Origin of the sequence: Myceligenerans indicum (assembly GCF_016742955.1) — a bacterium.
Lineage (GTDB): Bacteria > Actinomycetota > Actinomycetes > Actinomycetales > Cellulomonadaceae > Myceligenerans > Myceligenerans indicum.
Genome location: NZ_JABBYC010000042.1, coordinates 1 through 41,308, shown reverse-complemented (window position 1 = coordinate 41,308; position 41,308 = coordinate 1). Strand labels below are relative to the sequence as shown.

29 protein-coding genes are annotated in these 41,308 nt (G+C 71.1%); 24 read left to right on the top strand and 5 right to left on the bottom strand.

Annotated features, from left to right (window positions below; all coding sequences use genetic code 11):
* Positions 1-333 precede the first annotated feature (333 nt).
* The 4 genes from HGK34_RS17490 to HGK34_RS17480 all read left to right on the top strand — a co-directional run bounded on the left by HGK34_RS17490 (position 334) and on the right by HGK34_RS17480 (position 4,501).
* On the top strand, positions 334-1,662 hold the full coding sequence (locus tag HGK34_RS17490; RefSeq protein WP_201849771.1) for an ABC transporter substrate-binding protein: 1,329 nt from the start codon (positions 334-336) through the stop codon (positions 1,660-1,662).
* A gap of 64 nt (positions 1,663-1,726) precedes the next feature.
* Positions 1,727-2,662: a carbohydrate ABC transporter permease gene (locus tag HGK34_RS22935; protein ID WP_372433150.1), complete on the top strand. Its 936-nt coding sequence runs from the start codon at positions 1,727-1,729 to the stop codon at positions 2,660-2,662.
* Positions 2,659-3,489: a carbohydrate ABC transporter permease gene (locus HGK34_RS17485; RefSeq protein ID WP_307816050.1), complete on the top strand. Its 831-nt coding sequence runs from the start codon at positions 2,659-2,661 to the stop codon at positions 3,487-3,489. Before HGK34_RS22935 ends, HGK34_RS17485 begins: the two co-directional genes overlap by 4 nt.
* Positions 3,490-3,499: 10 nt before the next feature.
* Positions 3,500-4,501: an aldo/keto reductase family protein gene (locus HGK34_RS17480; protein ID WP_201849767.1), complete on the top strand. Its 1,002-nt coding sequence runs from the start codon at positions 3,500-3,502 to the stop codon at positions 4,499-4,501.
* A gap of 61 nt (positions 4,502-4,562) precedes the next feature.
* On the opposite strand, the gene HGK34_RS17475 is transcribed toward HGK34_RS17480, so the two are convergent.
* Together HGK34_RS17475 and HGK34_RS17470 are read right to left on the bottom strand one after the other, a co-directional pair.
* Entirely contained in the window at positions 4,563-6,809 is a 2,247-nt protein-coding gene (locus tag HGK34_RS17475) for a family 78 glycoside hydrolase catalytic domain (RefSeq protein ID WP_201849765.1), read from the bottom strand.
* Positions 6,810-6,849: 40 nt separating this feature from the next.
* On the bottom strand, positions 6,850-9,339 hold the full coding sequence (locus tag HGK34_RS17470; RefSeq protein ID WP_201849763.1) for a beta-glucosidase family protein: 2,490 nt from the start codon (positions 9,337-9,339) through the stop codon (positions 6,850-6,852).
* 80 nt (positions 9,340-9,419) lie between these two features.
* Here HGK34_RS17470 and HGK34_RS17465 point away from each other — a divergent pair, with 80 nt between their 5' ends.
* The gene (locus HGK34_RS17465) at positions 9,420-10,022 is read left to right on the top strand and encodes a TetR family transcriptional regulator (RefSeq protein WP_201849761.1); all 603 of its coding nucleotides are present in this window, start codon (positions 9,420-9,422) and stop codon (positions 10,020-10,022) included.
* Between the two features lie 45 nt (positions 10,023-10,067).
* On the opposite strand, the gene HGK34_RS17460 is transcribed toward HGK34_RS17465, so the two are convergent.
* Both HGK34_RS17460 and HGK34_RS17455 read right to left on the bottom strand, forming a co-directional pair.
* Positions 10,068-11,048: an acetylxylan esterase gene (locus HGK34_RS17460; RefSeq protein WP_201849759.1), complete on the bottom strand. Its 981-nt coding sequence runs from the start codon at positions 11,046-11,048 to the stop codon at positions 10,068-10,070.
* A gap of 137 nt (positions 11,049-11,185) precedes the next feature.
* Complete coding sequence (locus tag HGK34_RS17455) at positions 11,186-12,076, bottom strand: AraC family transcriptional regulator (protein ID WP_201849757.1); 891 nt, start codon at positions 12,074-12,076, stop codon at positions 11,186-11,188.
* Positions 12,077-12,131: 55 nt separating this feature from the next.
* On the opposite strand from HGK34_RS17455, the gene HGK34_RS17450 reads away from it, so the two are divergent.
* From HGK34_RS17450 to HGK34_RS17390, 13 genes are all read left to right on the top strand, one after another.
* A complete protein-coding gene (locus HGK34_RS17450; protein ID WP_201849755.1) occupies positions 12,132-15,536 on the top strand; it encodes a DUF5107 domain-containing protein in 3,405 nt (1,134 codons plus the stop codon).
* The gene (locus HGK34_RS17445; RefSeq protein WP_201849753.1) at positions 15,533-17,935 is read left to right on the top strand and encodes a beta-galactosidase; all 2,403 of its coding nucleotides are present in this window, start codon (positions 15,533-15,535) and stop codon (positions 17,933-17,935) included. Before HGK34_RS17450 ends, HGK34_RS17445 begins: the two co-directional genes overlap by 4 nt.
* A 71-nt stretch (positions 17,936-18,006) precedes the next feature.
* On the top strand, positions 18,007-19,215 hold the full coding sequence (locus HGK34_RS17440; protein WP_307816048.1) for a sugar ABC transporter substrate-binding protein: 1,209 nt from the start codon (positions 18,007-18,009) through the stop codon (positions 19,213-19,215).
* Positions 19,216-19,285: 70 nt separating this feature from the next.
* Positions 19,286-20,638 carry a carbohydrate ABC transporter permease gene (locus HGK34_RS17435; RefSeq protein WP_201849751.1) on the top strand — a complete coding sequence of 451 codons (1,353 nt, stop codon included), beginning with the start codon at positions 19,286-19,288 and terminating at the stop codon, positions 20,636-20,638.
* The gene (locus HGK34_RS17430; RefSeq protein ID WP_201849749.1) at positions 20,638-21,480 is read left to right on the top strand and encodes a sugar ABC transporter permease; all 843 of its coding nucleotides are present in this window, start codon (positions 20,638-20,640) and stop codon (positions 21,478-21,480) included. The genes HGK34_RS17435 and HGK34_RS17430 overlap by 1 nt, the downstream gene beginning before the upstream one ends.
* Before the next feature lie 35 nt (positions 21,481-21,515).
* On the top strand, positions 21,516-24,944 hold the full coding sequence (locus tag HGK34_RS17425) for a glycosyl hydrolase 53 family protein (RefSeq protein WP_201849747.1): 3,429 nt from the start codon (positions 21,516-21,518) through the stop codon (positions 24,942-24,944).
* A 336-nt stretch (positions 24,945-25,280) separates the two neighbouring features.
* Positions 25,281-26,579 (top strand): extracellular solute-binding protein, encoded by a 1,299-nt coding sequence (locus tag HGK34_RS17420; RefSeq protein ID WP_201849745.1) that lies wholly within the window; start codon positions 25,281-25,283, stop codon positions 26,577-26,579.
* Between the two features lie 6 nt (positions 26,580-26,585).
* Positions 26,586-27,524, top strand: a complete 939-nt coding sequence (locus HGK34_RS17415; protein WP_201849743.1) for a carbohydrate ABC transporter permease — start codon at positions 26,586-26,588, stop codon at positions 27,522-27,524.
* Positions 27,521-28,432, top strand: coding sequence for a carbohydrate ABC transporter permease (locus HGK34_RS17410; protein WP_201849741.1), 912 nt, complete (start codon positions 27,521-27,523; stop codon positions 28,430-28,432). The genes HGK34_RS17415 and HGK34_RS17410 overlap by 4 nt, the downstream gene beginning before the upstream one ends.
* Complete coding sequence (locus tag HGK34_RS17405) at positions 28,429-29,574, top strand: ROK family transcriptional regulator (RefSeq protein ID WP_201849739.1); 1,146 nt, start codon at positions 28,429-28,431, stop codon at positions 29,572-29,574. Before HGK34_RS17410 ends, HGK34_RS17405 begins: the two co-directional genes overlap by 4 nt.
* Before the next feature lie 104 nt (positions 29,575-29,678).
* Complete coding sequence (locus HGK34_RS23635) at positions 29,679-31,217, top strand: GMC oxidoreductase (protein ID WP_201849737.1); 1,539 nt, start codon at positions 29,679-29,681, stop codon at positions 31,215-31,217.
* 15 nt (positions 31,218-31,232) lie between these two features.
* Positions 31,233-31,859 (top strand): nucleoside deaminase, encoded by a 627-nt coding sequence (locus HGK34_RS17395; protein WP_201849735.1) that lies wholly within the window; start codon positions 31,233-31,235, stop codon positions 31,857-31,859.
* Positions 31,856-32,809: a sugar phosphate isomerase/epimerase family protein gene (locus tag HGK34_RS17390; protein ID WP_201849733.1), complete on the top strand. Its 954-nt coding sequence runs from the start codon at positions 31,856-31,858 to the stop codon at positions 32,807-32,809. Before HGK34_RS17395 ends, HGK34_RS17390 begins: the two co-directional genes overlap by 4 nt.
* A 52-nt stretch (positions 32,810-32,861) precedes the next feature.
* Here HGK34_RS17390 and HGK34_RS17385 read toward each other — a convergent pair whose 3' ends face one another.
* A complete protein-coding gene (locus HGK34_RS17385) occupies positions 32,862-33,491 on the bottom strand; it encodes a superoxide dismutase (RefSeq protein WP_201849731.1) in 630 nt (209 codons plus the stop codon).
* Between the two features lie 146 nt (positions 33,492-33,637).
* Here HGK34_RS17385 and fdxA point away from each other — a divergent pair, with 146 nt between their 5' ends.
* The 6 genes from fdxA to HGK34_RS17355 form a co-directional block, all read left to right on the top strand.
* Positions 33,638-33,961 carry a ferredoxin gene (gene fdxA / locus HGK34_RS17380; RefSeq protein ID WP_201849729.1) on the top strand — a complete coding sequence of 108 codons (324 nt, stop codon included), beginning with the start codon at positions 33,638-33,640 and terminating at the stop codon, positions 33,959-33,961.
* A 339-nt stretch (positions 33,962-34,300) separates the two neighbouring features.
* Positions 34,301-34,939 carry a ferredoxin--NADP reductase domain-containing protein gene (locus HGK34_RS17375; RefSeq protein WP_307816047.1) on the top strand — a complete coding sequence of 213 codons (639 nt, stop codon included), beginning with the start codon at positions 34,301-34,303 and terminating at the stop codon, positions 34,937-34,939.
* A 178-nt stretch (positions 34,940-35,117) separates the two neighbouring features.
* Entirely contained in the window at positions 35,118-36,722 is a 1,605-nt protein-coding gene (locus HGK34_RS17370) for a pyridoxal phosphate-dependent decarboxylase family protein (RefSeq protein ID WP_201849727.1), read from the top strand.
* A complete protein-coding gene (locus HGK34_RS17365; protein ID WP_201849725.1) occupies positions 36,722-38,167 on the top strand; it encodes a lysine N(6)-hydroxylase/L-ornithine N(5)-oxygenase family protein in 1,446 nt (481 codons plus the stop codon). The genes HGK34_RS17370 and HGK34_RS17365 overlap by 1 nt, the downstream gene beginning before the upstream one ends.
* Positions 38,167-40,800, top strand: a complete 2,634-nt coding sequence (locus HGK34_RS17360; protein WP_201849723.1) for a GNAT family N-acetyltransferase — start codon at positions 38,167-38,169, stop codon at positions 40,798-40,800. The genes HGK34_RS17365 and HGK34_RS17360 overlap by 1 nt, the downstream gene beginning before the upstream one ends.
* A partial coding sequence (locus HGK34_RS17355) for a penicillin acylase family protein (RefSeq protein WP_201849721.1) occupies positions 40,797-41,308 on the top strand: 512 nt, incomplete at its 3' end. The genes HGK34_RS17360 and HGK34_RS17355, both read left to right, overlap by 4 nt.

Here is a 41,308-nt window from a genome sequence, read left to right as displayed (position 1 = left end):
GACAACTCAAGCCCGCCAGTTCACGCATCAGTGCAGATTTTTTCAAGCAGAAGACGGCATACGGGATGTAGCTCCGTCTCGTGGGCTCGGAGATGTGTATAAGAGACCGGGCAACGACAACCGATCGACGAACCCCCGCCGATGCCCCACCGACAAGCTGGCGCCTGGAGGGAGCGGTCACTCGGGCCGGAAACGCGGCGGCTCCCGCGTCGCAACCGTGATGCGACCGTGATTGACGCCCTTCCGCAAGGCGCCGTACGATCGGCGAAAGCCCATCGGTGATTAGTTTTCGCATGGCGAACGCACCGGAGGGATACCTACGAGGAGGTAGGCATGTCTGCACACACACATCGAGCAGGCCTGGTCGCAGTCGCCGGACTGGCGGCCACGGGTCTCGTGCTGGCGGGGTGTTCCGGAGGCGGAGAATCCGGCGACGCTCCGGCCGAAGGGCCCGTGACGCTGGAGTGGTTCCAGGGGTCGGGCGTCGAGACCAACATCGCGACCGCGGAGGCGCTCGCGGATGCCTTCAACGCGTCGCAGCCGGACGTCACCGTCGAGGTCGACGCCTCGGGGCCCAGCGACTCCGCTGAGCTGGACAACCTTGTGAAGACCCGCCTGGCGACAGGCGAGATGCCGGACATGTTCTGGTACAACAGCGGGTCGTTGCTGCAGGCGCTGAACCCCGACCAGACGATGCTCGACATCTCCGACGAGAGCTTCGTCGACGGCCTCGACGACTCCTGGATCTCGGCCGTGTCGACGGACGACGGCGTCTTCGGCGTCCCCGTCCAGACGGCGGGCGGCGGCGGGATCTTCTACAGCATCCCGATCTACGAGGAGCTGGGTCTGGAGGTGCCGACCACGTGGGACGAGTTCCTGGCGAACTCCGACGCGATCCGCGACGCGGGCTATGTCGCCGTCGAGCAGACGCACGGGGACGCCTGGACGGCGCAGATCCTCGTCCTTGCCGACTTCTACAACGTGTGGGCGAGCGATACGGACTGGGCGAGCAAGTACACGGCGGGCGAGGTCAACTTCGCCGACGACCCGGTCGCGGTGCGGGGCTTCACGAAGCTCCAGGACGTCTACGAGCGGGACTACCTCAACGAGGACTACGCGTCGGCGTTGCTCAACGACGGGCTGGAGGCAGTCGCGACCGGCAAGGCCGCGCACTACCCCATGCTGGGGTTCGCGCAGGCGACCATCGCCACGAACTGGCCGGACCAGGCCGAGGACGTCGGGTTCTTCGGCGTTCCTGGTGAGGCCGCGACGGAGCCCGGCACGACGATCTGGATGCCGCCTGCGCTCTACGCGCCGGCGAACACCGAGCACCCGGACGCCGTCAAGGAGTTCATGGCCTTCGTCGCCAGTCCCGCGGGTTGCGACGCGATCACGGAAGCGCTCGGCGCGACCGGTCAGTATCTGGTGGAGGGGTGCACGGTACCGGACGAGGCGCCGCGCATCGTGGCGGACTTCAGCCCGTACTTCGAGGCGGGCACCGTGGCGCCGGCGCTGGAGTTCCTCTCGCCGGTCAAGGGGCCGAACCTCATGCAGATCGCCGTCGAGGTGGGGTCGGGGGTCCGGGACGGGCGCAGCGGCGCCGAGCTGTACGACGCGGACGCCGCCAAGCAGGCGCAGCAACTGGGCCTGCCGGGCTGGTAGGCCCAGCCATTTCCACGTGGGGCCGTCGGCGTGCCGGCGGCCCCGCCTCACCAAAGGTCTCAAGATGGCGACACTCGCACCTTCTGACGCGTCGGACACCGCGGCGGCACGAGCGCCCGGACGCCGCGCGTCCTCCCGCAGCTACGCGCGGCGCATGTATCCGCACTGGTTCCTCCTTCCGGGCGCCGCGGTCTTCGTCGTGCTGTTCATCGTGCCGACCTTCGCGTCGTTCTACTACGCGTTCACACGATGGACCCTGTTCGACGTCGAGTTCATCGGGTTCGACAACTTCGTGACGTTCTTCGGCGACCCGCAGCTCAGCAAGGGGTTCACGAACACCCTCATCTTCGGCAGCCTGACATCCGGCCTGAAGATCGTGCTGGGACTGCTCATCGGTGTCCTGCTCACCTCCGACATCTGGGGGCGTGGGTACCTGCGCGCCGTCGTCTTCTTCCCCGTGCTGGTCAGCACCGTCGGCGTGGGGATCACCTTCCAGGCGCTCATGGACCCGTACGACGGCGTCATCAACAAGTTCCTGGCCGTCTTCGGCATCGACGGTCCGGGATGGCTGACGAACCCGGACCTCGCCCTCTACTCGATCATCCTGGTCGACGTGTGGCGCGGGGTCGGTCTGGCGGCACTCATCTACATGGCGGGACTGGTCGCGATCCCGCAGGAGTACTACGAGGCGGCGAGAGTGGACGGCGCCGGGGGCTGGCACCGCTTCTGGAGCGTCACGGTGCCGCTCGTCCGCCCGGCGACCACCACGGTCATCATCCTCTCGCTCATCGGCGGGCTCCGGGAGTTCCAGCTGATCTGGGTCATGACCGGCGGCGGACCCGGATTCGCCAGCGACGTGCTCGCGTCGGTCATCTACAAGCAGTACGCCTACGGCTTCTTCGGCCTGTCCACCGCGGGCAACGTCGTGCTCTTCGTGGTCGTGAGCGCTGTCATCCTGCCACTGTTCTGGTGGCTCAACCGAAAGCAGACAGAACTGTGAGCCGCACCGTCTCGCGCCACGTCTACGGCGCCGTCGCCGTGCTGTTGTCGGCGGCCATCTTCCTCGTCCCGTTCGCGTTCATCGTCGTGCAATCGCTCAAGACGGGTCCGGACTCGGCGAGCCTGCAGTTCTCCTGGCCGGTCGACATCGCCTTCTGGGAGAACGTCGTCGCCGTCTTCCAGGCACGTGACTACATGCTCATCACGGCGTTCATCAACAGCGCGGTCCTGACCGTGCTCGCGGTGACGATCATGGTGGTGCTCGCCGCCATGATCGGCTGGGTGCTCGCCCGGCGGCCGTCACGGTGGAACGGCGTGATCACGTTCTTCGTGCTCGCGGGGCTGATCGTGCCGCCGGCGATCGTGCCCACCGCCCGGCTCATGCAGACCCTCGGCATCTTCAACACGATCGGCGGACTCGTCCTCATCGAGGTCGCCTTCGGCATGTCGTTCTGCGTCCTGCTCTTCCGTGCGTTCGTGTCGAACGTCCCGCGGGAGCTCGACGAGGCGGCGACGATCGACGGCGCCGGCCCGGTCCGTCTGTTCTTCCAGATCGGCTTCCCGCTGATGAGGAGCGTGATCGTGACCGCCGTGGTCGTGCAGTCGGTGACGGTGTTCAACGACTTCGCGAACCCGCTGTACTTCGCTCCGGGCCAGGAGAACGCGACGGTCCAGCTGACGCTGTTCAACTTCCAGAGCCAGTTCCAGACGACCTGGAACCTGCTGTTCACCGACATCCTGCTGATCACGATCCCACCGCTGGTCATGTACATCTTCTTCAACCGTCAGATCGTGGCCGGGATGACTTCCGGCGCCGTCAAGGGGTGAGCACCACCGCATGAGACACCGACATCTCGGCAGCTCCGGACTCAAGGTCTCGGAGATCACGCTCGGCAACTGGCTGACGCACGCCTCCCAGGTCGAGGACGACGCGGCGACCGCGTGCGTGCACGCGGCCCTGGACGCCGGCATCACCACCTTCGACACCGCCGACATGTATGCCGACACCGCGGCCGAACGGGTCCTCGGCGATGCCCTGCGGGGGCAGCGCCGCGAGTCGCTCGAGATCCTCACCAAGGCCTACTACCCCGTCGGCCCGCGCGGTCCGAACGACGTCGGGCTGTCCCGCAAGCACCTGATGGAGTCCATCGACGGATCCCTGCGGCGACTCGGGACCGACTACGTGGATCTGTACCAGGCCCACCGCTGGGACAACGCGACGCCCCTGGAGGAGACGATGGTGGCCTTCGCCGACATCGTCCGTTCGGGCAAGGCGCTCTACATCGGCGTGAGCGAGTGGACCGCCGAGCAGCTGCGGGCCGGGGCCGCGCTCGCCCGCGAGCTGCGGATCCCGTTCGTCTCGAACCAGCCGCAGTACTCGGCGCTCTGGCGCATCATCGAGGCGGAGGTCGTGCCCACCTCGCGTGAGCTCGGCATGTCGCAGATCGTCTGGTCGCCGGTGGCCCAGGGCGTCCTGACCGGCAAGTACCGGCCCGGCCACCGGCCGCCGTCGGGCAGCCGTGCCACCGACGGCAACGGTGGGGCCGAGATGATCACCCGCTTCCTGCGGGACGACGTCCTGGAGCGTGTCGAGGCGCTGCGCCCGGTCGCCGACGAGCTCTCGCTCACGATGGCGCAGCTCGCCGTGGCGTGGGTGCTCCAGAACGACAACGTCTCCGCGGCCCTCATCGGGGCCTCGCGCCCCGAACAGGTCCGGGAGAACGTCGCGGCGTCCGGCGTCGTCATCCCCGCCGAGCTCATGGCACGGATCGACGAGGCGCTCGGCGACGTGGTCGAACGCGACCCGGCGAGGACCGCCGCGGAGTCCCCGGTGCGGTGACGCCGCACCAGAGCGCGCCCGTCGTCCCCGCGACCGGGGCGACGGGCGCACTCCTGCGTGCTCAGGCCGACGTCAGGCGGTGGACGCCGCCGACGACCTCCTCGACGCGGCCGTCCGGCAGGACGATCTCGGCGGGGAGCCCGTCGGGCAGTGTGGTCTCCAGGACGAAGCGGTCGCCGTCGCGACGCCACGCGACCGCGACGCGTCCGTGCCGGGTCTCGTACGAGGTCTCGGCCCAGTCGATCCCCGGTCCCGGAACGGGCTCGATCCGGACGCGGTCGTAGCCGGGCGCGGCGGGACGGAGACCGCCGACGACCTGGTAGATCCAGTCGGCGACCGCGCCGAGCGCGTAGTGGTTGAAGCTCGTCATCTCGCCGGAGTTGATCGACCCGTCCGGCAGCATCGAGTCCCAGCGCTCCCACACCGTGGTCGCGCCCATCCTGACCGGGTACAGCCACGACGGGCACGACGTCTCCAGCAGGAGCGCGTACGCGTCCTCGACGTGCCCGGTCTCCGACAGTGCCCAGGTGATGAACGGCGTGCCCGCGAACCCCGTGGTCACCGTGTAGCCCGCCGCGCGTACGAGTGCGGCGAGGCGCTCGCCGGCGGCGGCACGGTCGTCGGCGTCGAGGACGTCGAACGCGATCGCGAGGGCGTACACCGTGGTGCAGTCCGACCGGATCACGCCGTCCTGGACGTAGTGCTCGGTGAACGCCGTGCGGGTGCGGGCCGCCAGCCGCGCCCAGCGTTCGGCGTCGGCCGCCTCGCCGGCGACGGCGGCCGCCTCGGCGGCGAACCGGGCCGACCGGACGAGGCAGGCCGTGGCGACCACCGAGGGGTCGGCCTTGGCGGCGTCCGGCTCCCCGGGCGGGGCGTCGGGGTCGAGCCAGTCGCCGAGCTGGTTGCCGAGGTCCCACAGGCCCGTGGGGGAGACGTAGGGCTCCACGGACTCGAGGTGCAGCTTCATCGCCGGGTAGTGCTCGGCCAGGCGCCCGGCGTCGCCGTACGCGGTCCACAGTGCCTGGGGAACCCAGATGGACGCGTCACCCCAGATCGCCGTGGCGGCCCACGGCGGCAGGCTGAAGTCCGCAGGCCAGCGGGCATACTTGAGCACGTCGGGAACCACGAGCGGCACGCCGCGATCGGGGGAGTGCTCGGTCTCGGCGTGCAGGTCGGCCAGCCAGTCGTGCAGGAAGTCGGCAGTGTCGAACTGGAAGGCCGCCGACGCGGCGTAGGCGGCGATGTCGCCGGTCCAGCCCAGCCGCTCGTCGCGCTGGGGGCAGTCGGTCGGGACGGAGAGAAAGTTCCCCTTCTGGCCCCACACCGAGTTGTGCACGAGCTGGTTCACGTCCGGGTCGGAGCAGGAGAAGGTCCCGGTGCGGGCCATCTCGGAGTGCACCACGACCGCTTCGAGGCTGTCGGCGGTCAGCTCGCCGGGCCATCCGGCCACGGAGGCGTAGCGGAAGCCGTGGAACGTGAGCGTCGGCTCGAACGTGTCCACCCCGCCCGAGAGCACGAACACGTCCCGGGCGGCGGCGCCCCGCAGCGGCCGGGTACCGAGCTCGCCGTGCTCCAGCACCTCGGCGTGCCGGATCTCGATCTCGGTGCCGGCGGGACCCTGGACGGTGAGCCGGAGCCAGCCGACGAGGTTCTGGCCGAAGTCCACGAGCGTGGATCCGCCCGGTGACTGCCAGATCTCGACCGGACGCAGGGTCTCCTGTCTCCGGACGGGAGGGCGCGTCGTGGCCACGAGGGTCGAGCGGTCCACGTCCACCTCGTGCACTGCCAGCGGCGAGGGGTGGCCGCGCCGACGCGCGTCGATCGTCTGGCCGTCGTAGAGCGAGTTGCGCAGGATCTCCGTCGTCTCCGCGGACCAGCCCTCCCCGGTCACGACACGCTGGGTCGAGCCGTCCCGGTAGGTGAGGTCCAGGACCGCGGCGACGGCGATCTCCTCGCCGTAGTTCGCCCGCGCTCCGGCGAATCCCAGGTCGCCCCGGTACCAGCCGTTGCCCAGCAGGAGGTCGATGCGCAGCGGCCCGGCGCCACCGGCGACCAGGGCGCGCACGTCGTGCTCCTGGTACGCCAGCCGCCACTCGTAGGAGGTCCACCCCGGGTCGAGCACCGAGTCCGAGACGGGCGTGCCGTCGAGGCGGGCCTCGTAGACGCCGTGGGCGGTGGCGCGCAGCACCGCACCGGTGACCTCGGTGCGTGGCCGGTCGAGGTCGAGCTCGACCCAGAAGCGGGTCGCGGCGGCGCGCTCGGCATCCGATCCGAGGAAGCGTGCGCCGTCGAGGGGATCGTTCGTCATCGTTCTCTCCCTGGTGCTGGAGCGGTCGTGGCAGGAGTGTTCAGTCGGAGGCTCGTGCGGCCGCCTCGACCGCTGCCGGTGCCTCCGAAGCATCGGGAGCGGGCGGCTCGACGCACACGTCGACCGCGACGGGCAGGTCCTCGACGGAGAACCCGGCGCGCGCCACGTAGGTGCCGGGCTCGGTGCGCCAGCCCTCGTCCCAGTGCTGGAAGGCTCGTGCGGCGACCGGCACGTCGACCACGACCGTCTCGCCCGGCGCGGCCGTCGCGGTCGCGAAGCCGCCCAGCCAGCGTACGGGCCGGTCGATGTCGGACGGCGTGGCGCGCTCGAGGTAGACCTGCGCCACCGTCTTGCCGGTGCGGTCGCCGTGGTTGGTGAGCCTGGCGCGCAGCACGGCGTCCTCGCCGGCCGGCAGCGTGGCGGGAGCCTCGACGTGGTCGAGGGTCCAGGTCGTGTAGCCCAGCCCGTGACCGAACGGGTACGCCGGCGCGACGCCCGCCCGCAGCCAGGCGCGGCTGCCCACGTGCACGCCCTCGGTGTACCGCAGGACACCGTCCACAGGACGCGTGTCCGACACCGGCACCGTGTCCTCGACGTCCGGCCACGTCACGGGGAGGCGGCCGCCCGGCTCGGCGTCACCGCTGAGCACGTCCGCCAGGGCGTCGCCGAAGGCCTGGCCCGGGAACCAGGTGACCAGCACCGCGGCCACGTCCTCGCGCCAGGGCAGCAGCACGGGCGCCCCGGAGTTGACCACGACGACGGTCCGGGGGTTGGCGGCGGCCACCGCCCGCACGAGGTCGTCCTGCCGCCCCGGCAGGGACAGCGAGGTGCGGTCGAACCCCTCGGACTCGACCTCGCCGGACGTCGAGACGACGACGACGGCGACCTCGGCCGCAGCCGCCGCGGCCGCCGCCTCGGCGATCAGGGCGTCCGCGTCGCGCGAGGTGGGCGGCACACCGACACCCAGGGTGAGGGCGTCGGGGATCCCCTCGGAGAAGGGCCGGAAGGTGACCGTCACGAGGGTGTCCGGTGCGGGCGTCGGGACCTCGACCGCCTCGCTCGGGGGGTGCAGGACCGTGGCCGCCGGGTCGTCGCCGGGACGCAGGTGCTGTTCGCCCGCGGCGACCTCGACGCCGTCCGCGGTCACGGTGTAGCCGGCCACACCGACGATGCCGAGCCGTGTCACGGCGTCGTGGGTGCGCCAGCGGAAGCTCAGCTCCACACGGTCGGCCCGGACGACCGGCGAGTCCCGGGCGAAGCCGACCACGCGCGACGCCCGGCGGTTCTCCTCCAGCGTCACCGTGCCGTCGGCAGCGAGGTACCGCACGGTCATGCCCGGGTCGCCGTCGGGCGTCGTGACGTCCTCGCCCGGCAGGTCCGCCGTGCCGCGCTGCATGACGGCGCCGAGCGACCACGTGACGTCGGCGTCCGGCCAGCGCCGCGCGACGCCCTCGACCGGCGTGCTGACCGACGTCGGGATCACCGTCGCGCTCCCGCCGCCCTGGGTGCGCGCGACGCGCGCACCCTCACCGATCAGCGCGACCGAGCGCGGCGACGCCAGGGGCAGGAGCCCGTCGTTGCGCAGCAGGACGGTCCCGGCGACCGCGGCGGCGTGCGCCGTCGCACGCGCGTCCTCGGCCGGAGGCCGCGACGGGGCGGGCAGGCCGGTGAGCGCGCCGACGCGCGCCGCGAGGGCCAGGAGCCGGTCGATCTTCCGGTCGACGGTCTCGACGGGGACGCGTCCTTCCTCGACGGCGCGGACCAGCTCGGCACCCCACGGGCCGTCAGGGCCGGGCATGACGAGGTCCTGGGGGTGCCGCGCGCTCTCGAGCGTCCGTACGGCCGTCCAGTCGCTGACCACGACGCCCTCGAACCCCCACTCGTCGTTCAGCGGGGTCGTCAGCAGGTCGTTCTCCGACGCGGTGCGGCCGTTGACCGAGTTGTAGGCGCTCATGACGAGCAGGCTGCCGCCCTCCACGACCGGCCCCTCGAAGGCCGCGAGGTAGACCTCGCGCAACGTGCGGTCCGTGACGCGCACGTCGACCGTGAACCGTTCCGTCTCGGAGTCGTTGGCCACGTAGTGCTTGACGGTCGCGCCGACGCCGAACTCCTGGATGCCGCGCACGTAGCAGGTCGCCAGCTCGCGCGTCAGCAGCGGGTCCTCGCTGAAGGCCTCGAAGTGGCGACCTCCGTAGGGAGTCCGTTGGATGTTGATCGTCGGGGCGAGGACGACGTCGACGCCCTTGCGTACCGCCTCCCCGCCCAGGCCCCGGCCGACACGCTCGACCATGCGGCGGTCCCAGGAGGCGGCGACCGCGGTGGGCGAGGGGAAGTTGACCGAGGGGGAGCGCTCGTCCCACAGCTGGCCGCGGACTCCCGCCGGGCCGTCGGAGAGCACCATGGAGCGCAGGCCGATCGAGGGCAGGGCAGCCGTGGACCAGGAGTCCCTCCCCGTGAGCAGCCGCACCTTCTCGTCCAAGGACAGCGACTCGCGCAGTGTGCGCAGGTGTGTCCTGGTCTGGTCGTCCATCGTCGTCCCCGCTTCATCGAAGGTCCGTAAAACCGATCAACGACATACTTTCATAGATCCGGCGCCGCTACTATGGCGGCATGGCAACCCGTGGTCCCTACGCGAAGGGTCTCGCCAAGCGCGAGGAGATCCTCGACGTCGCTCTCGAGGAGTTCGCGCGCCGGGGCTACGACCGAACCTCGATGCGGGAGATCGCCAGGCAGTCGGGCCTGAGCCAGGCGGGCCTGCTGCACTACTTCAGTGCCAAGGAGGAGCTCTTCCTCGCGGTTCTTCGTCGACGTGACGACCGGGCGATCGAGCCGGAGGAGTTCAGCCACGTGCACTCGGTCAGCAGGTTGCTCGGGGCCGTCGAACGGAACGCCGACGAGCCCGGCCTCGTGCGGCTGTTCGTCTCGATGTCGGCCGAGAGCGCCGTCGGCGACGGCAGCGTCGCCCACGACTTCTTCGTGGAGCGTTATCGGTGGCTCATCGAGGAGATCGCCACTGACATCCGGGCCCAGCAGGACGCAGGGGAGTTCTCGTCGGCCATCGGCGCCGAGGACGCCGCGTCGATCCTGGTCGCCGTGGCCGACGGCCTGCAGCTCCAGTGGCTGCTCCGTCCGGAGTCCGTCGACATGGGGGAGCGGATCAGCAAGCTCTGGGCGGTCCTGAAGTCGGGGAATCTCCCCACCACCGACTCGTGAGGTGAACTCCTCGGCCGACCCATGAGGCGGTTTCGGGCGCGGCGTTCAGAGATGCTTGCCGAGCCAGGCCAGGGTGGGGGTGAAGCGGTACCCCTGGCCGCCTTCGTGTCCGTTGTAGGGGTAGACGTCGATCTCGCGTTCCACCCCTGTGGAGGCGGCTCCCCAGGCGTTGTATGTCGCGTAGACGGTGGACGGCGGGCAGATGTCGTCCAGGAGTGCCACGGAGAAGAGGCCCGCTGCTCGTGCGCGGCGTGCGAAAGACATCCCGTCGAGGTAAGAGAGCGTGCGCCACGCGGCGTCGGCGTGCTCGCGGTGTACCGACAGGTATCTCGTGATCTCGCCGTAGGGGAGGGTGTCGGAGATCTGCACGGCCCGGCGGTAGTGGCACAGGAACGGAACGTTCGGCGCGGCCGCCGGGAGGTCCGGCACGAGGCCCGCGACCGCGATGGCGATGCCGCCGCCCTGGCTCGTGCCCGTGACGGCCACGCGAGCCGGATCCACGCCGTCGACCTGGCGCACGGCGTCGACCGCGCGGACGCCGTCGGTGAACACCCGCCGGTAGTAGTGATCGGCCGGGTCGAGGATGCCGCGAGTCAGGAAGCCGGGGAATGCCGGCCCGCTGCCCACCGGGTCCGGCGTGTCGCCGCCGGAGCCTCCGGCGGATCCCTGGCCGCGCGTGTCCATCACGAGGTGGGCGTACCCGGCCGCGGCGAGGCCGAGCCACTCGTGCGGCAGCCCGCGACCACCGCCGTACCCCAGGTACTCGACCACCGCGGGCAAGGGGCCGTCGGCGTGTGCGGGGCGAGCCAGCCAGCCCTTGACCGGGTGTCCGCCGAAGCCGGGGAACGTGACGTCGTCGACGACGATCTCGGTCAGGCCGGTGTCCACTCGTCCCAGCTCCGGGCCGCCGCCGTGCTCCCGTGCCTCGGCGACGGTGCCCGCCCAGAACGTGTCGAAGTCGGCCGGCTCGTCGACGTCGACGCGGTAGGTCTCGAGCTCGGCGAGGGGAAGGTCGAACTGGGCCATCGGGTTCCTCCCGTGGGTGTGGGCGTGTGATGCGCGGCACCCTACCCCTGGAGAAGGTCCGGGAAGCGGCACTCGGCGACCCGTCGCAGCTCGCCCGCCTTGCCGGCGAAGGGCTGCTGCCCGCGTGGGGGGACGGCCTAGTGTGCGCGCTGCCGGAACGCGGTCGGCGACAGGCCGTGGGTCCGGGTGAACTGGCGCGTGAAGTAGAGCGCGTCGTCGTAGCCACAGCTCCGGGCGATCGCCGCGACCGGTTGGTCGGTGGTGTCCAGGAGCTCGCGTGCGCGAGCCATGCGCAGATCGCTCTGGTACCGCAACGGCGGGACGCCGACGTGCTCGCGGAACAGGGCGGAGAACTGTGAGACGCCCAGGCCGACGAGCGCGGCGAGCGCCTCGACCGATGTGCGCTTTGGGGTTGTCGCGCGCAGATGCTCCACCGCGCGCTCGACCGAGCTGGGCTCGGGGCCGCGGACACGGCGCCTGTTCGCCGCGACCAGCGCGAGCGCGTGCCAGGCCGCACCCGCCGCACGCAGCGCCCCTCCGGCGGTCCCCATGTCGAGCGCGTCGACCGTCTGCGAGATGAGGCTGGCCACCGGAGCCGGGTCACGAAGGTGGGACACCGGGCCCGCGGCGGAGGCGTGAGCGGTCTGGACGAGTTCGGCGGCGTCGATGCCGATGACGTGCATCCACCACAGCGTCCACGGGTCGCTCGCGGACGCCGCGTACTCGTGCGCCGACCCCGCGGGGATCAGCACGGCGTCACCCCTTTCGACCGTGTGGCGGCCGCCAGGCATCCGGCACCAGCCCGAACCGTCGGTGCACACCATGAGGATGTGCTGGTGCGCCCCGTCCGGCCGTGACCGACCGTGCCGTGCCGCGTGCGGGAAGAAACCCGCGTCGGTCACGAGGAGACGAGAGGTGACCGGCTGGGTGAGCGTCTCGCGGACCACGGGCCGCGGCACGACGACCATGCGCTGGCCGGCGAAGCCGTCGCGGATCCTGTCCTCGTCGCTGATCGTGGTTTCGTCCATGTGCTGAATGGAATCGCCTATGGTGGCCCGGCGTCAAGCCGATCTACGGTCAAGCATGCTCACCGAAGAGTCCCGGATCGTCCTTCCGCTCGCCCCGGCGGAGATCGCCGATCGTCCCGTGCGTGCGTGGCGGGAGCCCGTCACCATCGACACCTACGACGTCGGGGAGCCCGACCGTTTCCCCGCCTACCTCGATCAGCGGGTCTACCAGGGCTCGTCCGGTGCCGTCTACCCGATGCCGTTCATCGACCGGGTCGCGCAGGAGAAGAAGCCCCGGTCGTGGGATGCGATCCACATCGAGAACGACTACGTCCGCCTGATGGTCCTGCCGGAGCTCGGGGGACGGATCCACGTCGGTCTCGACCGCACGCGCGGGTACGACTTCTTCTACCGCAACGACGTCATCAAGCCCGCGCTGGTGGGAATCCTGGGCCCCTGGATCTCCGGAGGCGTCGAGTTCAACTGGCCTCAGCACCACCGTCCGGCCACCTACCTGCCGACCGAGGCGCGCATCGAGGAGGACGAGGACGGATCGGTGACCGTCTGGTGCTCCGACCACGACCCGTTCCGGCGCATGCAGGGCATGCACGGCGTGCGGCTGCGCCCGTCGAGCGCGCTCGTCGAGGTTCGGGGACACCTGGTCAACCGCACCGACGACGTCCAGACGTTCCTGTGGTGGGCCAACGTCGCGGCCGCGGTCAACGACGACTACCAGTCCTTCTTCCCGACGGACGTCGACGTCGTGGCCGACCACGCCAAGCGTGCGGTGACGACCTTTCCGGCCGCCACGGGGCGCTACTACGGCGTCGACTACCCCAGCCGGCGCACCGAGCAGCGCCCCGACGGCGACAGGCTCGACTGGTACAGGAACATCCCGGTCCCGACGTCGTACATGTGCCTGGGAACCCAGGACGATTTCTTCGGCGGCTACGACCACGGCGCCCGGGCCGGATTCGTGCACTGGGCCGATCACCGCATCGCGCCCGGAAAGAAGATGTGGACCTGGGGCAACGCGCCGTTCGGCTGGGCATGGGACGCCCAGCTGACCGACGGCAACGGGCCGTACGTCGAGCTCATGGCAGGCGTCTTCACCGACAACCAGCCCGATTTCGCGTTCCTTCGGCCCGGCGAGACCAAGACCTTCTCCCAGTACTGGTATCCGATCCAGGAGATCGGACCGGTGCACCAGGCCACGCGGGACGCCGCGGTGCGACTGGACGTCACCGACAGGACGGTGCGGATCGGTGTCGCCGTGACGGAGCCCCGGCCGGCCGCACGCGTCCGGCTCCGACACGCCACCGAGGTGCTGCTGGACCAGGAGGTCGACCTCGCGCCGGGGCAGCCGTTCGTCCACGACCTGCCCGGGGCCACGGACAGCGACCCCAGCGCGTACGAGCTGATCATCGAGCACGACGGCGCCGCACTGCTGACCTGGCGACCCCGCACCGCCGAGACGGACCTCGCCGAGCCGCCCCAGCCGGCAACCGAGCCGCCCGCGCCCGGGGACGTCCCGTCGGTCGACGAGCTGTACCTGACCGGTGTCCACCTCGACCAGTACCGGCACGCCACGCGCTCACCCGAGCCCTACTGGCTCGAAGCACTCCGCCGCGACGGGCAGGACGCACGCTCGAACACGGCACTGGCCGCGCGTCGCATGCACGACGGGCGACTGGAGGAAGCCGAGCGGATGCTGCGCACCGCGATCACACGCCTGACGCGGCGCAACCCCAACCCGCGCGACGCAGAGGCGCACTACCGCCTCGGGGTGGTCCTCGCCCGCCGAGGGCGAGCCTCGGAGGCACGCACGGCGTTCGGCACCGCCCTGTGGGACCAGACCTGGCACGATGCCGCGGTGGTGGCCACCGCACGGATCGACCTCGCCGAGGGACGCAACCACGAGGCGGCAGAGCCGCTGGAGGAGCTCGTCCGTGCCACGCCCGGGCACGTCCAGGCCCGCAACCTGGCGGCGATCGCCGCCCGGCGCACGGGGAACCTCGCACGCGCCCGCGAACTCGTGACCGGGACCCTGGAGTCAGACCCGCTCGACGCGTGGGCGCGCGACCTCGGCGCCCGCGCCGGACTCGACGTGGACCCCACCGGGGACGCCACCATCATGCTCGACGTCGCACTCGAGTACGCGTCCGCCGGTGAACGGCGCACGGCCATGGAGCTGCTCGACCAGGTCGCCGCGACACCCACCGCCCCCGGCCGGCGCAACGTGCAGCCGCTCGCCCTCCTGCACCGCGCGGACCTCGAACTCTCCCAGGACAGGCGAGAGCGGGCGGCCGGCCTCGTCGACCGCGCGCGCACGGTCTCACGGACCTGGTGCTTCCCCGCGGCGACCGACAACGACATGCTCGCCAGGCTGCGCCACCAGTGGCCCGGCGACCCGCTGCTCGCAGGCCTGGCAGGGCACTGGCTGTACGCGGCGGGACGCCGACAGGAAGCGATCGACGCATGGGAGACCTCCGCCGCCGGCGACGAGACCGACCCGGTCGTCCTGCGAAACCTGGCCGTCGCGGTCCACAACGTGCTCGGCGACGCCGAACGCGCGGCCCGTTACTACGAGCGTGCCCGCAAGGCAGCCCCGGACGACGCACGACTGTTCTACGAGGCCGACCAGCTCGAGGGACGCCGAGGAGCAGACCCGGCCCACCGCGTCGCAGCTCTGCTCGAGCGCCCCGACCTGGTCGGGGAGCGCGACGACCTGACGGTCCAGCTCGCCGAGCTGCTCACCGCGATCGGGCGTGCCGACGAAGCCCTCGACGTGCTCCGGGCCCGATCCTTCCAACCGTGGGAAGGCGGCGAAGGGCGAGTCCTGGCCGCGTGGGAGGACGCTCACCTGGTCCTCGGGCGCACAGCGCTCGACGCAGGCGACACGGACGCCGCGCTGGCCCACGCCAACGCCGCACTCGAACCGATCCCCACCCTGGGCGAAGCCCGCCACACCCTCGCGAACACCGCCGACCTGCACCTGCTGCTCGGCGATGCGCTCGCGGCCTGCGATCGCAACCAGGAGGCTCGCGAGGCGTGGACCGTGGCCGCGGCCCAGCAGGGCGACTTCCAGGGCATGCAGGTCCAGGACTACTCCGAGCGCACGGCCGCGTCCATCACGGCCCTCTCGCGGCTCGGGCACGACGACGAGGCCCTCATACTACGAGAGGGACTGGCCCGTTACGTCGAGGACCGGTCCGCCCAGGTGGCCGAGATCGACTACTTCGCGACCTCGCTCCCGACGATGCTCCTGTTCACGCACGACGTGCAGCAGGCGCACGACATCCGGGTCCTCGTCCTGAGGGCCCAGCTCGCCGCCCTGGACGATCAGCCGGCACGTGCCACCTCGCTCGCGCGCGACGTCATCACGACCGACCCCCTGAACACCCCGGCGGCCCTGCTGCTCGGGCCGGCCCCGCGACAGCCGCGACGACCCACCACGAAAAGCCTCGAAGGAGAGGAATGAACGACATCACCACCACAGCACTGCCCCGGGTCCGAGCGACGGCTCCGCCCCCACCTCGTCGAGGGCACCTGAAACTGGGAGAACCTGCCGGTGCGACCGACCGCATCGAGGTCACCAGCCGCTGGCTCGAGCGCGCCGGGCGACCCTGGTTCCCGATCACCGGCGAGATCCACTACTCGCGCATACCCCGAGACCGATGGGCCGAGGTCCTCGGCCACGCGCGCGCCGGCGGACTGGACACGGTCGCGACCTACGTCTTCTGGCAGGCCCACGAGCCGGAGCCGGGGCAGTTCCACTGGGACGGCAACCGAGACCTGCGTGCCTTCGCCACACTGGCGGGTGAGCTCGGTCTGGACGTCATCGTCCGGATGGGCCCCTGGGGTCACGGGGAGGCGCGGTACGGCGGGTTCCCCGACTGGCTCGTCGAGCTCGACCTCCCCACCCGGACGAACGACCCGCACTACCTCGAGCTCGCCCGACGCCTGTACGCCGAGACGATCGCCCAGCTTGCCGGGCTCACCCACGCCGAGGGCGGCCCGGTCGTGGGTGCGCAGATGGACAACGAGCTCTACGACCAGCCCCAGCACCTCGCCATGCTGCGAACCATCGCGGAAGACCTCGGCCTGCACGTGCCGATCTGGACGGCGACCGGCTGGGGCGGCGCCCAGGTTCCCGAGACACTCCTGCCGTTGTACAGCGCCTACTCGGACGGTTTCTGGGAGGAGACCACGACCGAATGGCCACCCTTCGCCGCGTTCCACTTCCGCTACAGCGAGGTGCGCGACGACCTGACTGTGGGCGCGGACCTGCGCGAGGCCCTCGACGGGATCGTCCTGGGGTCCACGACCGTGCCGCTCAAGGATGACGACGCCCTGCCGTTCGCCACCTGCGAGCTCGGCGGCGGCATGCACGTCGCATACCACCGCCGCCCCCTGGTCACGGCCGAAGACGTCGCCTCGCTCGCGCTGGCCAAGATCGGCAGCGGATCGATCTGGCAGGGGTACTACATGTACGCCGGAGGGACGCAACGGGTCGGCCCGCACGGCACCGAGCAGGAGTCGCACGCCACCGGATACCCGAACGACGTGCCGACCCTGAGCTACGACTTCTACGCACCGATCGGTGAGCACGGCCAGATCCGGCCCCACCACCACCTCCTGCGCCGTCAGCACCTGTGGCTCGCCCTCGAAGGGTCCCAGCTCGCGACGATGAGCACCACGGTGGGCGGGGGAAGCGACGACCCCGCCGAGCTGCGCTGGTCCGTGCGCTCCGACGGCGCTCGCGGATACGTCTTCCTGACCACCTACCAGGCGGGCCGGCGTCCGCTCGAGCCCCAGGATGCCGTCCAGCTCTCCGTCGAGTTCGACGACGCGACCGTGACCGTGCCGTCACGTCCGACGAACCTCCCCGCAGGCGTGTCCGTGGCCTGGCCGTTGCGCTACCAGCTCACCGGCGAGCTGCGACTGCGCAGTGCCACGGCACAGCTGATCACGCGCGTCGCCGACGAGCGCGGCGAGATCGTGGTCCTGGGTGCCACGGACGGCGTCCCGGTCGAGCTCGTGGTGGACGGCGAGGTCGACGTGCGCGGAGCAGGCACCGGACAGGTGATCGACGGAGCAACCGTCATCGAGCTCGACGACCCTCCTGGCCCCCGGACCGTGGTCGAACTGCCGGGAGTTCGCGTGCTCGTACTGGACGAGGACTCCGCCGACCAGCTGTACCGGTTCGAGATCGACGGACGGCAGCGGCTGGTCCTGTGCGAGGCACCCGTCCATGTCGGACGGGGCGGGGAGATCGTCGCGTACACCACCTCGGCGTCGGTCGACATCTCGATACTTCCGCCGCCGAGCGCACTGACCACGAGAGACGCGGAGATCACCGGACCGGCATCCAGGTCCGGTCTCTGGGGAACCTGGAGCGTCACCGTGCCGGGTGCCGGCGTGACGACGGTGGCCGGTGATCTGCGGCCCGAGGCGCCGGCGCCGCCGGCCCCGGCCACCGGCGGGCCGATGAACCGGCTCAGTGCTCCGCGGGACTACTCCGGCGCGGCCAGCGTCACCGTCGACATCCCTGCCGAGGTCCTCCACGGCGCCGACAGGACCTTGCTGCGGATCGACTGGACCGGGGACGTGGGCCGCGCCCGCGTCGGATCCCACGTCATCAGCGACCACTTCTGGCACGGGCGCACCTGGGACATCGACCTGACCGACTGGCGTGAACGGGTCACGGACGAAGGTCTCACCCTGGACCTTCTGCCGTGGCGGCGTGAGACCGGCGTCTGGGTCGACCCCGCCGTACGGGACATCCCCGACGGCATCACGATCTCGACCGCCGAGATCCTGCGCGTCGCACGCGTCGCGCTTTGCGCGGGCGACGCGGCGTCTACCGCATCGAGCTGAGCCGCAGCAGCCACACCCCCCACTCCATGGGCCGCCCCGGCTCGTGGCACGAGAGATCAATGGAGAGCATCGTGAAGCGCACATCCATCGCGATGACGGCCGCCGCCGTCCTCGTCACCCTGACCGCCTGCAGCGCCGGCGCAGACGGCTCCACCGGCACCGCCGCCGGCGACGAGCCCGTCACGCTCGTCGTCTGGGAGTCGCTCGAAGGACGCAAGGACTTCATCGAGCAGGCCGGGGAAGCCTTCCAGGAAGAGCACCCGAACGTCACCGTCAAGTACCAGAACGTCGAGCTCGGTGACGCCCTGGGCCAGATCGCCCTCGACGGCCCCGCAGGTGTCGGACCCGACGTGTTCGCCGGGCCCAGCAACACCACAGGGGACCTCGTGACCGGCGGGCACATCCTGGCAGTGGAGAACCCTGACGCACTGACGTCGGCGCTTGTCGACGGCGCCGTCCAGTCCGTCATGTACGACGACATCATGTACGGGGTCCCCGTCACCGTGGACACGTTCGCGCTGTTCTACAACAAGGAGTTCGTGACCGAACCTCCCACGACGTGGGAGGACGTCAAGGCGTTCGCGGCCGGTTTCAACGACGCCAACCCGGGCAAGTACGGCTTCGTGATCAATCCGAGCGCCTACTACGCGGCGCCGTTCGCGTTCTCCGCGCCGGACAACCTGCTCTTCGGCCCGGACGGCACGGATGTCGACACGCCGAACACGAACAGCCCGGCGACGGTCGCGGGCATGGAGGAGTTCGCCGGTCTCCGCGAGATCCTGCCGGTGCCCGCGGCCGACCTCGACGCGGCCTCGGTCGACTCGATCTTCGAGGGCGGCGAGGCGGCCCTGCACATCACCGGGTCGTGGAACATCCCGGTGTTCGAGGACGCCGGGCTGGACTTCGGCGTCACCACCCTGCCGGCCATGCCCGGCAGCGACGAGCCGTCGGGCGCGTTCGTCAACTCGCGGACGATGTACGTCTCGGCCTACACGGAACACCCCACCGAGGCGCAGGAGTTCGCCGCGTTCCTCGCCACGCCGGAGATGCAGGAGCTCGCCTTCGAGGTCACGGGGTCGGTCCCGTCCATCGACATCCCCGTCGAGAGCGAGGCGACCGCAGGGCTCATCGCCCAGGCGAGTCACTCCTTCGCGACTCCGTCCATCCCGCCGATGACACAGTTCTGGACCGCGATGGACGCTGCCGTCCAGAACATCTGGAACGGAGCCGACGTCCAGACCGAACTGGACACCGCCACCGACGTCATCAGCGGCAGCTAGACCAACACATCACTGCCGCGGCGTCCCGGCCACGTACCGGGACGCCGCGGCGGACCTGGAAGGAACCACCATGGCGGTGATCACTGCACCGGCAGAACAGGACACCACTTCGCGCTCCCACCCCGCGACGTCGCCCAGCGAGAGGCACGTGCGGATACTGGCGGCCACATTCATGGGCCTCGCTCATCTCACGGTCCTGCGGCAGAGACTCAAGGGCGCCCTGTTCGCTCTCGTCGAGGCGATCTTCCTCGCCTCGATCCCCACGATCGCCGGCAACGTCGCGGGCCTGATCACGTTGGGAACCCCACAGCCGGACCTCCCCACCAAGGACCGCGACCACTCCACCTTCCTCATGATCGACGGTGTCGTCACGCTCGCCGTCGTCGCCGTCTTCGCTGCCGTCTACTACATCTCGGTACGGAGCGCCCTGACCGAACATCGTCTGGGTGGCGCCGAGCGGCCGAGGACGATCCGTGACCAGTTGTCGGCCCTCACCACGCGTGCGTTCCCGATCCTGGGCCTCTCGCCGATGCTGGTCCTCATCCTCTTCTTCGTCGTCGTGCCGCTGGTCTTCTCCACCCTCGTGGCGTTCACGAACTACTCCTCGCCGGAGCACGTTCCGCCGGCGAACACCGTCGACTGGGTCGGGCTGGACAACTTCGCCACGATGTTCGGAGGCAGCGCCCTGTGGACGGGGGCTCTGACCCGCGTGTTCGTCTGGACCACCGTCTGGGCGGTCCTCGCGGTCAGCACGACCTTCTGCGGCGGGATGCTGCTCGCGATCGTGCTGCACGAGTCCAACATCCGGATCAAGCCGGTCTTCCGCGCGATCTTCATCCTGCCCTACGCGGTGCCGGCAGTCGTGACGATGCTGATCTGGCGCAACATGCTCAACGGAGCCTTCGGCGCCGTCAACAAGACACTCATCGGCCTCGGCATCGTGGACCAGCCCATTCCCTGGCTCTCCGACCCCTGGCTGGCCAAGTTCGTGGTCGTGGCGATCGGTCTGTGGGCGGGCTTCCCGTACTTCATGCTCCTGACGATGGGGGCGATGACCGCCATCCCGCGGGATCTCCTGGAAGCAGCAGCCCTCGACGGGGCGACGAAGAGCCAGAGGTTTCGCCACGTGATTCTTCCCCTGGTGCTCTACCAGACGGCGCCGCTGATCATCATGTCGCTCGCGATGAACTTCAACAACTTCGGCGCGATCTTCTTCCTGACCGCCGGAGGACCGACCGTGGCCGACACCACCGCCACCGGCGCAGGCGCGACCGACATCCTCATCACGTGGATCTACAACCTGACCGTCGGCCTCATGCACTACAACTACGGCTCGGTCATCGCGGTGATGATCTTCCTGGTCCTCGCGCCCTTCGCCATCTTCAACTTTCGTCGCACCAAGGCGTTCAAGGGAGAACTCTGATGGACATCCTCAAGGCCAGACCATGGATGGGGAACCTCATCGTCCTCGTCGGTCTCTCGCTCGCCGCCGTCGTCGTGATCTGGCCGATCCTCTACACGCTCGGCGCTGCCTTCGCGCCGGGCAACTCGATCGGGGGGCTGTCCGCGGTCCCGTTCGCCGACGGCTTCACGGTGGCACACTTCCTGCACCTGGCCTCCGGTACGGGTTACCCGCGCTGGTTCCTCAACTCGTTCCTCATCGCGTCGGGGACGACCATCGGGACCTTGGTTCTCGCGTCGCTCGCCGCCTACGTGTTCTCCCGTTTCACCTTCGCGTTCAAACGGTCGCTGATGACCGCCCTGCTCGTCCTGCAGATCTTCCCGTCATTCGTCGGGATGATCGCGGTCTACGTGGTCCTGCTGCGAATCAACGGACTGGACACCCTGTGGGGCCTCGTCCTGGTCTATCTGGCCGGGAACATGCCGTACACGATCTGGCTCGTCAAGAGCTATCTGGACACGATCCCCAAGGGTCTGGACGAGGCGGCGCGCCTCGACGGAGCGTCCCACCTGCGCATCTTCGCCACCATCGTCATGCCCATCGCGCGCCCCATCCTGATCTTCCTGGCGATCACCACCTTTGCCGCCCCCTGGATGGACTTCATCTTCCCCAAGCTCGTGCTGCGCAGCCCGGAGCAGCAGACGCTGGCACTCGGGCTGGTCAGCTTCGTCTCGGACAAGAACAACGACTTCACCACGTTCGCTGCCGGGGCGATCGTCGTGGCGATCCCCTTCATCGTCTTCTTTCTCCTCACCCAGAAGTCCCTCATCTCGTCGATGGCCGGAGGAGCGGTCAAGGAATAGACGCACGTATCCATCGTCTACAAGGAGGTAGATCAATGTCGATCCTGAGAAGGTCCCGGCGCCCGGTGGCGGCTACCGCCGCCGGGGCGCTGTGTGCGACCGGGCTGGCGGTCGCGGTGCCCGCGCCCGCGCAGGCCGCCGACCCGGTCCCGGTCCCCAACGCAAGCTTCGAGGAGTGGACCGGCCCGGACAGCTGGGTGGCCTCGAGCTGGTCGATGACCTCGACGGTGTGGGTGACCTCCGCCGCGGCGCGAACCGGCACCTACTCGCAGGCCGTGGACCAGTGGAACGACGCCACGACCCTGTCGCAGACACTCACCGCCCCCGAGGGCACCTACGACGTGTCGCTCTTCGTGTGGGCCAACGAGGACCTCGGCACGAGCGCCCTGGTCGCCAACGGGACCTCGGTCGCGATCGCGAGCGGCGGCGCCACCCAGATCGACGGCACGAAGACATGGGACGAGATCCGGGTGGAGGACGTCGCGGTCGGGACCGACGGCGCTCTCGACATCGAGATCGTCATCCCCGAGCTCACGTCCGCAACCCTCACGGGGTTCATCGACGACGTGTCCGTCACCCCCGCGGTCGCGGCGCCCGACGAGCCCGGCCCTGCCGACTCGGTCCTCGTGGATCCCGGGTTCGAGGACGGCGGCACGGCGTGGCAGATCGGCGGCAAGCTGCAGCGCGGCGGCCACGACGGGTCGTCGCACTCGGTGCGCCACACGAGCCGGAACGCCCAGACCACCTCCCAGGTGGTGGAGAGCCTGGAGGACGGCTACTACCGGCTGACGGCTTGGGTGCAGAACGACGGCGGCTACGACGAGGCCTATCTCTTCGCGTCCGGCGGGGGAGAGTCCGACGCCACGACCGCGGTCCCCCGGACGAACTTCGCGTACGACGCCGCGGGCACGTGGAAGAAGACGACGCTTCGGGGCGTCCACGTCACCAGCGGGCGCCTGGAGGTCGGACTGCGCACGTCCGGGACCGGTCAGGGCACGGTGCGCATCGACGACCTGGCGCTCGTCAAGGACGCCGCCCCCTACGAGATGCTCGTCGGCGGGGACATCTCCATGCTGACCTACGTCGAGGACCTGGGCGGGCGGTACGCCGACGCCGCAGGACGTGAGCGGGACCCGCTCGAGACCCTCGCAGACAGCGGGTGGAACATCGCCCGAATCCGCGTCTACAACGACCCGGGGAAGGGCCACGGCGACGGCGCCTACTACGTGCCCGCCGGCTACGTGGACGCGGACGATGCCCTCTCCCTGGCGGCGCGCGCGAAGGCCGCCGGACTGCAGATCCAGCTCTCCTTCCACTACAGCGACTACTGGACCAACCCCGGCATCCAGCTGGTCCCTCATGCCTGGCAGGAGCTGATCGCCGGGAAGGATGACGACGACGCGGTCACGACCCTCGAGACCCAGGTCCACGCATACACGAGGGACCTCCTGGAGCGGATGGCCGACCAGGGCACCTCGCCCGAGTACGTGTCGATCGGCAACGAGACCCGATCGGGGATGCTGTTGCCGTTCGGCAGCACGAGCAACTGGCCCGACCTGGCGCGCTTCTACAACGCCGGTGCGGCCGCCGTGCGCGAGGCGGACCCGGGCGCGAAGGTCATCATCCACCTCGACGACGGCGGCAACACGAGCACGTACCAGACGTACTTCACCAACGCCGACGATCTCGGTGTGGACTACGACGTCATCGGAACCTCGTACTACCCGTTCTGGACCAACAAGTCCGCACCACGGTTCGCGTCGTTCGCGACGACCATCTCCCAGCAGTTCGGCAAGCCGATCCTGATCATGGAGACGGGCTTCAACTACCAGGCCGAGATGGGCGAGGGCGGTCCGGGACAGCTCGGTGACAACGGCCCCTACGGTGACGCCGACAGCAGCTCCCCGGAACTCCAGCGCGACTTCATGATCGAACTCTTCAACGAGATGCAGGGCGTGCCGGGAGGCACCGTGATCGGCGACCTGTACTGGGATCCGGTCCTGATCCACGCCGGCGGTCGCACCGGCTGGGCCTACTTCGAGTCGACCGACAGGGCCGACGTCAACGCCGTCGACAACACGACGCTGTTCGACATGGACGGCAGGGCCCTGCCCGTGCTGGACGCCTACCGTCTGAACACGCGCGGCACGGATGTCGGCGTCCTCGCCGGTCAGGTGACGGACGGCGCCGGACAGCCCGTGGCCGGGGCGACCGTCACCCTGGCCGTCGCGGGCGACGCGGACCGCACCACGGTGACGAACGCGTACGGTGACTACCGCTTCGCCAGGTCGGCGCCCGGCGAGCACACGGTGCGAGCCGAGAAGGACACGCTCGGCGAATCGGGCACTGTCACGGTGTCGGTCTCGGCGGGGGCACGTGCGGGCGCGAACCTGCGGCTACCGGAAGAGCAGGTCCTCCGGTCGTTCTCCGGAACGGTCCAGGATCAGGGCGGATCGCCCGTTCCCGGAGCCTCGGTCAGGATCGAGGGGGAGCAGTACACCTCGACGATCCTCACGCAGTCGGCCGGGGAGTTCGAGTTTCCCGCGGTTCCGGACGGTACCTACACGCTCTCGGTCATGAAGGACGGGTACGTCACCGCGCCGGTCTCGGCCGAGGTCTGCGGATCGGACGTGGTCCGTGCAGTGGAGCTCGTTCAGGACGTCGGCGCGGTCAGCGGGCACGTGTTCGCCCCTGACGGCCGGCCGCTCGGCGGGGCGGTCGTGACCGTCGGCGGGCAGGAGACGGCGACGAGCGGTGACGGCTCCTACCTGGTGGAGGGCGTCGGCTCGGGGACCGGTCTGGTCGCGCAGGCGGGCCTGCCCGGCTACCTCGACACATTCTCTGCCGCGTTCACCGTGGAGCAGGGCGTGACGACGTCAGGGGTGGACGTCACTCTCCCGCTTGAGGTCGCCGTGACGAACGGAAGCTTCGAGACCGCGGGGGAGGGCGGGGAAACCACGGCGGCAGGCTGGACCTTCGCGAGCGATCCCGCCGGCGCCGTCGTGCGTCAGGACCGCGAGTACTTCGGCGGCACCGTCGACGGACGCTATGCCGCCACCTTCTGGCTGGACACGCCCTACACCGCAAGCCTGGAGCAGTCCGTGCCGGCGGCGTCGCCCGGCATCTACTCCGCTCGCGCCCAGGTTCAGGCAGGGGTTACCGGCACGTTCACGATGTACCTGAAGGACGACGCGGGGAACGTCCTGGCGGAGAAGCAGGTCGCGAACAGCGCGTCCGCGCGCCAGGTCGAGCTGTCCGCGGAGGTGCCGAGCGGGTCCTTCACGATGGGATTCCGCGTCGAGGGCTCCGCGGGCGACTGGGCCGTGGTGGACCTGGCGACCGCCGGATACCTCGGCGCGACGACGGCGGGGAACGAGCCGGCCGTGGCTGCGCCGAGCGATGCGTTCGCCAGGTGGTCGGGAGGAGCCGGAGGGTGCCACGGTCGTCGTGACGCGATGATCTGACGGCCGGGCCGAACCTCGACCGCCTGACATGAACCCGGGCGCCCCGGAAGCACGGGGCGCCCGGGTTTCACCGGCCCGGGACGCACTGCGCCGTTGACGGGCAGGGGAGCGCCGGCACGTCCATCACACCGAACGGGATCGCGTCACCCTGCGTGACCTGCAGCGATATTGTGCTGACTTCGCCGAAATTATTCGTCACCCTTGCGCAATGCCGGTGAAACGAGCCGCCTCTACCTTCAATTCCAGGCCCGCACCGAGTGGGACCGAAATCGCTACTAGTCAGCACAATGTGTTTGCCTGGCCCGGTCTTGCCGGCCCTCGCGATAGGAGCCCCCCATGACCCGTTCCCGACACGCGTCTGCCCGGTTCGCACCCGGCGTCGCCCTCGTCGCTGTTCTCGCCCTCACCGCCTGTGGCCGCGGCGCCGAGTCCGCGCCGTCCTCCACCTCGGCCCCCGTCGACGACGAGCCCGCCACGGGCACCGTGGAGCTGTGGGCCCCGGACGGTGACGCTGCCGCGCTCGACGACGTCCTGGCTTCCTTCCGCGAGGAGAACCCCGACCTCGATCTGCAGGTCACGCTGGTCCCGGCGGACGAGTACACGACCAAGCTGCAGTCGGCGGTCGCCGGAGGCGCCGGGCCCGATGTCGCGCAGCTCTACACCGAGTCCCAGGCCCAGTTCCTCGCAGGCGGGGCCTTCGCGCCCGTTCCGGAGGGCCTGGTCGACGGCGGCTCGTTCTTTCCCGGCGCGTGGGAGTCCGGGGTCCTGGACGGCATCGCCTACTCCGTCCCGTGGTACTCCTACACCTACGCGCTGGTGTACCGCTCCGACTTCGCGCAGGCGGCAGGTGCGAAGCCCCCGACGACCTGGGACGAGACGATCCCGTTCTTCGAGGCCCTCCAGGGCGGCGGCGCCGGCAAGGGCCTGGGCGCGGATGTCGGCTGGGACATCTACAACGGCCAGGACGTCACGCAGTACCTGTGGCAGGCCGGAGGCCATCCGATGTCGGACGACGGCCTGGAGTGGACTCTGGACACCCCGGAGATGGTCGACGCGCTGACGTACAACCGGTCGTTCTTCACCTCCGCGATCGCCGATCCGGACGCGCCGGGCTTCCTCGACTCCCAGCCCTACTTCGTCGAGGGGCGTACGGGCGCGATGATGACGGGCCCCTGGGTGATCGGGCAGCTCGACGACGTCGCCGGCGAGGACGGCTGGACGAGCGAGCACGTGGCGACCGCGCCGCTGCCGGCCGGGGCAGGCGGCAGCGTCGGCGCGATCGCAGGCGGTAGCTGGGGCGTGGGTGCCGACAGCGACAACCCGGAGGCGTCCTGGAAGGTGGTGCGCCACCTCGCCGAGCCCGGGACACAGGTCGCGCAGTACGAGGCGCTGGCTTCGCTCCCCGCGGTCCGGTCGGCCTGGGACGACCCCGCGATCGCGCACGAGCCGCTGCTCGACGCGTTCTTCGAGCAGCTCGAGGACGCCGAGACCTACCCGCAGGTGGAGCCGTGGGCGCAGATCGCGACGCAGCTCGGCGCCGAGATGGAGGCCGTGGCCAAGGAACGCCAGACGCCTGAGGAAGCCGCGGCGGCCATCCAGGCCTTCGCCGAGAGCCTGGGCACCGGGACGGAGTAGGCCGTCATGACCGCAACCACCATGTCGGGGAGCCCGCCGGCCGTCCGGTCCGCATCACGTGCGCGAGGGTCCGGAGGGCTTCGCCGGTCGATCCTCGCCTGGGTGTTCCTCGCCCCGTTCCTCGCGGTGTTCGTCACCTTCACGGCGGTCCCCACCGTCGCCGCACTCGGCTTCAGCCTCACGGACCTGCGCGGCACCGACCTGCGTCATCCGTTCGCGGTCGACGTCGTCGGGCTCGACAACTACGCGTGGCTGTTCTCCGACGGCCGGTTCGTCCGCGACCTCGGGAACACGGCGGTCTTCGTGGCGGTCGGGGTACCCCTGACGATGCTGACCGGATTCGCCCTCGCCCTGGCGCTGAACACCGGGATCCGCAGGCTCCGAGGCGTGTACCGGACGGTCTTCTTCGCCCCGGTCGTGACCAACGTCGTGGCCGTCGCGCTCATCTGGCAGTACGCGTTCAACACGAACGGCACCGTCAACCAGGTGGCGGCGAGCATCGGGTTCGCCGGGCCGAACTGGCTCGGCGACCCGGGCCTGGCGATGCCGGTCGTGATCCTGCTGGGCGTGTGGCGCAACTTCGGCACCGCCATGGTGCTGTTCCTGGCCGGGCTGCAGGCCGTGCCGGAGGACGTGCACGAGGCCGCCGCGCTGGACGGCGCCGGGTGGTGGCGCCGCCTGTGGCACATCACGATGCCGCTGCTCATGCCCACGATCCTGCTCGTCTCCGTGCTGCTGACCGTGTTCTACCTGCAGGTGTTCGACGAACCGTACCTGCTGACCGACGGCGGGCCGCTCGGGTCGACCGAGTCGGTGGCGCTGTACACCTACCACCAGTTCGGCTTCGGCCAGTTCGGGCTCTCCTCGGCCGCGTCGCTGGTCATCCTCGTCCTGGTGGCCGTGGTGAGCTTCGCCCAGTTCAGATTGTTGAGGCCTCGCACATGACCGTCATCGCACCGACCCAGGTCCCCCCGGGCGACGCCCGCCCGGGCGACGCCAGGGTGCGGCAGGAGGCACGCCCCGCGACGCGGCGGCGTCGCGGGGCGCAGGCTCCGCTGCAGGCGGCTCTGGCCGTCGCCGCGGGGTTCACTCTGCTGCCCTTCGTGTGGGTGGTGAGCGGATCGCTGCGCAGCCTCGCCGACATCCGGGCCGCTCCCGGCGCCTGGCTGCCGGGCGAGGTGACCGCGGACAACTTCGTGAGACTGTTCCAGGCGCAGGGGTTCGGCACGTTCCTGATGAACAGCATCGTCGTGGCGGCCCTTGTCGTCGCGGGCAACGTCGTGGCCGCGTCGGCGGCGGGGTACGCGCTGGCCAAGTTCGACTTCGCGGGAAAGCGGCTCGCGTTCGGCGCCGTGATGGCGGCGCTCATGGTGCCCTACACCGCCACGTTCGTCCCGCAGTTCGTGGTCACGATGAACCTCGGCCTCGTCGACACGCTCGCCGGGATCGCGGCGCCCAGCCTCGCGCTGCCGATCTCGATCTTCATCGTGCGGCAGTACGCGTCGGCGGTCCCCGACGAACTGCTCGAGGCGGCCCGCATCGACGGCGCCGGGGAGTTCCGCATCTTCGCCAGGATCTTCCTGCCGCTCGCGGGCCCCGCTCTCGCTACCGTCACGATCATGTCCTTCCTCACCTCCTGGAACAACTTCATCTGGCCGCTCGTCGTGGCACAGAGCACGTCCACCTACACCCTCCCGGTCGGGCTGGCCGCCACGAGCCAGGCCGCTCCCAACGTCACCGACTACGGGCTGATGCTCGCCGGAGCGATCGTCGTCATGCTGCCCGTGCTGGTGCTGTTCCTCCTCCTGCAGCGCCACTTCGTGCAGGGCATCGCCGCCACGGGGCTGCGATGACGCGGGCGGGCCTGGACCAGAGCGGGATCCGGCGGCTGAACACGGGGGTGGCGTTGCGGGCGCTCGCCGAGGCCGCCGAGGACATGACGATGATCGAGCTCGCCGGGCGGACCGGCCTGTCGCGGCGCACGATCGAGCTCATCCTCGCCGCACTCGTCGAGGCAGGATGGGTCGAGGAGCTGGACCGCATCCCGGTCACCGGTGGCGCGGGCCGGCCCCCGCGGCGGTTCCGGCTGCGGGCCGAGCACGCCCTGCTCGCCGCGGTGCGGGTGAACACGCTCGAAGGCTCCGCGGTGGTGTCCGACGTCCGGGGGAGCATCCTCGGCCGGGCCCGCCGCCCGCTGCGGCAGTACCACGACCCGCGCTCCACGCTCGACGACGCCGCCGACCTCGTGCGCGAGGCGCTGGTGGCCGCCGGCGGAACGGCCGACCGCCTGCGCGCCGGAGCCGTCGCCAGCGGTGGTGCCATCGACGCGGACGGCGTCGTGCGCCGCCTGGTCTTCACCGAGCACTGGGAGGGCGTCGACCTGCCCGCCGAACTCGGCTCACGCATCCACATCCCCTGGTTCGCCGACAACGACGCGAACCTCGGCGCCCTCGCCGAACGCTGGCGAGGCGCGGCCAGAGACCACGAGGACGTCGTGTGGGCGCAGCTCGGCAGTCGCACGGGCCTGGGCATCCTCATCCACGGCAGGGTCCATCGCGGATTCCAGGGCGCGGCGGGGGAGATCGTCGAGGCCGCCTCGATGTCCGCCCGCACCCTCGACGACCACCCCGTCGCGTGGCTGACGTCCCCGGTGCGGACCCAGCGAGACGCCGCGCGCGAACGGGTCGACGCCGCGCGGGCCATGGATCCGGCGGCCCTGGCCGAGGTGGACGAGTTCGTCGAGCACATCGTGTCGATCCTGACCACCCTGTCCTGGACCATCGCGCCGTCGCTCATCGTGCTCGGTGGCGGGCTGGAGGACGCCGCCGACGTCCTCCTGCCCCGCGTCCGGGAGCGGATGCGGGCCGCGCGTACCCCGGACATCGAGCTGCGGACCACCACGCTCGGCCCGGACGGCCCGCTCGTCGGAGCGCTCAAGTTCGCCCTCGACCACATGGACACCAAGCTCTTCGGTCCCGTCGTGCACGAAGCCTGACCGTCCGGACCCCACGAAGCCTGACCGCCCGGACCCCACGGGCCGCACCCGTCCCGCCCCGTGTCCGGGACATCCACCCACCCCGTCCCGAAGGGAGCAACACCGTGACCCACCCGCGCACCGCCGACGTCCTGATCGTCGGCGGCGGCCTCATGGGCTCGACCATCGCCCGACTGGTCCGTGAGGCCCGTCCGGGTGCCCGCATCGTCATGGTCGACGCCGGCAAGGCCATCGGAGACACGCCGGGGCTGCACCTGCACGACGTGCCGGACCCCGACCTGTGGGAACGCTACAACGAGCGCGTCGCCAGCGGGATCCAGGGCATGTACACCGGGAGCGGCACCGCACCGAGGCCCGCCCACGACGGCCGGCGCCCCCGCCCCGGGATGTTCCGTCCCGGGATGGTTCGCGCCGGCGAGTTCGGCGAGGACGCCGAAGCGATGCCGGCCGCCGCGATCGCCTGGAACGCCGGCGGCATGGGCGTGCACTGGACCGCCGCAACCCCCTGGCCCGCCGGCACGGAGGTGTTCGACGGCGGCGACCCTCACGGCTGGGCCGCGGACCTGCGGACCGCGCAACGGGTCCTGGGCGTCCACCCCAGCCCGATCGGCCCCACCGAACCCGGCCGCGTCGTGCTCGACGTCCTGCGCAAACACCTCGCCGGCGTCGGGCCGAGCGACCGCGCCCCCCAGCCGATGCCGATGGCCGTCCAACCCGCCACCCAGGGCCCGACACCCCGCACGGGACCCTCGCTGGTCTTCCCGCCGATCGCGGCCGGCGGCGACGACCGGTTCGCGCTGTACACCGAGACCCTCGCGACCAGCCTGCTCGTCGACGGCGGACAGGTGCGCGGCGCGCACGTCCGGCAGGTCGCCGACGGAACGGAACGGGACGTGCTCGCCCACACCGTGGTGGTGTGCGCGGACGCGCTGCGCACACCGCAACTGCTCTTCGCCTCAGGGATCAGGCCGTGGGCGCTGGGCCGCCACCTGAACGAACACGCCTTCATCACCGGGCGCGTCCTCCTGGACCTGGACCGATTCGGTATCGACCTGGCAACCCTCCCGCGACCGCGCCCCGGAGAGTTCTGCACCGACTCGCTCTGGATCCCGCAGAACGGCCCGGACCAGCCGTTCCACGGACAGATCATGAACACCACCTACGTCACCGGCACCGGCCACCCCCTCGCCCACTCCGTGGGGCTGTCCCTCTACTCCCCGGTGGAATCGCGTCCCGACAACCGCCTCGTGTTCTCCCGGACCGAGACGGACGCTGCCGGCATGCCCCGGATCGGCATCGAGTTCACCTACTCCCGCACCGACCTCGACCTGATCGACCGGGCGCTGGCCCAGGTGCAGGAACTCGCCGAGCTGTTCGGGCCCTTCGATCCCGCCACCGAAAGGGCGCTCCTGCCCCCCGGATCGTCGCTGCACCTCACCGGCACCGTCAGAGTCGGCCGGCACGACGACGGCACCAGCGTCGCCGACCCCGCCGGGCGGGTCTGGGGCTTCGAGAACCTCTACGTCGCCGGCACCGGCGCGGTGCCGACCCCCGTGGTCGCCAACGCCACCCTCACCGGCGCGGTGACCGCCGTGCACACCGCACGGGCCGTCGCGCGACGAACCACCGCGCCCGCACACTGAACCCGAGGGAGCCAGATGCTCATCCAGCACATCGCCACCACCTACCGCATCGACCTGCCCGCATGGCTGGGGGACGAACTCGCCCACGTGCCCGACGTCATCGAGGAGCCGAGCGACCGGATGCGCCTCGTGCACCGCCTCGCCGACCGCAACTGGCGCGAGGGCAGCGGGGGACCGTTCGCCGCACTCGTCGCCGAGCGCGACACCGGCCGCATCATCTCGGTCGGCGTCAACGTCGTACTGGCCGGCGGAGTGTCCAGCGGGCACGCGGAGGTCGTCGCACTGGGCCTGGCCCAGACCCGCCGGGGAACCTGGGACCTCGGCGCCGCCGGCGCACCCGCACACGAACTCGTCGTCAACTGGCGCCCCTGCATCCAGTGCTACGGGGCAACCCTGTGGTCCGGCGTACGCTCCCTCGTCGTCGCCGGCGAAGGGCCCGACCTCGAGGAGATCACCACCTTCGACGAAGGACCGCTCGGCGACGACTGGGCCGAACAGTTCGAACGCCGCGGCATCCACGTGGTCACGGACGTCCTGCGCGAGGAGGCGCTCGCCGTCTTCCGCGCCTACCGGCAAAGCATCGACCGAGGCGGACCGACCGTCTACAACGCACGCCAGGGCGACACCGAGGAGACACCATGACCCTGCACGCCGACCGAGTCGCCCTCAACCCCATCCAGTGGGCCAACCTCAAGGCCGACCCGTCCGACCCCGACAGCGATGACCTGTGGCTCTTCGCCGACCCGGACTTCCGGGCCGACTACCCGGGCGTGCTCGCCCAGGTGCGCAGCGCCGGCTTCCGGGCAGTGATGATGGAGGTCCTCGACACCCAGACCCTGCAGTCCTACGAGCGGATGGTGGCCGACGCCGGACTCGCCCTCGCACCCGGCTACGCGAGCATCGCGCTGCCCGAGGACCACGGCGTGCACCTGACCCCCGGAAGCCCTGACGAGGTGCGCTGGTACGACCGCATCCGCAGAGCCGCGGAGGAGTCGAACTACTTCGGCCTCGACACGATCTTCCTCGCACCTGAGATGAACTGGGCGCCCGGCACCCGGCGCACCCTGGAACACGCCGCCGTCGGGGCCGGTTTCGACGACTCGCGCCTGGACCGCGTCATCGACGTCCTCGGCACCGCCGCGGAGATCCTCGCCGCGGAAGGAGTCCGCGCCGGACTGCACAACCACGTGGGCACCTGGGTCGAGACGGAAGAGGAGATCGAACGCGTCCTCGCCGCGATCCCCGCCTCACTCCTGGGAGCCTCGTTCGACATCGGCCACCTCGCCTGGGCGGGGATCGACCCGGTGCGAATCCTGAAGCGGCACGCCGGCCGGCTGGTCGACCTGCACGTGAAGGACCTCGACCTCGAGGTGGCCGCGGCCGGCCGCAACCTGCCCACGCCCTACCGGACGGCCGTCGACCGCGGCCTCTTTCGCGAACCCGGGCTCGGCCACATCGACCTCGACGCGGCGCTCGCGGCCTTGCCGGACGCCTGGGACGGATGGGTGATCATCGAGGTGGACCGAGCGTCCATGGACCCGACGGCGAGCGCGGAGGTGAGCTGGGCCTGGGCCGACACCCGGTTCTCCTGAGCGGTGGAGCGGAGCACCCGGACGTCATCTTCCGGGTGCTCCGCTCCACCGGTCAGGAGGTGGCCGTCAGCAGCCCGCCCGTCGCGCTGCGGGCCTGCTCCAGCCGGCGGGCGACGTCGGCCCAGTTCGCCAGGTTCCAGAACGCCTTGACGTAGTCCGCCTTCACGTTCAGGTAGTCCAGGTAGAACGCGTGCTCCCACATGTCGAGCATCAGCAGGGGAGTGACGCCCAGCGGCACGTTCGCCTGCTGGTCGAAGAGCTGGAAGATCGACAGGCGCTCGCCGAGCGCGTCCCACGCGAGGACGGCCCACCCGGAGCCCTGGATGCCGGTGGCCACCGCCGCGAAGTGCGCCTGGAACGCCGCGAAGCTGCCGAACTGGTCGATGATCGCCGCGGCGAGCTCGCCGTCGGGCTCACCGCCGCCGTCGGGGGACAGGTTGTTCCAGAACACGGTGTGGTTGGTGTGCCCGCCGAGGTGGAAGGCGAGGTTCTTCTCGTGCAGGTTCACGGCCGCGTGGTCGCCGGTCTCCCGGGCCTGCGCCAGCGCGTCGAGCGCGGCGTTGGCCCCCGCCACGTAGGCGGCGTGGTGCTTGTCGTGGTGCAGTTCCATGATCCGGCCGCTGATGTGCGGTTCGAGCGCCGCGTAGTCGTAGGGCAGCTCGGGGAGGGTGTAAACCGGCATCGTGAGTCCTTGTCGCCGTCGATATCGCTGACCTTGCGAACGTAGAACCTCAAGCGCGGTTGAGGTCAACGAGACAAGCGTCACACCCGCGGCCGGGCCGGGCGGGTTGGACCTCAACCGTGGTTCAGGTCGTAGCGTCCGGTGGCGTGACCTACGTGATCGCCCAGCCCTGCGTGGACGTCAAGGACAAGGGCTGCATCGAGGAGTGCCCCGTGGACTGCATCTACGAGGGGCTCCGGACCTTGTACATCCATCCCGACGAGTGCGTCGACTGCGGCGCCTGTGAGCCGGTCTGCCCGGTGGAGGCCATCTACTACGAGGACGACGTGCCCGAGGAGTGGACGGACTACTACCGCGCCAACGTGGAGTTCTTCGACGGTCTCGGTTCTCCCGGGGGAGCGGTGCGCACCGGCCCGATCCCCCGTGACCACCCGGTGGTGCAGGCCGCGCCGCCCGGCGGGGAGGCGTGATGCCGGCCGGAGCGGCGCCGCTGACCGTCGCGGTGGTCGGCGCCGGGCCCGCGGGGATCTACGCGGCGGGGATCCTGACCGAGCTCGCGCCGGGCACGAGGGTCGACGTCCTGGACCGGCTGCCCACCCCGTACGGTCTGGTGCGCTACGGGGTGTCGCCCGACCACCCGAAGATCAGGAAGATCATCGACTCGCTGCACGGCATGCTCGAGCATCCCGATGTCCGCCTGCTGTGCAACGTGGAGATCGGCAGGGACCTCACCGTCGCGCAGCTGCGTGCCGGCTACGACGCGGTGGTGATCGCCACGGGGGCCGACCGCGACGCCCCGGCGCCTGGTCGTGCGGACGTTCGAGCGGTGGGCCCAGGTGCCGCCCGGCGAGCACCGTGCCTCGCGCCGCGTCCACCTGCACTTCTACCGCGCGCCGGCGGCCATCCTCGGGTCCGGCCGCGTCGAGGCGCTGCGCACCGAGCGCACCGTCCCGGACGGCTACGGGCACGTCACCGGCTCCGGTGAGTTCCAGGACCTCTCCGTCGGCGCCGTGTACCGGGCGGTCGGCTACGCGGGCTCGCCCCTGGAGGGCGTCCCGTTCGACCGGGAGCGTCACGTGGTCCCGCACGATCGCGGGGCGGTGCTCGACGACGGCGTCCCCGTTCCCGGGCTCTTCGTCACGGGATGGATCAAGCGGGGGCCGGTGGGGCTGATCGGGGCCACGAGGTCCGACGCGCGCGAGACCGTCGAGACCCTCCTGTCGGCCACCCGCCCCGCGGCGCCGCGCCCCGGGCGCGAGGCGATCGACGAGCTGCTGCGCGAGCGCGGTATCCCGGTGGTGGACTGGGGCGGCTGGCTTAGGATCGACGCGGCCGAGCGGGAGCTCGGCGCCCGGCACGGGCGCGCACGGACCAAGATCGTCGACCGGGCGGAGCTGACGGAACGGGGGAGGCCGAACGTCGCCGTGGCCGGAGGCGGGGAGGGCTGATCTGTCGCAGCCTTCGCCTCCACGGCGCGCGCCGGCGGCGCGTGTCCGGAACATGGCTACGGTTGGACAAGGGCGAAGTGTCGACTAACTTAGGGCAGGCATGCCTAACACTCCGTTCGGTGGGGGTGTTCGGGGCGTGCCGTCCTGTCCTGTCCTCCCCACCCGAGGAGCCTCGCGCATGTCCTCACCTCTGCCCGCCGCGACCCGCACGCCGGTGCCCGGAGTGCCGCACGATCCCGCTGCCCTGCTTCGGGGCGCCACCGCCACGCAGTACGCGCGCCTGACCCGGGCGGTGGTGGACGACGTCGCGCACCGTGTGGCCGCGGCCGACCAGCCGTTCAGCGGCGCGGGGCGCGCGGAGCTCGGTGAGCGCTGCGACGCGGTGGACCTGGAGGCTCCGGGGATCGGGGCCGCCGAGGCGCTGTCCGAGGCGGCCGCCCTGTACGCGGGCAACGCGGTGTGGTTCCACCACCCGGCCTACGCGGCCCACCTGAACTGCCCGGTCGCGGTGCCCGCCGTGGCCGCGGAGGCGATGCTGGCGGCGGTCAACACCTCGGTGGACACCTACGACCAGTCGGGGGCCGCCACCCTGATGGAGCGCCGGCTGGTGGACTGGACGGCGCGACGGATCGGTTTCCCGGTGGGCCGGGACGAGCGGGGCGAGGCCGCGGGCGCCGACGGCGTGTTCACCTCCGGCGGCACGCAGTCCAACCTGCAGGCGATGTTCCTCGCCCGCCAGCGGGCGCTCGAGGGGCTGCACGGCACGGAGCGCGCCGTCGCGCAGTCCCGCCTGCGGATCCTGGCCACGGCCGCGAGCCACTTCTCGGTCGCGAAGGCGGCCCTGCTGCTCGGCCTGTCCCAGGACGCGGTCCTCGCGGTGGGCGCCGACGGGGACGGGCGGATGGACCCGGACGCGCTGGGCCGCGCCCTGACCGACGTCGCCCGCACCGGGGACACGGTCATGGCGGTCGTGGTGACCGCCGGGACCACCGACCGTGGCTGCGTCGACCCGATCGTCCCGGTCGCCGATCTCGCCGACGCGACCGGCGCCTGGCTGCACGTGGACGCCGCCTACGGGTGCGGGCTGCTGGTCAGCCCCACCCGCCGTGGCCTGCTGGCCGGCATCGAACGCGCCCGCAGCGTCACCGTGGACTACCACAAGGCCTTCTTCCAGCCGGTCTCCTCCAGCGCGCTCGTTGTGCGCGAGGCGGCCGACCTGGCGCGCGGTGCCTGGCACGCCGACTACCTCAACCCCTCCCACGAGAACGGCGAGCTCAACCCCGACCCGAACCAGGTGGACAAGTCCCTGCAGACCACGCGCCGGTTCGACGCCCTCAAGCTGTGGGTCACGCTGCGGGCGCTCGGGGCGGACGGCATCGGGCGGATGGTTGACGCCACCTGCGACCTCGCGGCGGCCGTGCACGCCGATCTCGCCGGCGACCCGGAGCTTCGGGTCATCGGCCGCACGGACCTGTCCACGGTCCTGTTCCGCTACGAGCCGGACGGTCTCGATCCCGCCCGCGCCGACGCGCTCGTGCCGCAGGTGCGCCGGGTCCTGTTCGACTCGGGGCGCGCGCTCGTGGCCAAGACCGTCGCGGGCGGGCGGCCGTGCCTCAAGCTGACCCTGCTCAACCCCGACGTGACGCTCGCGGACGTGCGGGCGGTGTGCGACCTGGTGCGCTCGGCCGCCCGGGGGCTGCTGGCCGGTGAGGAGCTCGCCGACCTCGACGCGCCGCCCTGCCGCGGGATCCACCCCCGCCTGACCCGCGAGGAGGACGCCTGATGCGCACCTACGACCTGGCCGGCGTCGGCATCGGCCCCATGAACCTGTCCCTCGCCGCGCTCGCGGCCCCGCTGGAGGACGTCACGAGCGTGTTCCTCGACCAGCGCGACGGCTTCTCCTGGCACCCCGGAATGCTCGTCGAGGGCACCACCCTCCAGGTCCCCTTCCTCGCAGACCTGGTCACCATGGCGGACCCGACCTCCCCGTACTCGTTCCTGGCCTGGCTGAAGGAGACCGGCCGGCTCTACCCCTTCTACATCCGCGAGTCCTTCTACCCGCTGCGCGCCGAGTACGACGCGTACTGCCGCTGGGCGGCCGCGCGGCTGGCCGCGTCCGCACCCGGCATGCTGCGCTGGGGGCGGCGCGTGACCGCCGTCGAGCACGACGCCGCGTCGGACCTCTTCGTCCTGACCGCCCAGGTCAGCGGACCGGACGGGACCCGGGAGGAGAAATACTGTGCCAAGCACGTCGTGCTCGGGACCGGGACGACACCTCACGTGCCGGCGGTGCTGCGCGACCTGAGCGGCGCCGGCCCGGTGGTGCACACCGGGAGCTACCTTCCCGGGAGGCAGGCGCTCATCGACTCCGGCGCGGTGACCGTGGTGGGCAGCGGGCAGTCCGCCGGCGAGGTGTACCGCGACCTGCTCGACGCCGTCGGCGTGCACGACCCGTCCGCGGCCGGCGGAGCCTTCCGCCTGGACTGGGTGACGCGCAGCAGCCGCTTCTTCCCCATGGAGTACACCAAGCTCACCCTGGAGATGACGTCCCCGGAGTACACCGACCACTACGTCTCCCTCCCGCAGGACCTGCGCGACCGGCTCGGCCGCGAACAGCGCAACCTCTACAAGGGCATGAGCGGCGACCTCGTCGACGACATCTACGACACGCTCTACCGCAGGTCCGCCCTCGGCAGGCCGCTGCCGACCACGCTGCTGACCGACTGCGAGGTCACCGCCGCCCGCTTCGACCCCCACGGAGCCGGCGGCACCGGCGAGTACGTCCTGACCCTGCACCACGCCCAGACCGGTCAGGACGCCGAGCACCGCACCCGCGCCGTGGTCGCGGCCACCGGCTACCGGCACACCGTGCCGGACCTCCTCGCGCCGGTCCGTGACCGCATCGACCTGGACGACGCCGGCCGCCTCGCCGTGCGCCGCGACTACACCGTCGACACCGGCCGCCGCCTGTTCGTCGCGGGCGGCGAGGAACACACCCACGGCGTCACCGCCCCCGACCTCGGCTTCGCCCCCTGGCGCGCCTCCGTCATCCTCGCGCGGGTCACCGGACGCGAGCCCTACCCGATCGAACGCCGCACCGCCTTCCAGACGTTCGGGTTGCCCGCACACCCGGCCCCCGCAGACCCACCGGGAGGCCCGGCCACGCCGGGAACGCCGCAGCCGACGACGCCGGCGCCGGCGCCGCAGACGGCGGAGGTGACACCCTGATGCCCTTCACGACCACGACCCGGGTGGGCGAGCTGACGGTGGAACCCGCCCACGCCGCCCGCGACGCCCGGACCCTGCACGACTGGCTCACCCACCCCGCCTCCCACTACTGGGAGATGAGCGGCCTCACGAGGCAGCAGGTGCACGCCTACCTCACCGCCATGAGCGCCGACGACGCCCAGGACGGCTGGCTCCTGCGCCACGCGGGCACACCGATCGCCTACGCCGAGACCTACGACCCGTCCCGCACCGTCCTGGACGGCCTGCCACCGGGCACCCTCGACCACCGGCCCGGAGACCTCGGCATGCACCTCCTGGTCGCACCTCCACCCGCGCCCCGGGGCGACACCCCACGCATCCCGGGCCTCACCGACGCGGTGATGACCACCGTCATGCGGTTCTGCCTCACCCCCGCACCCGACGGCGGACGCGGCGCCCTGCGCGTCGTCGTCGAACCCGACACCCGCAACACCGCGATCCACGCCAAGAACGCCGCCGCCGGCTTCCGCGTCCTGGCCGACGTCGACCTCGCCACCGACGGCCACACCAAACACGCCCGCCTCAGCGCCTGCACCCGCGACGACTTCGCCGCCTCCCCCCTCGGCGACGACACCGGACCACTGAGCAGCCGGCCCGCCGCACACCTGCGCCCCGCGCTCGCCGAGGCCGCCCACCGGCACCTCGTGGCCAAGGCGCTCGCGGAGTTCACGCACGAGCGCCTCATCCTGCCGGAGCCCGACCTCGACCCCGACCTCGACCCCGACCCCGACCTCGACCCCGACCCGGCGCGAGGACCGGTGACGGGCGCCTCCCCGGCCGGCGGCGCGGCGCGGGAGGTGACGCACGACGACCCGCGCCCGTACGCGCTGGTGCTGGACGAGGCCCCGCACGGGGCAGGCGGCGGCACCGGCGGCGGGCGCGTCACCTACCGGTTCACCGCCCGCCGCTACCCGCTGGAGCACTGGGTCATCGACGAGGCGAGCCTGCGTCGCACCCGCACCCGCACCCGCACCCGCACCGGGCCCGGCGGGGTGGAGCACCCTGCCGGGCCGGACGCCCTCGAACTCGTCGCCGAGCTGCAGCCGCAGCTGCAGGTCCCCGACGACCTGCTGCCGGTGTACCTGGAGGAGCTGTCGTCCACGCTGGCCGGGGCGATGGCGAAACGGGAACGGGAGTCCTCGCCCCAGTCCTCGCCCCAGTCCGCGCCCGGCCTGGTGCGCGCCCTGTCCGGGCCCGACGTCGCGGGCGCCTTCCAGGCCGTCGAGTCCGCCATGACCGAGGGGCATCCCGGCTTCGTGGCGAACAACGGACGTATCGGCTACTCCCTGTCCGACTACCGCGCCTACGCGCCCGAACGCGGCGGCCGGCTGCGCCTGATGTGGCTGGCCGCCCGGCGCGAGCACACGCACCTGGCGCTCGGCGCCGGACAGACCGAGCACGGGCTGTACGGGACACCCTCCACGGCGGGGGAGCTGTCCGGCGCCGAACGCGCCGCGTTCGCAGACCGGCTCACCGCCCGCGGCCTCGACCCGGACGACTACCTCTACCTGCCCGTCCACCCCTGGCAGTGGGAGCACCGCGTGGCGATCACGTTCGCCGCCGACGTCGCCCGCCACGACCTCGTGCCCCTCGGCCCCGGCGCCGACGAGTACACCCCCCAGCAGTCCGTCCGCACCCTGTTCAACACCACCCGGCCCGGCCACCACTACGTCAAGACCGCCACCGCCATCCAGAACATGGGCTTCCTGCGCGGCCTGTCCCCGAAGTACATGCGCGACACCCCGGCGGTCAACGACTGGGTCGCCGACCTCGTGACCGGCGACGCAACCCTGCGCCGCGCCGGATTCGGCGTCCTGCGGGAACTGGCCGCCGTCGGCTACACCGGCGACGTCTACCACCGCACACCGACCGACAACCCCTACCGCAAGATGCTCGCCGCCCTCTGGCGCGAGTCACCCCTGCCGCGGCTCGCCGACGGCGAGCGCGTGGCCACCATGGCCGCCCTGCTGCACCGTGACGCCACCGGCACCGCGCTCGCCACCACCCTGGTCACCGCCTCCGGCCTGGACCCGGAGCACTGGCTGCGGTCCTACCTCGACGCCTACCTCTACCCGCTCGTGCACTGCCTGCTCGCCCACGACCTCGCGTTCATGCCCCACGGGGAGAACCTCGTCCTGGTCCTGCGCGACCACGTCGTGACCCGCGTGTTCATGAAGGACATCGGGGAGGAGACCGCCGTGCTCGGACCACGCCCGCTGCCCGCCCGGATCGAACGCCTCCGCGCCCTGGTCGGTGACGAGGAGAAGGCCCTGGCCGTGTTCACCGACATGTTCGACGGCGTCCTGCGCCACCTGTCCGGCATCCTCGCCGCCGACGGCGTGCTGCCCGCCGCACGCTTCTGGGCCGTCGTCGGCCAGGTCGTGGACCGCCACCGCGACGAGCACCCCGACCTCGCCGCCCGCCACGGACACGGCCTCGGCGTCGACCTGCGCGCCCGGACCTTCGCCCACTCCTGCCTCAACCGGCTCCAGCTGCGCGACACCCGCCAGCTGGTCGACCTGACCGACCAGGCATCCTCCCTCATCTACGCCGGACGCCTCACCAACCCGATAGGAACCACGGTCACCACGTGAACCACCAGCACGACCACCCCCGGACACCCCCCTTCGAGCTCTACCGCGACCCCCACGGCATCCCCCACATCCGTGCCGCCACGGAGAACGCCCTCGCCTACGGGCAGGGCTACGTCACCGCCCTCGACCGCACCGACCAGATCGAGACCGCCCGCCACCGCGCCGAGGCGCGGCTCGCCGCCCACACCGGCCCCGACGGCCTCACCTGGGACCGGTTCGCCGTACGCGTCCGCCTCACCGACACCGCACGACGCGTCACCGACGCCCTCGCGCAGCCCGAACGGGACTGGCTGACCGCCTACGCCCACGGGGTCAACGCCGCCCTCGCGGCCACCACAGACACCAGCGAACCCTGGAAGCCCTGGACCCCCGTCGGCGTCTTCCTCGCCGACCACGTCCTGTTCAACGGGTTCCCCGCCGTCCTCTGGCGCGACCACGTCACCCGCACCCTCGCACCTGTCTCTTATACACATCTCCGAGCCCACGAGACGGAGCTACATCTCGTATG

What these genes read in the sequence shown, in the direction of transcription:
- HGK34_RS17490 (WP_201849771.1), top strand. Translation starts at nt 334, where the DNA reads ATGTCTGCACACACACATCGAGCAGGCCTGGTCGCAGTCGCCGGACTG.
- HGK34_RS22935 (WP_372433150.1), top strand. Translation starts at nt 1,727, where the DNA reads ATGGCGACACTCGCACCTTCTGACGCGTCGGACACCGCGGCGGCACGA.
- HGK34_RS17480 (WP_201849767.1), top strand. Translation starts at nt 3,500, where the DNA reads ATGAGACACCGACATCTCGGCAGCTCCGGACTCAAGGTCTCGGAGATC.
- HGK34_RS17475 (WP_201849765.1), bottom strand. Translation starts at nt 6,809, where the DNA reads ATGACGAACGATCCCCTCGACGGCGCACGCTTCCTCGGATCGGATGCC.
- HGK34_RS17470 (WP_201849763.1), bottom strand. Translation starts at nt 9,339, where the DNA reads ATGGACGACCAGACCAGGACACACCTGCGCACACTGCGCGAGTCGCTG.
- HGK34_RS17465 (WP_201849761.1), top strand. Translation starts at nt 9,420, where the DNA reads ATGGCAACCCGTGGTCCCTACGCGAAGGGTCTCGCCAAGCGCGAGGAG.
- HGK34_RS17460 (WP_201849759.1), bottom strand. Translation starts at nt 11,048, where the DNA reads ATGGCCCAGTTCGACCTTCCCCTCGCCGAGCTCGAGACCTACCGCGTC.
- HGK34_RS17455 (WP_201849757.1), bottom strand. Translation starts at nt 12,076, where the DNA reads ATGGACGAAACCACGATCAGCGACGAGGACAGGATCCGCGACGGCTTC.
- HGK34_RS17450 (WP_201849755.1), top strand. Translation starts at nt 12,132, where the DNA reads ATGCTCACCGAAGAGTCCCGGATCGTCCTTCCGCTCGCCCCGGCGGAG.
- HGK34_RS17445 (WP_201849753.1), top strand. Translation starts at nt 15,533, where the DNA reads ATGAACGACATCACCACCACAGCACTGCCCCGGGTCCGAGCGACGGCT.
- HGK34_RS17435 (WP_201849751.1), top strand. Translation starts at nt 19,286, where the DNA reads ATGGCGGTGATCACTGCACCGGCAGAACAGGACACCACTTCGCGCTCC.
- HGK34_RS17430 (WP_201849749.1), top strand. Translation starts at nt 20,638, where the DNA reads ATGGACATCCTCAAGGCCAGACCATGGATGGGGAACCTCATCGTCCTC.
- HGK34_RS17425 (WP_201849747.1), top strand. Translation starts at nt 21,516, where the DNA reads ATGTCGATCCTGAGAAGGTCCCGGCGCCCGGTGGCGGCTACCGCCGCC.
- HGK34_RS17420 (WP_201849745.1), top strand. Translation starts at nt 25,281, where the DNA reads ATGACCCGTTCCCGACACGCGTCTGCCCGGTTCGCACCCGGCGTCGCC.
- HGK34_RS17415 (WP_201849743.1), top strand. Translation starts at nt 26,586, where the DNA reads ATGACCGCAACCACCATGTCGGGGAGCCCGCCGGCCGTCCGGTCCGCA.
- HGK34_RS17410 (WP_201849741.1), top strand. Translation starts at nt 27,521, where the DNA reads ATGACCGTCATCGCACCGACCCAGGTCCCCCCGGGCGACGCCCGCCCG.
- HGK34_RS17405 (WP_201849739.1), top strand. Translation starts at nt 28,429, where the DNA reads ATGACGCGGGCGGGCCTGGACCAGAGCGGGATCCGGCGGCTGAACACG.
- HGK34_RS17395 (WP_201849735.1), top strand. Translation starts at nt 31,233, where the DNA reads ATGCTCATCCAGCACATCGCCACCACCTACCGCATCGACCTGCCCGCA.
- HGK34_RS17390 (WP_201849733.1), top strand. Translation starts at nt 31,856, where the DNA reads ATGACCCTGCACGCCGACCGAGTCGCCCTCAACCCCATCCAGTGGGCC.
- HGK34_RS17385 (WP_201849731.1), bottom strand. Translation starts at nt 33,491, where the DNA reads ATGCCGGTTTACACCCTCCCCGAGCTGCCCTACGACTACGCGGCGCTC.
- HGK34_RS17370 (WP_201849727.1), top strand. Translation starts at nt 35,118, where the DNA reads ATGTCCTCACCTCTGCCCGCCGCGACCCGCACGCCGGTGCCCGGAGTG.
- HGK34_RS17365 (WP_201849725.1), top strand. Translation starts at nt 36,722, where the DNA reads ATGCGCACCTACGACCTGGCCGGCGTCGGCATCGGCCCCATGAACCTG.
- HGK34_RS17360 (WP_201849723.1), top strand. Translation starts at nt 38,167, where the DNA reads ATGCCCTTCACGACCACGACCCGGGTGGGCGAGCTGACGGTGGAACCC.